A 57,671-nucleotide genomic window follows, 5' to 3' on the forward strand; every position below is an offset into this window, starting at 1 on the left:
GCAGCTGCGGGCGCGGGTGCGGGTGCGGTGATGACGGGGAGGGTGAGGGTGTCGGTGAGGTCGTCGGGGGGCACGGGGTGGGGGGAGGGGGGTGTGTGGTGGCGGTCGCCATCGGTGAGTGTCGCCATATCGCCAACACGGGATGTCGGCATGTCGATATCCCGGAAAGCTGCTGTAGGTGCGGGTTCCGTGACAGTGACACGATCAGGGGCGTCGGCTGCACCGGGAGGCACAGTCGCTGCGCGTGATTGTCGACCATCTGCACGGTGGAGCGGTTCGACGGGGCCGCTGTCGCCTGCCTCATCCGCGAGTTGGTGCACCAGCACCCGGTGACGGAAGGCCGTTTCGCCGACTGCGGCGCAGTCACTGCCGTACACCGCGATACGGCTACCGCTCTCGCGGACAACTTCGATGCCGCGACCGATGGCGGGATCCGAGGCGCGGTGCGCGCGTTGCGACTCATCGATGAGCAACGCCGCAAGGCGATCGGCGTGCGGGGTGCGGACGATGACACGGGGACGCATGCGGGTGCGGGCGAAGGTTGCTGCGTCCTGGTCGGCGGCGAGATGACCGTCGTCGAGGGTGATGACGCGGTCGGCGATGCGGGTGGCTTCGCGGGAGTGGCGCGAGGTGATGACGACGGTGCCGCCTTGTGCCGCGTAGCCGCGGAGCAGCCCGTGGAGCCAGGCGGTGTCGCGTGGTTGAAGCCCGTCGGCGGGTTCGTCGAGGACGAGGGTGTGGGGGTCCCCCAGGAGGGCGGCAGCCATAGCGAGGCGTCGGTCCATGCCGCGGGAGAGGTTGCCGAGTTGCTTGTCGGCGAGGCCGGTGAGGCCGACGAGGTCCAGGACGTCGTCGGCGTGACCGACGGGAACGCCGACCGCGGCGCTGAGGAGGCGCAGGTGACCGATGGCGGTGCGGGACGGGTCGCCGGGAACGTCACCGAGGACGACGCCGATTTCGCGTGGAGGATTGGGCACACGATGCAGCGGGCGTCCGCGGAAGAGCGCGACGCCGCGGCCGCCCTGCAGCTGAAGCATCAGCCTCAGCGCCGTGGTCTTTCCTGACGCAGCGGGACCGAGCAACACGGTGACGCCTCCCGGCCGGGCGTCGAAGGTGAGGTCGTCGACGGCAGGCGGGAGTTCACCGCGGGGTTCGCTGGTCAGCCCGATGGCCTGGATCATCGCGTCCCTCGCGGGGCGTGAGACCGGTCGGACGAAGCGGAGGGCACGAAGGGGCTCACCCCGCCAAGATAGCCCTATATGTCTTATTTACTCGTAATTACTGAGTAGGGCGCCGTGCCGTGTCACGGTGGGACGTGAGCATGTCCGCCAAGTATCACGCCTCGGGGCGCAGCATCGGCGGGTTGAGCAGGGTGGCGCCGCCCGCGCGGAAGAGCTGCGCAGGGCGGCCGCCCTGACGGGTCGTCGTACCGCCGGTCGGAACGAGGAAGCCAGGCGTTCCGGTGACCTTTCGGTGGAAGTTGCGGGGGTCCAGGGCGACGCCCCAGACCGCTTCGTAGACGCGGCGCAGCTCGCCGACCGTGAACTCCTGAGGGCAGAACGCGGTGGCGAGCGAGGAGTATTCGATCTTGGATCGGGCGCGTTCCACGCCGTCTTCGAGGATCTGGGCGTGGTCGAAGGCGAGCGGGGCCGGGGGCTCCTCGTCGGGTGCGCTCGTGGGCTCCTGGTCGAGGAAGGTTTCGACCGGTGCCCAGCGGGCGCTGTGGGCGTCGCCGCCGGCCCGCGGGGCGGGCAGGTCGGGGGCGAGCACCAGGTGGGCGACGCTCACCACCCGCATACGGGGGTCGCGCTTCGGGTCGCCGTAGGTGGCGAGCTGTTCGAGGTGCGCGCCGTACGGGGCGGCCGGGTCGGCCGGGTCGTGGGCGTGCAGGCCCGTCTCCTCGGCAAGCTCCCTGGCCGCGGCGCCCGCCAGGTCTTCGTCTGCGCGGACGAAGCCGCCGGGCAACGCCCATCGCCCCTGGAACGGCGGCTCACCACGACGGACGGCCAGGGCGCAGAGGGAGTGGCGGCGCACGGTGAGCACGACCAGATCGACGGTGACGGCAAAGGGCGGGAAGGCCGACGGGTCGTAGGGAGGCATGTCGTGATCATAGTCGTCCGCCTGACGATAAACAGGCCGTCGCGCCAGATCAGGACTTCAGCTGCAAGCCATCGGCAGCCTCCTCCACCATGCCCATGCCGAGGCGGCTGATCCGTACGGCGAGAGGGCGTCCGGCCGCGCGAAGGCCGGTGAACTGGAGCGCGCCGAGCGGAGCGCTGCCCACGGGCCGGAGAGTGAGGGTGCCTCCGGGGACGTCGGGGCGCAGGCCCGCGAGGGCCAGCAGGAGGTGGACGGCTCCGGCGGCCGCGACGGCGGCGGGCCGGCAGGCCGCGGGGTGGGGCACGGGCGTGGCTCCCGCGGTGCGCTGCTCCCCCGCGTACATCTCGGGGAGACGGTGGCCGAAGCTCTCCGAGGCGTCGAGGACGCCCTTGAGCAGGGCGTTCGCGGCGGGTTCGTGACCTGCGACGGCCAGTCCGACGGCGGCGACGGCGGTTTCGTGAGGCCGTACCGCTCCGCTGCGGTGTCCGAACGGATTGTGTCCCTTCTCCTTGGCGCTCAGGCTCCGCAGGCCCCAGCCGGTGTCCATGGCGGGACCGGCCAGAAGTGCGGCGAACTGCGCCGTGCGGACGGGGTCGAGGAGGCCCGGGGCGTACCGGCCGCCGCCGAGCAGTCCGGTGTCGAGGAGGTGCGCGGTGGTGGCGCCGATGTGCGCCAAGGGGCGCCCCTGAGGGGTGATCAGGGCGGCGGGACGGCCGCCGTAGCGGTCCTCGTGCCAGAAGTCGGTGCGGAAGCGGGTACGGAGACTGGCCGCCCATTCCCGCAGGTCGTCTGCGCGGGGTTTGCCGTACGCGTCGAGGAGGTCGGCGCCGAGGAGGGCGGCGCGGTGGGCGTGCGCCTGGGTTTCACAGCGGTACGGGCCGGATGGGGCGGGGTCGGGGATGTAGGGCGGGCCGCCGGTGGCGGAGGTGCGGAGCAGCCAGTCCAGGCAGCGTTCGGCGGTGGGCAGCAGGTGCTCGGTCTCGTGGTCGGGCAGGCCCCAGCGGCGCGCCTCGGCGAGGACGGTGGGGAAGAGCAGGGTGGCTTCGGTACCGGCGCAGCTCGGCGGGGCGTGTGGTCCGGCGTCGCGGAGCGGGCCGGGTAGGCGGCCGGAGTCCGGTCCCGGGGCGGTGTGCTGGGTGCGGGCGAGAAGGCGGAGCGTACCGGCGGCGAGGTGGGTGCCGAGAGGGAGGAGCATGCGGGCGGACCACAGGGCTTCGGCCGGGGAGAGGCCGGGGCGCCAGGGGATGCCGCCTGCGGTGTAGAGGTCGGTGGGGGTGCCGGTGTCGCGGGTCAGGAGACCGTGGAGGTCGTCGAGGGAGGTGGCGAGGAGGGCGTCGGCGCGGGGGTCGTCGCATTCCAGGTGTGCCGTCCACAGGCGTTGCGGCCGTGCGGTGCGCAGCCGCGGGGCGGCGGGACGAGGCGCGGCGTACGGGCCTCCGGGCTCCGGGCCGGGGTGAGGGCCGTCGGATGTGGCGCGGGTGTCCGGGCGGCCGGGTGGAGTGAGTTCCAAGGTGAGGCGGAGGTCGATGGTGCGGGCGCCGCCGGGTGGGAGTTCGAGCTCCCAGCGCAGGAGACCGGCGGAGGCGAGGGCGTCGTCGGGGGCGGGGGACGTGGTGACCGCGGCGTGCGCCCCGGGGCCGGACCAGCGCAGGCCCGCTCCGTGGACGGCGGGGCGCAGATCCGGTCCGGGCATGCCGGTGGCGGCGGCGCCGAGTTCGGCGAGGTCGGTGCCGAGCCGCAGGTCGACGGGGAGGCGGACGGGGCGCGAGGCGCTGCTGCGGAAGGTGAGGCGTTCGCTGCCGTCGGCGCGGCGCAGTCGTTCGAGTCGGATGTCGGGGTCGGGGCTGCGGTCGCCGGTCAGACGCACGGTGCCTAGGAAGCGGGTGTGATCCGCTGCGGTCTGGCTGCTCTGGAGGATGACGGGCTCGCCCGCTCCGGCGCGCAGTTCGCAGCGGGAGAGTATGCGGCGGCCGTCGTGGTAGCAGCCGTCGGCGTTCTCGCCTCTGAGCTGGCCGTCGGGCGGGGAGATGGTGAGGTGGGGCAGCGCCACGGAGATCAGCGCAGCGTGGAGGGGCTGAGGCCGTGGGACGCGGGGCGGGATCGGTCGAGGGGTTCCCGGGGCGCGTGGGGTCGGTGGGGTGGGGTGGTCGATGCCTGGCACGAGCGGTGCTCCTAGGTGGTACCGGCGCGGACGGCGGTTGACGCCACTCACCTGAACGGTGCGGCCGGCGTGCAGGTCACGCCGGCCGCACCGTGTTCCTGGATCACCTTCGGATCCGGTCACCACCGCGTCGGGTACGGCGGGCAGCGGGACGGGTGCCGGGCGGGCCGGAGTTGCCCCGGGGTTCGGTGGGGCGGCTGGTCGGCGCGTGGTGGGAGCGAGGGGTTCGTTCGGGGCCGGGGGCCGGTGCGGTGCGGGTGGCTGCCGCCGCGTCGCGGCTGCCGCTCGTCGCGCGGACCGCCGCCTGTGCTTCGCGCTCCTCCCGTTCGCTCCTCAGGCAGCGGCGCAGCGGTTCGGGGTCGAGGCCCTCGTTGATGCCGCGGTGCAGGAGTTGGGCGAAGACGTAGTCGGAGTCGATACCCAGGGCGCGGCTGAGGGCGACTCGGGCGGAGGGTTGGTCGTCCGTGGACCAGGCGACCCATCCGGCGAGGGTCAGTGGGGCGACGGAGTGTTCGAGGTAGGCGCCCGCGCAGCGGCGGGCGAGGGCGCGCCAGACCCGGAGGGCGGCTGCGGCGGAGGGGCCTTCCATCCATTCGGCGGCCCGATCGCGGGTCAGGCGGTCCTGGAGGCCGAGGATGAGTTCGGCGGCTTCGGCGTCGGTGAGGAGGGCGTCGTCGCAGGCGTCCCGGGCCCGATTGCTTCCGGTGGGGGTGTCCTGCCGGAAGCGGTGGATCATGGCGGCGGCCCGGTCGAGGGTCTCCTGGCGGACGGCGTGGGCGCCGTTGGCGTGGAGCATCCGGGGCAGGAACCGGCCCACCGCCGAGTCGAGCGCCTTGACCTGTTCGGCGGCGCGGGGGCCGGTGCGTGGGGTGAGACGGGCCTCCATCTCCTTGAGGGAACCGCGTACCTGCATGCCCGCGTACGCGGCAGCGGCCGCCATGACCGAGGTACCGGGCATGACCATGGGTTTCCCGTCGGCGGGGCAGCAGCGGTAGCCGGGGCAGCAGTACGACCAGTAGCGGTTGTTGGAGAGGCAGAGCGCTTCGAGGACGGGGACGTCCAGGGCGCCGCAGGCGGTCCGCAGGCGTTGGGCGAGGGGCCGCAGTCGCTGGGTGACGTCCTGGCCGCGCTCGCCCTTCGCCGGTTCCTGACAGAGGAAGACGAGCATGCCGGCGGGGCGGTCGCCGCGGTCGTCGGCGGCGGAGATGAGGCAGGAGGCGAGTTGGTCGGCGACGTCGGGCCACTGCTCCGGGTCGGCGGGGATGCCGAGCCTGACCCGGGCGCCGAAGCGTCCGCGAGGGCCGTGGAGTCCCACCAGAACGATGCTGTCGTCAGGGTAGAAGCCCATGAGGTAGGGCAGGGCGTCGGCGAGGTCGGCGGCGTCGCGCAGGGTGACCTGCTGTTCGGTCTCGGACCCGGGGTCGGCGCTGTGGCTTCCCCCGGATGTGGGGGCATCGGGTGCGATGGCGGCTGCCGGGCCGGAGGCGTCCGGGTCCGGGCCCTCCGGAACCGGGCCGGTCGGGAGGAAGAGGTTCGCGGGCAGGGAGAGGTCGGTGTGGCCGGGTTCGCCGGGCCGGGGCGCCTCGGGCCGCTCGGTGGCGGCGAGGTGTCGCGGTCCTGTGGCACGGATGGTGCCGGCATCGGGGCGGACGGGCTTCCGCAGGGAGGCCGTGGATTTCCGGGATGGGTCGGACAAGGGCGAGCGGGGCGCGGGGACCGTGGGAGCCGGTGGACTCACGGGGGCCTGAGCGGTGGATGCAGGCGGATCCTCCGGGCGTCCCGAGGCGGAGGGCGTACCCGGGCAGGGGCGCGGCTTGCTGGTGGAGTTCGGGGCGTGGGGCCGTTCGCTGTGCTGGTTCATGGCTCGAAGATCCCGCGCCGGTCCGCTGCGCCGCGACCCCTGTGGACAACCCCCGGGTGACGGAGATTTCCACAGGCGCGAGCGGGGCGGGACCTGTGGCGCGAGTCCTTGGCGCACGGTGATTTCCCGTGCGCGGGCACGGGCAGTGCGGGCACGGACCGGGCAGCTTCGGCGGGTCTCTGTTACCTCGTGCCCGCGCCTGGGGCCGGGCGCGGGCACGGTTCGGAGGGGCGCCCTGGTTGCCGTGCTAGCGGACGGCAGCCAGGGTCCCGGCATCGCGTGCCCGTGGGCAAGGGCCAGCCGCTGGCGTCCGGCGATCGTCCGGTGCGGGTGACGCGGACGTGGACGCGCCGGGGCAGCCTCCCCTTGGGGGTGCCTTGCTCCCGGCACGACAATGACGGATGCGTCGCCCCGGCCCGCCCTCGTCCTCCGGAACGCGCCGATACCCCAGGCCTCGACAAAGCCCGAAGCCTCCGGTCGGCCGGTCAGCCGGTCAGCCGGTCAGCCGGTCAGCCGGTCAGCCGGTCAGCCGGTCAGCCGGTCAGCCGGTCAGCCGGTCAGCCGGTCAGCCGGTCAGCCGCAGTACACCTACCACTGAGCCGGAACACAAGGGACACCCCACGCACCCAGCTCTCCCTGGGTGGCAGCCCTCACCCCGCCGCCGCGAGGACCAGCGGCAGCACCCGTTCCGTGCCTGCTCGCTGCAGGAGGCGGGCGGCGACGGCGAGGGTCCAGCCGGAGTCGGTGTAGTCGTCCACGAGCAGGACCGGGCCCGGTGTGCGGGCGAGGCCTTCGGCGAGTTCGCCGGGGACGGTGAAGGCGGCGGAGAGGGTCTGGAGGCGCTGTGCGGAGTTGCTGCGGTGGGCCCGGTGGGCGGCGCTCTGTTCGGTGTGGGCGAGGGAGCCGAGGAAGGGGAGGCGTCCGATGCGGGCGATGCCCTCGGCGAGGGAGTGGACGAGCCGGGGGCGGCTGGTGGACGGGACGGCGACGACGCCCACCGGGCGGGCGGCGGCGTCCGGGGCCTTGGAGGCCCAGCCTTCCGGGGAGCGGGCCCAGTCGCCGAGGACCGCCACCGCGGCCTGGAGGACATCGTCCGGAACGGGGCCGTCGGGGGCCTGCTCGGCCAGCAGCGGGCGCAGGCGGTTTCCCCAGCCGATGTCCGAGAGGCGGCCCAGGGCGCGCCCGGGAGCGCACTGTTCCTGCGCCGGGATGCGGCCCTTGAGGTCGATGCCCAGGGCGGGCATGCCCGTCGGCCACATCCGGCGGGGCTCGACCGCCACGCCGGGGCGGTCCAGTTCGCCCGTGGCGCCCGCCAGCGCCGCCGGGGAGACCGTGGCCGCGGCCCACTCCCCCGCGCAGTTGTCGCAGCGGCCGCAGGGGGCCGCGCCCTCGTCGTCCAGCTGGCGGCGCAGGAACTCCATCCGGCACCGGGTGGTGCCGACGTAATCGCGCATGGCCTGCTGTTCGGCGGCGCGCTGCCGGGCCACCCAGGCGTACCGCTCGGCGTCGTACACCCACTCGGCGCCGGTCGCCGTCCAGCCGCCCTTCACGCGCCGGACCGCGCCGTCCACGTCCAGCACCTTCAGCATCATCTCCAGCCTGTTGCGCCGCAGGTCGACCTGGGCCTCCAGGGCCGGTACAGACAGCGGGCGGCCGGCGTCGGCGAGGGCGGCGAGGGTCTGGCGGACCTGGGACTCGGGCGGGAAGGCGACCTCGGCGAAGTACCGCCAGATGGCCTCGTCCTCCTTGCCGGGCAGCAGCAGTACATCGGCGTGTGCCACGCCGCGGCCCGCGCGGCCCACCTGCTGGTAGTAGGAGATGGGCGAGGACGGCGAGCCGAGATGGATCACGAAGCCGAGGTCGGGCTTGTCGAACCCCATGCCGAGCGCGGACGTCGCGACGAGCGCCTTGACGCGGTTGTCGATCAGGTCGGCCTCGGCCTGCTGGCGGTCGGCGTTCTCGGTGCGGCCGGTGTAGGAGGCGACGCGGAAGCCGCGGCCCTGCAGATATGCGGTGACCTCCTCGGCTGCCGAGACGGTGAGGGTGTAGATGATTCCGGAGCCCGGGAGGTCGCCCAGGTGGTCGGCGAGCCAGGCCAGGCGGTGTGCGGCGTCCGGCAGCCGGACCACGCCGAGCCGCAGGCTCTCCCGCTCCAGGGTGCCGCGCAGCACCAGCGCCTCCCCCGCGCCCGTGCCGAGCTGGTCGGCGACGTCCGCCGTGACCCGGGCGTTGGCGGTGGCGGTCGTGGCGAGGACGGGGACGCCCGGGGAGAGTTCCGCGAGCATGGTGCGCAGCCTGCGGTAGTCGGGGCGGAAGTCGTGGCCCCAGTCGGAGATGCAGTGTGCCTCGTCCACCACGAGCAGGCCGGTGGTGGCCGCGAGCTTGGGCAGCATCCGTTCGCGGAAGTCGACGGAGTTGAGGCGTTCCGGGCTGACCAGGAGGACGTCGACGTCGCCGCGCTCGACCTCCTCGTGGATGGCGTCCCACTCCTCCGGGTTGGCGGAGTTGATCGTCCGCGCCTGGATTCCGGCGCGGGCGGCGGACTCGACCTGGTTACGCATCAGTGCCAGCAGCGGCGAGATGATCACCGTCGGGCCGGAGCCGCGGCGGCGCAGCAGCGCGGTGGCGACGAAGTACACCGCCGACTTGCCCCAGCCGGTGCGCTGCACGACCAGCGCGCGGCGGCGCTCGACCACCAGGGCGGCCACTGCCTGCCATTGGTCCTCCCGAAGCGTCGCCGGGCCTTTGGGGTCGCCGACCAGCTCGGCGAGGATGGCGTCGGCTTCGGCACGCAGCTCCTGTTCGTTCATGTCCTCCATGCAACCGCACGGCACTGACAAACAGCCACCTGCCCACCGCCGCGGCGGCCGACCGAGGGCTCCGCCGCTGTCGGAGAAGAGCGTCGCCGGACGCGTCCGAACTCCCCGCACGAAGCCATTTATGCAGGTCAGAGACGTGACGTCCGGGCGGTCGCGGAGGTGCCGCGGTCGTGCTGCGGCGCTGGGCACGCGTGCCGAATTGGGGGTGCGCACCCGTAGGAGGGCCGGTTCGCGGAGCCCGAGGCGCGTTTCACGGCCGCGTCACGCCGTTCCACGGCCCGGTCGGGCGGCGCCGGTACGCGGCCGGCGCCCCACCCGCCCGCGCGGAACGTCCTGCACGCCCGTGCCCGGAAGAGACCCGCACGGTCCGGATGTGGAGGGAGCGGCAGGGCGTCGGGCGGGGCGGTGGCGGGAAGGATGGAGGCAGCGCCCTCGGTGAGGCGGGAGTGCGCGCGTGTGGGGTACGTCCGCGGGCCCGTGCGAGCGCGGAGACCGGTGCCGCTTCCGCGTACCGGCCGGGTCCGCCAGGGCGCCGTGGAGCCGCGCGCCTGGCGCCGTTCGCCGACGGGACGCGCGACCGAAGGGAGGACCGTGGATTTCGCCGATGCCTCGCACACCCCCGTGCCCCGGCGGGTGTCCGCCGACCCGGCCGCGCGGCGCAGCCGTGTACTGGAGCCGGCCGAGTGGGCAACGGCCGGGATTCCGCTGCTGCGCAACCCCCGTGAGCTGGTCGGCGGGTTGCACGAGCGGCACGGTCCGGCGTTCGCCACCGCGGTGGTGGCGGTGCTCGATCCGGATCAGCGGGTGCGGGCGAGCGCGTCGTTCACGCTCGGCACCGCCGACCCCGACGGCTGGCGGTTCCGGCACGCCCTGCTGGTGCATCTGCGGCGGATCGTGCCGCACGATCTGCGGTTGCGGATTCCGGTGCGGACGGCGGTGCTCCTGTACTGCCGCGCGGGGGAGCTGCGGTGGACGGCGACGGACGGTGCCTGGATGTGGGGGCTGCGGGACGCGTGCACGCTGCACGGGCTGCGGTGCGGCGCGTACCTCATGATGAACGGCGAGCGCTGGCAGGTGCTGGGCGAGGAGCGCGGCGGGCGGCGGCCCGGCGGACGCCCGCGGACGAGCGGACGCACCGCGGTCACGGCGAACGGTGAGCGGCCCCGCGCGCAGACGGTGCGGCGGCCGGGCGTGGCACGGCGGCCCGCCGAGGGCAGGGAGCGGCCCCGGCGCCTGCCGGAATCCGAGGATCCGGCGGGCGGCCGGGGTTCCAGGAGCGTTGCCGCGAGCGGGAGTTGAGGCGGCGGACCGGATCGCCACGGAAGCGGAGCGGCCGTTTTCGGTGCGCCGGAGAAGCGCGGTGAGCAGCCGCGCACGGTGCGCGGCCGCGATCCCCGTGCTCCGCTGCCGTGTGCCGTCCCGTGGGGCGGTCCGGCGGCCGGTCGCCCCCGGGCACACGTGCGGGCCCGACCGGCCTGGTGGCCGGCGGGCCGCTACGTGCGGGACCGATCAGGCGGACGTGCCGAGCACGGCGTTGATCCGCTGCGGGTCGCCGCAGACGATCAGCAGTGCGCCGGCGCGCGCCAGGGCGGCGGGCAGGGCCCGTGCCGTGGTCTCGTCGGTGCCGCCGTTGACCGCGACGACCACGACGGGCCGTCCGGCGGGCCGGGTGGCGGCGGCGTCCGCGTAGAACACGTCGTCCGCGGCGTCGTACTGCGCCCAGTAGGACGCCTCGCCGAAGGACAGCTCGTGGGCGGCCCAGGGGTGCGGGTCACCGGTCGTGAGCACCAGGATCTCGCTCGGTGCGCGGCCGGAGTCCAGCAGCAGGTCGACGGCCTCGTCGGCGGCGTCCAGGGCGCCGTCGGCGGGGGCCGGGATCAGCTGGAGCTGTGCGTCGCCGGCCGCCGCGGGGCGGGGGCCGGTGCGCTGTGCGGGCGGGGCCGTGACGGGCCCCCGCGGCGGGGCGGGCGGACCGGGCTTGCCCGGACGGACTCCGGCCGCGTGCGGTCCGCGCGCGGGTGCGGGGCGGGGGCCAGGAACGGGTCGGGGGGTCGGCGCGGTGCGGCCGGCGGCCGGAGTTGCGCGGGGACCCGGGACACTCTCGTGAATCTGAGGCTCCTCGGGGATGAGAGGCATGAAGGGATGTCTATCAAACGTGGGTGCGGGTCGTGTCGGCGGGTCCGCCTCGACGCCCGCACCGCTCAGAAGTCGAAGCCGAGTTGGCCACCGGCCTTCAGAGCGGCTGCTTCGGGGGTGACGCGCACCTTCTTCAGATGCCGCCACCGGGGCAACGCGTCCATGTAGGACCACGAGACCCGGTGGTACGGCGTGGGACCGTACTCCTCCAGGGCGGTGCGGTGGGTCGGGGAGGGGTAACCGGCGTTACCGGCGAAGTCGAACTCGGCGTGGTCCACGCCCAGTTCGGCCATCATCGCGTCGCGTCGCACCTTGGCGAGCACCGATGCGGCGGCGACCGCGATACAGGACTGGTCGCCCTTGATGACCGTGCGGACCCGCCACGGCGCGCCGAGGTAGTCGTGCTTGCCGTCGAGGATGACCGCGTCCGGGCGGACCGGCAGCGCCTCCAGGGCGCGGACGGCCGCGAGCCGGAGCGCCGCGGTCATGCCCAGGGCGTCGATCTCCTCCGGGGAGGAGTGCCCCAGGGCGTACGCGGTGACCCAGTCGCCGAGGACCTCGGCGAGGTCGGTGCGGCGCTTGGGGGTGAGCAGCTTGGAATCGGTGAGTCCGGCGGGCGGGCGGCGCAGGCCGGTGACGGCCGCGCAGACGCTCACGGGACCGGCCCAGGCTCCTCGCCCGACCTCGTCGACACCGGCGACGATCTTGGCGCCCGTCGTGGCGCGCAGTGATCGCTCGACGGTATGGGTGGGAGGCTCGTACGGCATGGCGCCAGCAAGCGTACGCCTATTCGGGGCGCGCGTCGTCACCGGATCCGGATGAGGGTGCGAGTACCGCCACCAGGGCCGCTCGCACGGGCGCGCGGGGCAGGTGGCACGGGGTGCCGGACGGCGCTCACCAGGGGCGAAGTCGCAGGTCCGGGTCGCCTGTTGGTGCGGCAGGCCGGACGGCCCGGCGGGTCAGGCGGGCACCCAGTCCGGGAGCGGCTCCGTGGCGGCGAGCCAGTCGGACGGCGGGGCGCCCGCGGGGGCCGCGGCGACGATGCCGCCGACGATGGCGCAGGTGGTGTCGACGTCGCCGCCGGCCCGGGCGGTGGCCCAGAACGCCGCCGGGTAGTCGCCGAGGTGCCGGGCGGCGGCCCAGAGGGTGAAGGGGACGGTGTCGTGGGCGCTGGTGCGGCGGCCGCAGCCGAGGACGGCGGCGACGGTGCCGGGGTCGCCGTAGTCGAGCATGTCCCGGGCGCGGCGGAGTCCGGCCTGGACGGCGCTGCGCGGGATCAGCGCCAGGACGTCGTCGATCAGCTGCGCGGGGCCGGTGGAGCGGTCCGGGTCGGCGACGAGGGCGGCGGCAGCGGCGACCGCCATGGCGCCCACCACGGCCTCGCGGTGCTGGTGGGTGGGGTAGGCGGAGATCTCCGCCTGGTGGGTGGCCTGCTCGGCGTCACCGGCGTACCAGGCGCCCAGCGGGGCGATGCGCATGGCGGCGCCGTTGCCCCAGGAGCCGTGGCCGTTGAAGAGGGCGGCGGCGAGGTCGTGCCAGTCGGCGCCGTCGCGGAACTGCCGCAGCAGGCGGTCGACGGCCGGGCCGTAGTCGCGGTCGGCGTGGTGGTGATCGGCGAAGGACCGGGCGAGCGCGTCCTGGTCGATGCGGCCGTGGGCGCTCAGGACGGCCAGGACGGAGCAGGCCATCTCGGTGTCGTCGGTCCACCGCCAGGGGCCGGGCGGCAGGGCCCGGCGGCGGAGGGCGGGGAGGTGGGCGGGGGTGGCGAAGCGGGCGCCGAGGGCGTCGCCCACGGCGAGTCCGCGCAGGCTGGCGAGGGCCCGCGCGCGGCGGTCTGCGTCACGGTCGTCGGCGGTCATCGCTCGCACTCTAACCGGAGATGCCGTACGGCTCCGGTTCCCGCCAGCGCTCGAACGGCCGGTCCAGGGTGTAGCGGCCGTCGTCGCCGAGGAGGAGGATGCGCCGCTCGGCGTTGCCGGGGTTGGCGAGCGATTCGAACTCCGCCACCGACCAGTGGAACCACCGCATGCAGAACAGCCGCATGGTCAGGCCGTGCGTGACGATGAGGACGTTCGGCGGGTGGTCGGGGGCCTCGAAACTGCGCCACAGGCTCTCCAGGAAGGCGCCGACCCGGTCGTAGACATCGGCGCCGGACTCCCCCTGGGCGAAGCGGTAGAAGAAGTGCCCGTAGGCGTCGCGGTACGCCTTCTGGAGGCGTACGTCGTCGCGGTCCTGCCAGTTTCCCCAGTCCTGCTCGCGCAGGCGCGGCTCCTCGCGGACGCGGACGCGGTCCAGGTCGAGGCCGAGGGCCCGGAAGGTCTGGTGGGTGCGGCGGTACGGGGAGACGTAGGCGGAGACGCGTTCGTCGCCGAAGATGTCGCGGAGCGGGCCACCGGCCTCGCGGGCCTGGTGGCGGCCCTTGTCCGTCAGGCTGAGCGCGTGGTCCGGCTCGCGTTCGTAGACGGTGTCGTCGACATTCCCCTCCGACTCTCCGTGGCGGATGAGGACGATGCGTCGCGGCCGTGCCATGCGGCCACCCTAGAACGCCCGCCGCGCGCGTCGCGACCGCCGGACACGGTGCGGAGCCGCGCGCCCACGGCGTGGTGGCCGGCCCCCGTGGGGAAGGCGGTACGGGGCGTGCGTCATGCGGAGAGCCGCGGACCCGTCCGGCGTGCGCCGGGACGTGCGGGGGCGTGCGCTCAGACCGTCCACGCCGGTTCGAGCTGGACGACGTCGCCCGCGAGGGCCTCCACATCGGCCGCTATCTGGGCGCGCAGGGCCAGCCGCTCCACCCGCTCCGGGCGGTACTTGCCGCGTTCGGCGGCCGACTGCCACATCGACAGCACCAGGAACTCCTCCCCCGGCGCCCGCCCCAGCATCCCGCGCACCATGCCCGGCGATCCGGCCATCGCCGGGTTCCAGACCTTCTCCTGCATCAGCGTGAAGTGCTCCACCCTGTCCTCGCGCACCTGGGAGTGGGCCAGCCGCAGGACGTCGACGTCGGCGAAGACCGGCTCGAAGCCCACCTTCACATCGAATTCGTGCTCGAAGAGGCGGACTTGGCTGTCCTTGAAGGTGCCCACCTGGGCGGCGGCGAGCCGGTCGTGGGAGCGCGCCATGAACGAGTCGTAGAACGCCCGGCTCTCCCAGAAGGCCACGAGGTGCGCGACACCGGGGCGGCTCCTGCTCCAGCCGCCGCCCTGCCCCCGGAATCCCGGCTCCCCCAGCAGTCCCGCCCATTTCCGCTGCCCCCGTTCGAACCCTCGGCGGTCCACGACGGTGAGGCGAATCCACTTGACAAGCACCGCGCCATCGTACGGCCCGGGACCGGCCAAATCACCGCCGTCGCCGGGCGAACATCCGCGGATCCGCCCGCGACGAACGGGGCGCCGGGCGCCCGGGCCCGTCGCGGGCGAACCGCCTTACGGGCGGGGATCGATGGGCACCGGGACGGCGAGCCGCCGCTCCACCTCCTCGGCGGCGTCCAGGCACAGGTCCTCCCGGTAGGGGCGGCCGATGAGCTGGACGCCGCGGGGCAGCCCGTCGGCCGTCCCCGCGGGCACCGCGACGGCGGGCAGCCCGGCGAAGCTGGTGGCGGTGCACAGCCGCATGGCGCGCTGGAGGCGCAGCGAGCTCTCCGGGTCGCGCAGCTCCTCCCCCGGGGCGAACGGGGGCAGGGTGAACACCGGCCCGAGGACCAACGGGTACTCCGCCAGGAACGCCGCCCAGTCCCGGCGGATACCCAGGCGCACCCCGGTCAGCCGCAGGTACTCCGCGAGGTCCACGGGGCGGGTCCGCGCCGTGGACCACTCGATGTAGCGGTGGCCGCCCTCCCCCAGGAGCGGTTTGACCTGCGGCCATGCGACGGCGAACTCGGTGAGCGTCATCCGGGCGTAGGCCTCCAGCGTCTCCTCCAGGCACGGGACGTCGGGGACCTCGCACACCTCGTAGCCGGCGTCGCTCAGGGCGTCCGCCGCGGCGTCGACGGCCTCGCGGACCGACGGGTGCACCCCTTCGCCCCCGGGGTCGGCCACCTTCGCCACCTTGAGGGGGCCCTGGAGCGGTGCGCCGAAGGGCGGTACGGGTACGGCCCTCGGGTCGCACGGGGCGGCCCCGGCCAGCACGCCGTGGACCAGCCGCAGGTCGGCGACGGTCCGGGCGAGCGGCCCGTCGACCACCAACTCCTGGGCCGCCAGGGCGGGATCGTCGGGGCCGATGCGGTGGTCGGCGGGGTAGCGGCCCGTGGTCGGCTTCAGCCCGGCGATGCCGCAGAAGGCGGCGGGGATGCGGACCGATCCCCCGGCGTCGTTGCCGAGCCCGAGGGGCACCATGCCGCTCGCCACGGCCGCCCCGTCGCCGCCGCTGGAGCCGCCCGGCGTGACCGCGCGGCTCCAGGGGTTGACGGTGTCGCCGAACAGCTCGCTGCGGGTGTGCATCCCGGCGAGGACGAGGGTGGGCATGTTGGTGTGCCCCACCGGGACGGCACCGGCGGCACGCAGCCGCGCGACCGGGGGCGCATCGGCGCGCGCCGTGGCGTGCCGGAAGGCGGTCGCGCCGAAGGTCGTCGGGACGCCCTCGACGGCGGTGGTCTCCTTGACCGTGAACGGCACCCCGGCCAGCGGCCCCGGGTCCGCACCGGCCGCCCGGCGGCGGTCGACGGCGTCCGCGGCGGCGCGCGCCCGGTCGGCGGTCAGCTGGGTCACCGCGTTGATCGCCGGGTTGACCTCGGCGATCCGCGCCAGATGCGCCTCCAGCAGCTCGGCGGCCGTCACCGCCCCCGCGCGTACGGCCGCCGCCTGCGCGCCAGCCGTCTTCCGCCACAGCGCGTCCCGCATGGCCTGCTCCCTCCCGCCGCCTCGCGCCGGGGCGAGGCGGATGCCCGGGGCCGGTCCTGTCGCATTCCGACCCCCACCAGTCGTACTGATGCAGTCGCATCGAAAAAACACCGTACCCTGATCAGCGATACGTACGCATCGAATAAGCGGGGTGCCATGCCGAAGCTGGTGGACCACGAGGGCCGACGCCGGCAGATCGCCGACGCGGTCTGCCGACTCGCCGAGGAGCGCGGCCTGGAAGGGGTCACCCTCCGGGACGTCGCGGCCCGCGCGGACGTCTCCATGGGGGCGGTCCAGCGCTGCTTCCGCACCAAGGACGAGATGCTCACCTTCGCCCTCACCTACATCGGCGAACGCGTCACCACCCGGGTCGCCACCCGCATCTCCCGGTCCCCCGCGCAGTCCGCCCGCACCACCCTGGGGCACGCCGCGACCGAACTCTCCCTGCTGCGGCAGGAACACCGGGCCGAGGCCCGCGTCTGGCTCGCGTTCCTCGCCCAGGCCACCGTCAGCCGTCCGCTGGCGGAGATCCTGCGCGCCAACTACACCGCGCTCCAGGAGGCGTTCACCGCGCTCCTCGCCCAGGCGGCGCCGGAGGCCGACGCCTCCCTGGAGGCCCGCACCCTCCTCTCCCTCGTCGACGGGCTCACCACCCATGTGCTGATCGACCACATCTCGCCCGCCGCCGCGCTGGACGCCCTCGACCACCACCTGTGCCGCCTGTGGGGCGAACCCCAGCAGTGACACCGGCCGTCCCGTGGCGCCCCGTCCGCCCGCCGCGGCCCCGGTAACCCAGGGGCGCTCCCCCAACACCCTCACGGGGCAACGGATCCGGCCAGATTCCCGATCAACGCAGTTGTCCACAGGCACAGTTCGCCCGGCCGCCAAGCCGCGCCGTCATGGCACCATGGACATCCAACGGGGTGTTACGGCGCGCTGCCCGCACGACCACGGGCAGACCGCCCGGCGCTCCGCGGCTGCCCGCCACCGGCCGTACGCCTCACCTCCAGGGCCGGGAAGGGCAGCCGGCCGCGCGCGGAGCCGTTCCGCGCGTCCGGTGAGACGGAAAGCGACGGAAGGACAAGCCCGGTGAGCACGCTCAACAAAGGCATCGAGAAGGCCGAGGTCACGCTCAAGTGGGACCCGAGCCCCGCTGGCGAGCCGGACAACGACCTCGACCTCATCGCCGCCACCTATGAGGCGGACACCCCCACGGACAAGCCCGTCTACCTCGTCCACTTCGACAGCCGCTCCCCCGACGGCACCATCACCCTCAACCGCGACAGCCGCACCGGCCAGGGCTTCGGGTCCGACGAGGTCATGACGCTGGAGCTGGAGCGCCTGGCCGAGCGCTACACCAAGGTCGTGGTCGGCGTCGCCATCCAGCAGGGCGGCGGCCGCAAGACCTTCGGCGAGGTGCCCAACACCGAGGTCCAGATCCGCGAGGGCTACACCGAACTCGTCCAGGACGACTTCGCCTCGGTCGCTCCGTCGACCGCCTCGGTCGTCGCCGTCTTCACCCGCGACACCGACGGCGAATGGCGGCTGCGAAAGGGCCTGCGCGGCTTCGACGCCGACCCGAACGCCTTCACCGCCCTGATGGGCAGCTGACCGCAGCCCCGTACGGGGAGCTGCCCGGGCCGGCCGGAGCACCGCCGCGGCCGGCCCTCGCGCCCGGCGGCGTACCGGCCGGTCTCCGCGGAACGTCCTGGGCGACCGGGTCGGCCGGTGGCCGGGCTCGCACCGCGCCGGCTCCCTCGTCGCGACGCCCGCATACCCGAACGGCCGACGCCCCGGGCACCGCGCAGCGGGCGGGAACAACGAAGAGGGAGCCGACCCGGGGGTCGGCTCCCTCTCTCACCTGCGGATCAACGGCCTCGGCACCGGATGCTCAGTGAGGCATCGGCGGCCATCCGCCCGTGATCAGCTGCAACCGCTGGTCGAGCCGCAGCCCTCGCAGAGGTAGCAGCTGCCCGCGCGCTGCATCTTCGTCCCGCAGGAGAAGCAGAGCGGGGCGTCGGCGTTGATGCCGAGCTGCATCTCGACCAGTTCGGCGTTGGTGTGCGCCTGCTTCTTCGGGGCCGGGGCCTCGGCCTCCGCGGCCGGGGCCGCCGGGGCGGGTGCCTCGGTCTGGCGCGGCGCGGACTGCGCCAGGCCCTCGACGTCGACGTCCTCGGACGGCTCGTACGAGCCGGTGTCCAGGTGACGCTGGCGCTCCTCGACGGAGTGGATGCCGAGCGCGGAGCGGGTCTCGAAGGGCAGGAAGTCCAGCGCCAGGCGGCGGAAGATGTAGTCGACGATCGACTGCGCCATCCGCACGTCCGGGTCGTCCGTCATACCGGCCGGCTCGAAGCGCATGTTGGTGAACTTCGAGACGTAGGTCTCCAGCGGCACGCCGTACTGGAGGCCGACCGACACCGCGATGGAGAAGGCGTCCATCATGCCCGCGAGGGTCGAACCCTGCTTGGACATCTTCAGGAAGACCTCACCGAGACCGTCGTCCGGGTAGGAGTTGGCGGTCATGTAACCCTCGGCGCCGCCGACGGTGAAGGAGGTGGTGATGCCGGGACGGCCCTTCGGGAGACGCTTGCGGACCGGGCGGTACTCGACGACCTTCTGCTCGGCGACCGGCTCGGCCTTCTTCTCCTCCTCCTTCTTCTTGGCGGAGAGCGGCTGGCCGACCTTGCAGTTGTCGCGGTAGATCGCGAGCGCCTTCAGGCCGAGCTTCCAGCCCTCGTAGTAGACCTCCTCGACCTCCTCGACGGTGGCCGTCTCGGGCAGGTTCACGGTCTTGGAGATCGCGCCCGACAGGAAAGGCTGCGCCGCGGCCATCATCCGGACGTGGCCCATGGCCGAGATCGAGCGGGCGCCCATGGCGCAGTCGAAGACCTCGTAGTGCTCCGGCTTCAGGCCGGGGGCGTCGATGACGTTGCCGTGCTCGGAGATGTGGGCGACGATCGCCTCGACCTGCTCGGGCTGGTAGCCGAGCCGCTTGAGCGCCTTGGGGACCGTGTTGTTCACGATCTGCATGGAGCCGCCGCCGACCAGCTTCTTGAACTTGACCAGGGCGAGGTCCGGCTCGACGCCCGTGGTGTCGCAGTCCATCATCAGGCCGATGGTGCCGGTCGGCGCGAGGACCGAGGCCTGCGCGTTACGGAAACCGTTCTTCCCGCCCAGGCGCAGCACGTCCTGCCACGCCTCGGTCGCCGCGGCCCAGACCGGGGTGTCCAGGTCGTCCATGCGCTTGGCGGCACCGTTGGCGTCGGAGTGCTGCTGCATGACGCGCTTGTGGGCGTCGGCGTTGCGGGCGTAGCCGTCGTACGGGCCGACGACCGCGGCCAGCTCGGCGGAGCGCTTGTAGGAGGTGCCGGTCATCAGGGAGGTGATGGCACCGGCGAGCGCGCGGCCGCCGTCGGAGTCGTAGGCGTGGCCGGTGGCCATCAGCAGGGCGCCGAGGTTGGCGTAGCCGATGCCCAGCTGGCGGAAGGCGCGGGTGGTCTCGCCGATCTTCTCGGTCGGGAAGTCGGCGAAGCAGATGGAGATGTCCATCGCCGTGATGACCAGCTCGACGACCTTGGCGAAGCGCTCGGCGTCGAACGACTGGTTGCCCTTGTCGTCGTCGCGCAGGAACTTCATGAGGTTGAGCGAGGCGAGGTTGCACGAGGAGTTGTCCAGGTGCATGTACTCGCTGCACGGGTTCGAGGCGGTGATCCGGCCCGACTCCGGCGAGGTGTGCCAGTGGTTGATCGTGTCGTCGTACTGGATGCCGGGGTCGGCGCAGGCCCAGGCGGCCTCGGCCATCTTGCGGAAGAGGCCCTTGGCGTCGATCTCCTCGATGACCTCGCCGTTCATCCGGCCGCGCAGGCCGAACTTCGAGCCGGTCTCGACGGCCTTCATGAACTCGTCGTTGACGCGGACGGAGTTGTTGGCGTTCTGGTACTGGACGGACGTGATGTCGTCGCCGCCCAGGTCCATGTCGAAGCCGGCGTCGCGCAGCGCGCGGACCTTCTCCTCCTCCTTCACCTTGGTCTCGATGAAGGCCTCGACGTCGGGGTGGTCGACGTCGAGCACGACCATCTTGGCGGCGCGGCGGGTGGCGCCGCCCGACTTGATGGTTCCGGCGGACGCGTCGGCGCCGCGCATGAAGGAGACCGGGCCGGAGGCGTTGCCGCCGGAGGAGAGCAGCTCCTTGGAGGAGCGGATGCGGGAGAGGTTCAGACCGGCGCCGGAACCGCCCTTGAAGATCATCCCCTCTTCCTTGTACCAGTCGAGGATCGACTCCATGGAGTCGTCGACGGAGAGGATGAAGCAGGCGCTGACCTGCTGCGGCTGCTGGGTGCCGACGTTGAACCAGACCGGCGAGTTGAAGCTGAAGACCTGGTGGAGCAGGGCGTACGCGAGCTCGTGCTCGAAGATCTCGGCGTCCGCCGGGGAGGCGAAGTAACCGTTCTCCTCACCGGACTTGCGGTACGTCGTGACCACGCGGTCGATCAGCTGCCGCAGGCTCGACTCGCGGGTCGGCGAGCCCACCGCTCCACGGAAGTACTTGCTGGTGACGATGTTGACCGCGTTCACCGACCAGAAGTCGGGGAACTCGACGCCACGCTGCTCGAAGTTGACCGAGCCGTCGCGCCAGTTGGTCATGACGACGTCACGACGCGCCCACTCCACCTCGTCGTACGGGTGCACGCCGGGGGTGGTGTGGATGCGCTCGATACGCAGCCCCTTGCTCGCCTTGCTGCCCTTGGCGCGGGAGCCGCGTGCCGGGCCGCTCGTCGTCTCTGTCATTCCGCCTCCCTATACGGGCGAAAACGCCCATATGTGCACACTTCTTCCCGTGGCACAGTGTCTGTCGTTCTGCGGCCGGAGCGCCTGCACGCGCCCCGGTCAGGTGTGATCGCGCCGCGCTCAGTCGGCGGCGGTGGCGGGCTCGGGAACGGAGGCGGCATCGCCGCCGTCCGTCCCGCACTCCCGCTCGGGCGGACCCTGCTCGCGCTGCTCACGCAGCTCGGCGATGGCCGCCTCGAAGTCTTCCAGCGAGTCGAAGGCCCGGTACACGGACGCGAAACGCAGGTACGCGACGAGGTCGAGTTCCCGCAGCGGTCCCAGTATGGCGAGCCCGACGTCATGGGTGGACAGCTCGGCGCTGCCGGTGGCGCGCACCGCCTCCTCGACCCGCTGGCCGAGCTTGGCGAGGGCGTCCTCGGAGACCGGCCGCCCCTGGCATGCCTTGCGCACGCCCGCGATGACCTTGGTACGGCTGAAGGGCTCGGTGACCCCGCTCCGCTTGATCACCGTCAGGGACGCCGTCTCGATGGTGGTGAAACGGCGGGAGCAGTCGGGGCACTGGCGACGGCGGCGGATCGATGTGCCGTCGTCGGTGGTGCGACTGTCGACGACCCTGCTGTCCGGGTGCCTGCAGAAGGGGCAGTGCATGGCTCCACCCTCCTCACCTCGGAACTGCGCGGACGTACGTCGCCGGAAATCCGCGTACGACTGATCGGCCTCACGACGGCCCTTCCAGGCCCTCGGAGCAGTCACCAGCATAGGCGATCCGCCGGGGCCCGCCGGACCAGACACCACAACTTGTAGGTGGTCGGCGCCATACAAGCACTAGATGTGGTGTCGGGACGCACATAGCCGCCTACCGCGTGTCGCGGTGGAGGCAGGCCGTCGGGGTTGTCCACGAGCCTACGGGAAGCCCGTCGCGAGGCGGTCCGCAGGGGCCGGAATGACGGAATCCGCAGGCGGTGACGCGCCCCTGGGGGTGCGACCGGAAGACCCTTCCCCACCCTCCGCCACCCCGCTACGGGCGGCCCGGGACCGAAGGGGATAATACGGAGCGAAGCGGCCTTCGGGACCCGTGCCGCGAGCGGCGCCGGGAGGCACCACCGCTCCCACCGGAGCCTCATCGGCCTCTCGCGGGTTTTCCCGTCGGGAATTCGCGGATGCTTTGCCGGTCTTTCCGAGTGCGACGGAGCACACGGGGAGGCGGAGCGGCATCCGGCCGGACCGAATCGCCGTTCGGGCTTCCGCCCTATACACCAGACACGCGAGCGAGTCAGCAGATTCGCTGATTTTCACTCGAACGTGTGTTTGGCGCAACCTTTCGAAAGCAACTACCGTTGGCTAACTAGGGAGCACATTCCGAGAGGGGCCGACGTGACCACCACCGCAGACAGCGCGACCATCACCGCACAGAGCCACTCCCAGAGCCGGTTCGAACACCCTCAAGTGGCACGGAGCACACCGATGGACGACGCCGCGCCGGATGCTGCGGAGCAGAAGCCCACCCGTGCGCTGCCGGGACGGCCGCCTGGGATCCGGGCCGACAGCTCGGGGCTGACCGATCGCCAGCGCCGCGTGATCGAGGTCATCCGCGACTCCGTGCAGCGCCGCGGGTACCCGCCGTCGATGCGGGAGATCGGCCAGGCCGTCGGGCTCTCCAGCACCTCGTCCGTCGCCCATCAGCTCATGGCCCTGGAGCGCAAGGGCTTCCTGCGGCGCGACCCGCACCGCCCGCGGGCGTACGAGGTCCGCGGCTCCGACCAGGCCAGCAGCGCGGCCACGGAGACGGCGGGCAAGCCCGCGGCGTCCTACGTCCCGCTCGTCGGGCGGATCGCCGCCGGTGGCCCGATCCTCGCCGAGGAGTCCGTCGAGGATGTCTTCCCCCTCCCCCGCCAGCTGGTCGGCGACGGCGAGCTGTTCGTCCTCAAGGTCGTCGGCGACTCCATGATCGAAGCCGCGATCTGCGACGGCGACTGGGTCACCGTCCGCCGCCAGCCCGTCGCGGAGAACGGCGACATCGTCGCCGCGATGCTGGACGGCGAGGCCACCGTCAAGCGCTTCAAGCGCGAGGACGGCCATGTGTGGCTGCTGCCGCACAACGCCGCCTACCAGCCGATCCCCGGCGACGAGGCCACCATCCTCGGCAAGGTCGTGGCCGTCCTGCGGCGGGTCTGACCTCGCCCCACGAGCGAGCCCCGGGACCACTGCGCCGGTTCCGGGGCTCTGCCCTGCCCTGCGGACGGCTCGCCGGGCGGCGTCGTCACGCGCCGCTCTCCGCCTCCCGGGCCGCCGCGTCGATGGCCGCGAGCGAGCGGCGGACCTGATTGCGGTCGGTGGTGTACCAGAAGTCCGGCATCGACTTCCGCAGGAACGAGCCGTACCGGGCCCGCTCCAGCCGGGGGTCGAGGACGGCGACGACGCCGCGGTCCCCCGTCGCCCGGACCAGCCGGCCGGCGCCCTGCGCCATCAGCAGCGCGGCGTGCGTGGCGGCCACCGCCATGAAGCCGTTGCCCCCGGCCTCCTCCACCGCCTTCTGGCGGGCGCTCATCAGCGGATCGTCCGGGCGCGGGAACGGCACCCGGTCCATCACCACGAGCTGGCAGTTCGGGCCCGGCACATCCACGCCCTGCCACAGCGACAACGTGCCGAACAGGCAGGTCCGGGCGTCCGCCGCGAATGTGCGGATCAGCTCGCCCAGGGTCTCCTCGCCCTGGAGCAGCACCGGCATGTCGAGGCGGCCGCGCATCGCCTCAGCCGCCGCCTGCGCCCCGCGCATCGACGAGAACAGGCCCAGCGTCCGCCCGCCGGCCGCCTCGATCAGCTCCGCCAGCTCGTCGAGCATGTCGTCCCGGCTGCCCTCCCGGCCGGGCTGCGCGAGGTGCTTGGCGACGTAGAGGATGCCCTGCTTGCCGTAGTCGAAGGGCGAGCCGACGTCCAGGCCCTTCCAGACCGGGGCGTCGTCCTCCCGCACGCCCTCCGGGGAGAGCCCCAGGGACGCGCCGACGCCGTTGAAGTCGCCGCCCAGCTTCAAGGTGGCGGACGTCAGCACCACCGAGCGGTCCGCGAACAGCTTCTCGCGCAGCAGCCCGGAGACCGACAGCGGCGCCACCCGCAACGACGCGCCGAAGCGGTCGTGGCGTTCGTACCAGACGACGTCGTACTCGGAGCCGTTCGCGATGCGCTCGGCGACCGCGTGGACGTTCTCCACCGAGGCGAGGGCCTGCTTGCGGACCGCGTCCTCGTCCTGGACGTTCTTGTCGCGCGTGGCGCCGAGCGCGGAGATCACCGTACGGGCGGCGTCCCGCAGCGCCATCAGGCAGTAGCCGAGATCCTCCGGGACCTCCTCCAGACGGCCGGGCAGTGCCAGCTCCATCAGCCGCTCGAACGTCTCGGCCGCGGTCTGCAGCTGATCGGCGGCCTTTTCGTTGACGAGCTTGGCGGCGCGGCGGACCGCGCGGTTGACCTGCCCGGGGGTCAGCTCGCCGGTGGCGACGCCGGTGACCCGGGAGACCAGCTCATGGGCTTCGTCGATGATCAGCACATCGTGCTCCGGCAGGACCGGCGCGCCCTCGATCGCGTCGATCGCCAGCAGGGCGTGGTTGGTGATCACCACATCGGCGGTCTTGGCGCGCTCCCGGGCCGCCTCCGCGAAGCACCCCGCGCCGTACGCGCACTTCGAGGCGCCCAGGCACTCCCGGGAGGCGACCGAGACCTGGCCCCAGGCGCGATCGGAGACGCCGGGCGTCAGGTCGTCACGATCGCCGGTCTCCGTCTCGTCCGCCCAGTCGCGCAGCCGCAGCAGATCCTTGCCGAGCTTGCTGGTGGGCGTCGCCGCCTCGAACGGGTCGAAGAGCCCCTCCTCCTCTTCCTGCGGCACGCCCTCGTGCAGGCGGTGCAGGCAGAGGTAGTTGGAGCGGCCCTTGAGCATGGCGAAGTCGGGGCGGCGGCGCAGCTGCGGATGGAGGGCGTCGACGGTGCGCGGCAGATCACGCTCGACGAGCTGGCGCTGGAGCGCGAGGGTGGCCGTGGCGACGACCACGCGGTCGCCGTGGGCCAGCGCCGGCACCAGATAGCCGAGGGACTTTCCGGTGCCGGTGCCGGCCTGCACCAGCAGATGCGACTGGTCGTGCACGGCCTCGGCGACGGCCTCGGCCATCGCCACCTGGCCGGGCCGCTCGGTGCCGCCGACGGCGGCGACGGCGGCGTGCAGCAGATCGTTGAGGGAGGGCTTCGTCATAGCGTGGCCAGCCTACGCGGGACCACTGACAGCCCGCCCCGTCACGGCGCGTGCAGCGGGTTGGGGACGGTGCCGTGGACCGTCGCGTGCGGGCGTTCGGCGCGGTCGCGGTAGCCGTCGGTGTGCAGGCGGTTGCGGTTCAGGCACAGCCGCTCGATCCGCGGGGTGAGCAGATCGAAGAGGGCGAAGCGCTCCTTGAGGGTGGGGAAGCGTTCGTGGTGGCGCAGGATCTCCGCCCGGACGAGGGACCAGAATTCCCTTTCGGGAACGTCCAGTTGTTCCTCGCAGAGCGGCGCGAGATAGCGGAAGACGCCGATGAACAGCCCGGAGTGGATGAACTGCGTGAGGAACGCCGGGGGCTCGGTCAGCAGCACCGCGCGGACCTCGTCCGGCATCGCCTCGTGCTCGGGCAGCGGCGTGGCGCTGATGTTGACGTCGTCGACGAAGTCCTTGACCGCCAGCCGTACGGGCACGTCCCGGTCGTCGAAGACGACGATGGCGTTCTCGCCGTGCGGGGAGAAGACCGTGCCGTAGCGGTAGAGGAAGTGCAGCAGCGGCGGCAGCAGTGCGGCGAAGAGGCGGCGCAGCCAGACCCGGGGCGGCAGGCCCGAGCGGCGGACCAGCTCGGCGGTGAGGGCGCGGCCGTGCGGGTCGGTCTGGAGCAGCGAGGCGAGGGTGCGGGCGCGCTCCCCGGGGTCGAGATGGCCGGTGAGCGGCTCGCGCCAGATGCAGCCGAGCAGCTCCTTGTACTGGTAGGGGACACCGGGCAACCGGTCGTAGAGCGGGTGGTGGACGGTGACGGAGGCGGTTTCGCCGAGGAGGATCACCCGCGTCTCCTCGCGCAGATACGGGTCGTGGTCGCGCAGGGCGTGGACCCAGCCGGTGACGGCGGGGGCGGCGGCGGTGCGTTCGGTGGGCAGACCGCGCCAGACGAGGGTGTTGAGGACCGACAGCGGGAGCTTGACGGTGCGGGCGTGCGGGCGGCTGATGTTGAGGAAGGTGCGGATCGACTGCTGCGGCAGGCGGAGGTCGTTGTCAGTGGGGAGCGCGATGATGGATCTGTCGGCGAGTTGCGGGGCGAAGAGCGGTGCGACGGTCTCGTCCCACTGCCAGGGGTGGACGGGGAGGTAGAGGTAGTCGGCGGGGTCGCGGCCCTCGGCGGCGACGGCGGCGGCGAAGCGGTCGCGGACGGCGGGGGGCAGCTCCTCGCCGTAGAGACGGTCGGGGGTGGCCAGTGCGGGGATGCCGCGGTAGTGGGCGAGGTCGCGGTGGGCGGCGAGCCAGGGCAGGCGGTGCGGGGTGCGGGATTCGGGGGCCCACTCCGCGGTGTCCCGGGCGGAGAAGCCGAGCCGGCCCTTGTTGGCGACGAGCCAGGGGTGGCCGGTCTGGTGCCCTTCGAGGGAGGCGTAGTCCAGGTCGGCGAGGGCTTCCACGTCGAGCGCGGTGGCGTCCAGCCGGGCGTCGGCGGCGAGGGTGGCGGTCAGCTCCCGCAGCAGGTGCCCGGTGGTGTCGCCGGACAGTCCCAGGACGGTGTCGTGGGCGCGGGCGAGGAAGCGCAGCGGGTCGGGGTCCGGGGTGAGCGAGTCGGGGTCGACGCGCCAGTGTCCGTAGGCGCCGCGGCGGGCGGTGAAGCGGTAGACGAGGTCGTCGGCGACGGGCAGCCGGTAGCGGGTGGGGCGGCCGTCGGCGAGGGATGCGGCGGAGGCGGCCGCGGCATCCGGCACGGCGGGCCCGGCCGGGTCGGGGGCGGCGGGCGCGGCGGGCGCGGGCACGGCGGGCGCCGGCCCTGCCACGGCCGGATCGGCCGCCTGCTGCGGCCTCCGCCCCGGTGCGGGCTCCGGCTCGGGTACGGGTTCCGGGCGGATGATCTCCTCGTAGGCGAACTCCGCCAGCGTCTTGGCGAGCAGGCGGCGGGCGGCGCGCTGCCAGAGGTGCGGGGCGGGCCGGGCCTCGTCGGCGGCATGGGATGCGGCGGGCCGGTGTTCAGCGGTCACGGCGGGACTCCTCGTTGTGGGACCGCACCGGCACGGCGGGGACAGCCGGCGGTCACCGGGTGGTTGGGGGTCGGTCAGGGGCGGCGCGTTTCCTTCGGCGGGGCGGTGGCGCGGGAAGGGGGGCGGTCCGGACAGCGGTGCGGGGCCGTCGGTGGACGGCCCCGGGTCAGAGCGGGTCGAGCAGGTCGCGGTCGCGGATCATCAACGCCGCGCGTTTGTCCGGCAGTTCGATCTCGCCGTCGTGGCGGAATCCGGCGGCGAGAAAGGCGGCGACGGAGGGGGCGTTGCGGACGTCCGGTTCGGCGACGACGCGGGTGCAGCGCGGGCGGTGGGTGAGGACGAGGTCGGCGGCGGCCCGCAGCAGGGCCGTGCCGAGGCCGCGGCCCCGGTGGTCCGCGCCGAGGAGGAGGTGCAGACCGGTGTCGTGCGGGCGGGCCGGGTAGTGGCGGGCGAGCGGATCGAGGTCGGCGCGGTAGACCTCCCAGTAGCTCATCGGGACGCCCGCCAGGACGCCGAGGCAGGGGACGCTGCGGCCGTCGCCGGTGAGCTGGGGGTGCAGATGCGCCGCGGTGACCTCGGCGGGGCCGGCCAGTTCCCAGTAGGCCGCGACCGCCGGATCGTTCATCCACGCCGCGATGCGGGCGAGGTCGGCGACGGGGTCCACCGGGACGAGGGCGAACGGCCCGTCGGCGGTCTCGGCGGGCGGCCATCCGGCGAGCCCGTCGAGGAGCGGTCCGGCGGGCCCGGCGTGGGCCGGGGGGCGCACGGCGGGTGGTGGCTGCCGGACGGGGCTGGTGCCGGAGCCGGATTCGGTGGGTGGCACGGCGGCGCTCTCCTTTCGTGGCCCCGGGGCCGCGGATCGGCGCGTCCCCGGGGCGGGCCGGGGCGGGTGGCGGGTGCGCCGCGCCCCGGGGTGTGGCGGTGGTGTCGGGTGGAACGGGCGGTGAGGTGTCCGCGCCGTCGCGCCGTGCGCCCGGTGGGCGGTGCGCGCGACGGTGCGGCGCGGGTCAGGGGACGAGTGGGTTGGGCAGGGCGAGGTAGACGGACTGGGTGTCGACGGGCCCGACGAGTTCGTCGAGGCCGTGCAGCCGGGTCGCCAGATTGGCCTTGCAGCGCAGGGTGCGCGTGGTCAGCAGCAGCTCCGGCAGGCGGGAGCGGTGGGCCGCGGGCGCCGTGGCGGCGTCGGCGAGGAAGTGGCGGAAGGCGGCGAGCAGGACCTCCTCGCGGACCAGGTGTTCGGCGCCGAAGGCCCCGATGAGGCCGAGGACGTTGTTGATGGCGAGGTAGTAGGCGAAGCGTTCGTCGGTGACGTCGTCGGGGACGAAGGTGTCGCTGGCCTCGCCGAGACCGGGCAGCCGGGCGGTGAGTTCGTCCCGCCGCGAGGTGCGGAAGTAGTAGCCCTGGTTGTCGCGGTAGCGGCCGCCCGCGGGCCAGCCGTCGGCGTCGAGGAGGACCAGGGTGTTCTGCTGGTGGGCCTCCAGCGCGACACCAGCGGTGCCGTCGAGCCACAGGACGGGCCGGACGACGGCTTCGAGGTAGCGCAGGAACCATTCGGTGGCGACGGCGGCGAGGGGCCGGCCGGTCCGCGCGCCGAGGGCGGTGACGAGGACGGCGAGGCGGGAGCGCATCGCCGGGCGGCCGGGCCAGGGCCGCGGCGAGGTGAGTCCGGCCAGGCAGACCGCGTCGTCGCCGGGGCGGAAGGGGTGGTGGCGGACGACGGCGTCCAGGCCCTGGACGGGGGTGCCATCGGGGCCGTCGACGGCGAGGTAGGCCGGGTCGCGGATGATGTCGAATCCGGGGTGGACGGCCTGCCAGTCGGCGGCGAGGCCGGTGCGCAGCAGCCGGTGCATCTCGACGCCGCGGAGCAGTTCCTTGCGGAGGTTCTCCCGGCGGGAGTTGGTGATCCGCAGCCCGAGGGAGAGCTTGAGCATCGCGTCGGAGCCGGGGCGGCAGACGGTGCGGACCGAGGAGGTCGGGTACCAGACCGGCCCGCCCGGTCCGAGGTCGGTCAGCGCGCCGGAGTCGAGGAGGGCGGCGACCTCGGGCCGGGAGGTGAGGTCGCGGGCCTGCCAGGGGTGGAGCGGCAGCGGGACGGTGCCGTCGGGCGGGGTCGGGGCGCCGCTGGCGAGGGTGTGGGCGAGCCGGTCGGCGGGGACGGTCCGGCCGCGTTCGGTCCAGGCGGAGTCGGCGGCGAGGACCGCGGGGTCGGCGGCCATCCAGTGCAGGGCGAAGCCGCCGCGCAACTCGGGTGCGTAGGCGTGGTGTTCGGCGTCGGTGAGGCCCTCGCGGCTCTTGGGCATGGGGTGCAGCGGGTGGCCGAGGAGGAGGGACTGTTCGCCGTCGAGGAAGCGGGAGTGTCCGGCGTCGGCGGGGCGGGCGCGGCGGTCGGCGAGGAAGACGGCGGTGGTGCGGACGGAGGAGGCGACCCGGCCGACGAGGTCGGCGCCGTCGCCACAGGCGGTGTCGGCGGCGGGCCGGGCCGCGCCGTGGGCGGCCTCGCGGCGCAGCAGTGCGGCGAGGGTGACGGCGTCGAGCGGGGCGGCGTCGGCCGGGGTGCCCTCCAGGGTGGGGGCGTCGAGGCGGTGCAGGCCGGTGGGCGACCAGTAGCGGACGGGGACGTGCAGGGCGGTGGCGCTGGCGTGCAGCGGGATGCGCAGCCGGCCGCCGGCCGGGCGGTGGCCGCCGCTCTCGCGGATCCAGCAGCGCAGCAGGTTCTCGACGGCGGCGGCGTCGGCGGCGCGGGCGGGGTCGGGGTGGTCGAGGGGGTCGGGCTCCGTGGGGAGGGGGTGCGGTGTGGCGTCCGGGGGCGGGGCGGGGTCGGCGGCGTGCCGCTGCTGCTGGCGCGGTACGGCCGGGGCGAAGGTGTCCGGGTGGTGGGCGGGGCGCTCGGGGGCCTGTGTCCCGTCGGTTGCGGGGCGTTCGTTCATGGGGAGGTGCCTCACTGTGTGGTGGGGAGGGTGCCGGTCGGGCCGGGGCAGGGCCGACCGCTGCGGCTAGGGGGTGCCGGTGGCGCCGCGCCCGGAGCCGGGCGGGGCCTCGCGGACACCCTCCAGGGCGTCGGCGAGGCGGTCGAGGATCGCTTCGGCCTGTTCGTCGGTGAGGGTCAGGGGCGGCAGCAGCCGGACGACGGACTGGTGGCGGCCGCCCAGTTCGACGATGAGGCCGCGGTCCAGGCAGGCGCGCTGGACGGCCGCCGCGAGGCCGGGATCGGCGGGCAGATCGCCGGCCGGGCCCGCCTCGGCCTCCGGGTCGACCAGTTCGACGCCGAGCATCAGGCCGCGGCCGCGGACGTCGCCGATGCAGGGGTGGACGGCGGCGAGCGCCTGGAGCCGGGCGAGCATCCGGGCGCCGAGCGCGGCGGCGTGCCGGTCGAGTCCGGCCTCGCGGACGTGGGCGAGGGTGGCGCGTCCGGCGGCCATCGCGAGTTGGTTGCCGCGGAACGTCCCGGCGTGCGCGCCGGGCGGCCAGGTGTCCAGCTCCTCGCGGTAGACGATCACGGCGAGCGGCAGGCTGCCGCCGATCGCCTTCGACAGGACGAGGACGTCGGGGACGATGCCGCTGTGTTCGACGGCCCAGAAGGCGCCGGTGCGGCCGACGCCGGTCTGCACCTCGTCGACGATCAGGGGGATGGAGCGGGCGGCGGTGATCTCCCGCATCCGCCGCAGCCAGGCGTCCGGGGCGGGGATCACGCCGCCCTCGCCCTGGACCGGCTCGACGATCAGGCCCGCCGGGTCGGGCACCCCGCTCTTGGGGTCGTCGAGGAGGGACTCCGTCCAGCGGGCGGCGAGTTCGGCGCCGCGGGCGCCGCCGGTGCCGAACGGGCAGCGGTAGTCGTACGGGTACGGCAGGCGGGTCACGGCGGTGTGCCGGGCGCCGCCGGACGCGGCGAGGGCGCCGGTCGTCATGCCGTGGTAGGCGCCGGAGAAGGCCATCAGCCCGTCCCGGCCGGTGGCCGTGCGGACGAGGGTGAGGGCGGCCTCGACGGCGTCGGTCCCGGCCGGCCCGCAGAACTGGATCCGTGCATTTTCGGCCAACCCGGCGGGCAGCGAGGCGAACAGCTCGGTGACGAAGGCGTCCTTGACCGGGGTGGCGAGATCGAGGACGTGCAGCGGGGCGCCGGAGTCCAGGACGGCGCGGACGGCTTCCAGGACGACCGGGTGGTTGTGCCCCAGGGCGAGGGTTCCGGCGCCCGAGAGGCAGTCGAGGTAGCGGCGGCCGTCGGCCCCTTCGATGGTCAGCCCGCGGGCGCGCACCGGCACGATCGGCAGCGAGCGGGCATAGGTGCGGGCCGCGGACTCCCGCTGGGCCTGCCGTCGCAGGATCCCCTCGTGCCCCGGCGACGGGGCCGTCGGTACGGATTCGGTCAACGCCACGTCGGTCGTGTCCTCCGGATGCAGAGCTACGGCGCACGGGGCCCGGCGGGCAGCCCGGCGTTCCCCCGTACGTACCAACGACGCGCACGGCGCGGGATCACGGTCGTGGGAAAGATCCTTACCAGCCGGAACCGGGGGCCCGGCTAACGTCGTCCCCCTCGGCACCGGCATAGTGGGGGCTTGCGTCCGGCGGCTTGGGGTTCATGACAAGAGCCGCACCGGACGTGCCACAGCAGCTCAGAAACGATGTCTCAGGGGGAGTTCACCCATGCGTTCCATACGTCCGCCCGCCCGCCGCACCGCGTCGCGCGCGCGCCGTTCCCCGGCTCTGGCCGCCGCGCTGACCGTCGTCGTGGCGCTGACCGCGACCGCCTGCGGGCCCGACGGCGGTGACGCGGACGCCAAGGCCAGTGCCTCCGCGGCGCAGGACGCCCCGGGCGGCACCGAGATCAAGATTCCGCAGGACCTCCAGGAGAAGCTGCGCAAGCACGGCATCGACCTGGACAAGTGGAAGAACGGCGAGTGGAAGAACTGGGACCGCGACAAGTGGCTCCGGCAGGCCGGCGAGTTCATCAACCCGATCATCAAGGACTTCTGGAACCCGGACAAGATCGAGAAGGTCAAGCCGCCGCAGGACCCGAGCAAGCCCGAGGACATCTCCGAGGACCAGGGCAAGACCGACCCGGAGCCCGCCGCGGTGCCGGCGCAGGCGGTGCGGACGCCGTACACCTCCACCGCGCCCGGCGTGGGTCTGCTGCTCTTCAGCACCCCCGAGGGCGAGTCGCGGTGCTCGGCCACCGTCGTCAAGGACCCGGCGCACCCCGGTAAGTCCAACCTGGTGTGGACGGCCGCGCACTGCGTGCACGCCGGCAAGAACGGCGGTTGGTACCGCAACATGATGTTCGTGCCGAACTTCAACCGGAACGGCGTGTCCGCCGCCGGGATGAAGACCGCGCCGTTCGAGGACCGCGTCCCGGCGGGCAAGTGGTGGGCCGACGACATGGCCACCTCCAGCGAGTGGATCAAGGACGGCGGCGCGGTGCCCGGCGTGCCGATGGCGCCGTACGACTTCGCGCTGATGCACGTCAAGGCGGAGGAGGGCAGCGGCGGCAAGTCGCTGGAGGAGATGGCCGGTGGCGCGTACACCGTGAACTTCAACGCGCCCGCGATGAGCAAGATCCCCAGCCTGACGGCGCAGGGCTACCCGGCGGAGGCCCCGTTCGACGGTGCGCTCCAGCAGCAGTGCACCGACCGGCCGACCCGGCTGTCGATGGACGCGGTCAAGCCCACCATGTACCGCATCGGCTGCACCATGACCGGCGGTTCCTCCGGTGGTCCCTGGTTCGCGAAGGGCGCCGACGGCGAGCCGGAGCTGATCTCCAACATGTCGATGGGTCCGCGTCCGGCCAAGTGGGCGGCCGGTCCGCACCTGGGCCCCGAGGCCCGGAACATGTTCAACGCGATGAGCAAGCGCTGGGCGGCCAAGGGCTGATCCGCCCCTGACGTCCCGACAGCGCCGAAGGGCCGCTCCCCCGCGGGGGAGCGGCCCTTCGGCGTGCGTACCGGCGCCGGTCAGGCGGCGGGGACGAACGGCTGGAGTTCGGCGGCGAGTTCCTGGTGGACGCGCGCCTTGAGGACCGTGCCGTCCGCGGTGTGCTCCTCGGAGATGACCTCGCCCTCGGCGTGCGCCCGGGAGATCAGCGCCCCCTGGGTGTAGGGGACGAGCGCCTCGATCTCGACCTCGGGGCGCGGGATCTCCTCGTCGAGCAGCTCCAGCAGCTCGGCCATGCCCTGGCCCGTACGGGCGGAGACCACGAGGGCGTGCTTCTCCTGACGCAGCAGCCGCTGGAGGACCAGCGGATCGGCGGCGTCCGCCTTGTTGATGACGACGATCTCGGGGACGTCGCCCGCGCCGACGTCGCGGAACACCGCGCGGACGGCGGCGAGCTGCTCCTCGGGCGCCGGGTGCGAGCCGTCGACGACGTGGAGGATCAGGTCGGAGTCGCCGACCTCCTCCATCGTGGAGCGGAACGCCTCGACGAGGTGGTGCGGCAGGTGCCGGACGAAGCCGACGGTGTCGGCGAGGGTGTAGAGCCGCCCGCCGGGGGTCTCGGCGCGCCGGACGGTCGGGTCCAGGGTGGCGAACAGGGCGTTCTCCACCAGGACACCGGCGCCGGTGAGGCGGTTGAGCAGCGAGGACTTGCCGGCGTTGGTGTAACCGGCGATGGCGACCGAGGGGATCTTGTTGCGCCGGCGTTCCTGGCGCTTGATGTCCCGGCCGGTCTTCATCTCCGCGAGCTCCCGGCGCATCTTCGCCATCTTCTCGCGGATCCGGCGCCGGTCGGTCTCGATCTTGGTCTCACCGGGACCACGGGTGGCCATACCGCCGCCCGCCGAACCGGAGCCACCGCCACCCATCTGCCGGGACAGCGACTGACCCCAACCGCGCAGCCGGGGCAGCATGTACTGCATCTGCGCCAGCGAGACCTGCGCCTTGCCCTCCCGGGACTTGGCGTGCTGGGCGAAGATGTCGAGGATCAGCGCGGTGCGGTCGACCACCTTGACCTTGACGACGTCCTCGAGATGGATCAGCTGGCCCGGGGAGAGCTCACCGTCGCAGACCACGGTGTCGGCGCCGGATTCGAGGACGATGTCGCGCAGCTCCAGGGCCTTGCCGGAGCCGATGTAGGTGGCCGGGTCGGGCTTGTCGCGGCGCTGGATGACGCCGTCGAGCACGAGCGCACCGGCCGTTTCGGCGAGTGCGGCCAGCTCGGCGAGGGAGTTCTCCGCGTCGCTCGCGGTACCCGAGGTCCAGACGCCGATGAGCACCACACGCTCCAGGCGGAGCTGACGGTACTCGACCTCGGTGACGTCTTCGAGCTCGGTGGACAGTCCGGCGACGCGGCGCAGGGCGGCGCGCTCGGACCTGTCGTACTGCTCGCCGTCACGTTCCTCGTCGATCGTGTGGCTCCAGGCGACGTCCTCTTCCATCAGGGCGTCGGCCCGAAGGCTCTCGGGGAGGCGCTGGCGGTCCGCAGGAAGGGAAGAGGAGGAGGTCATTTGATCCTTTGTGTCGTCGGGAAGTCCTCGGGAGGCCGGGCGGCCGCGCTGGGACTGTCGGTGGTGACAACGTCCGGGCCGCGCCGGAGATTCCCGGCCGCCGGAGTCGACCCGTCGATGGTCGCACGGGCGGTGGGGGCCGTCACGCGAGTTTCCCGGTGTTTCCGGCGATTCCCGGCGGACGGGCGCACACCGGGGCGGCCGGGCGGATCCGGTGACGGTCGGCCGTACCTCCGTGCCCGCCCCGTGCGCCGGGCACGGGGCGGGCCGGGGAGATCACTTGGCGTGGCGGGAGGTCCACCGCGGGTGGCCGGGCATCGGCGGGGTCTTCGGGTCGTACAGCCAGGCGTGCAGGAAGCCGGAGAGGTCGTGGCCGGAAATCTCGGAGGCGAGGGCGGTGAAGTCGGCGGTGGAGGCGTTGCCGTCGCGGTACCGGGCGACCCAGGCGCGCTCCAGGCGGTCGAAGGCGGCCGGGCCGATCTTCTGGCGGAGCGCGTACAGGACGAGCGCGCTGCCGTCGTAGACGACCGGGCGGAAGATGCTGATCTTCTGTCCGGCGGCGGGCGGCTTCGGTGCGGCGGGCGGCCCGCCGTCGGCCCGCCAGCTGTCCGACTCGGTGTAGGCGTGGCGCATCCGGTCTTCGAGGGCGGCGTGTTTGCGGCCGCCCTTCTCCTCGGCGTAGAGCGCCTCGTACCAGGTGGCGTGGGCCTCGTTGAGCCAGAGGTCGGACCAGCTGCGGGGGCTGACGCTGTCGCCGAACCACTGGTGGGCCAGTTCGTGGACCATCACCGACTCGACGTACCAGGAGGGCAGGCGGTCCTCGGTGAACAGGCCCTTCTCGAAGAGGGAAAGGGTCTGGGTCTCCAGCTCGAAGCCGGTACGGGTGTCGGCGACGAGCAGCCCGTAGAGCGGGAAGGGGAAACGGCCGACCCGGCGCTCCATCCAGTCGATCTGGGCCGGGGTGCGGGCGAGCCAGGGCTCCATGGCGGTGCGGGCGGCGGCGGGCACCACGTCGCGCACCGGCAGGCCGTGCGGTCCCCGGCGGGTGAGGACGGCGGACTTCCCGAACGAGACCTGGGCCAGCTCGGTGGCCACGGGGTGGACGGAGCGGAAGGTGCGGGTGGGGCGGGGCCCGTCGTCGGCGCCCGGGACGGGTACGCCGCCGGCGACCGCCGTGACGCCGCGGGGCGCGGTGAGGCGGAAGGTGACGTACGCCTTGTCGGAGGGGTGGTCGTTGCAGGGGAACACCCGGTGGGCGGCGTCGGCCTGGTTGGCCATGGCGAGGCCGTCGGGGGTGCGGATCCAGCCGCCGTCGGCGGCGCCCCGGGGGTCGCTGGTGTGGCGGACCACGATCCGCAGCGGCGCCCCGTCGGGCACCGGAACGGCGGGGGTGACCACGAGGTCCTCACCGCGGCGCACGAAGCGGGCGGGGAGCCCGCCGACGGTGACGGAGGAGACGGTGCCGCGGGCGAAGTCGAGGTTGAAGTGGTCGAGCGCCGTGGTGGCGCGGGCGGTGAGGGTGGTGACGGCGGGCAGCGGCCGGTCGTTGTGGCCGCTGTAGTCGAGCGCGATGTCGTATGCGAGGACGTCGTAGCCGGGGTTGCCGAGGTGGGGGAAGAGCCGGTCGCCGATGCCCACCGGGCCGGGCGCCGGGGGCGCGGCGGCGCCGAGGGCGGCGACGGCGGCCAGGAGGAGGGCGGTGGCACGGCGGGCGGCGCGGCGGCCACGGGGCGCGGGGCGCGGCCCGGCCGCCCGAAGGCGGGGCAGCGGCCCGGGGCGGGCGGGGTGCGGAAGACGCCGGAGGCGAGGGGGAAGCAGCATGGGCTACGGCTACCAGCGCCGCCCCCGCCCCCGGTGGCGGCACTCGCCCTTGGCACCCGAACGGGCGGCGGGCGGCGCGCCGTGGCCCGTATGCGCGGGCGCGGGGCGGGGGTCTGTTCGGTGTGCGCGAGGGGCGCGTCCCCGGGCGGGCGCGCCCCTGCGCAACGGCGGACGCGGGCCCGTCAGGAGCGCGGCGCCCGGGCCCGGCGGGGCTTCCCTTCCCGGGTGACGTCGTAGACACCGGGCACCTGGCGCATGGCGCGCAGCAGGGCGGGCAGCGCGGCGGCGTCGGGCAGACGGAGCGTGTAGGTGTGGCGGACGCGCTGCTCGTAGGGGGGTTCGACGGCGGCGGAGACGACGGATGCGCCCTGGACGGCGATGGCCTCGGTGAGATCGGCGAGGAGGCGGGGGCGGCTGAACGCCTCGGCGCGGAGCGTGACCCGGCAGCCGTGCCCGGCCGGTCCGGGGCCGTGCCAGCGCACCCCGACGGGCTTCCGCCCGGTGGCGGCCATCCGGGCCCCCACGGGGCACAGGGCGCGGTGCACGGTGACGCCGCCGCCCCGTACGGCGAAGCCGGTGACCGGATCGGGCGGCACGGGCGTACAGCAGCCGGCCAGCCGGACGGCGGCGCCGGGCAGCCCGTCGACGGCGAGCGCCTCGGGCTCCCGGCCGGGGCCGGCGCTCCCGGGGACGCCCGCTTCAAGGTCGCCCGGGGCGGAGCCCCCGGCCGGTGCGTCCGAGGGCGTGGGGCCGGTGGCCGGGCGGGCGGACGGGGCCTCGGCGGCGGAGCGGTCGCCGGGGGCGCCCGGCACGGCCTCGCGCGCCCCTTCCGTGCCCGTCTCCGGGGCGGGCGGGGCCGGCGCGTCCACGGCGGAAGGCGCCCCGTCGGTGGGCTCGCCGCCCGGCGCCACGGCGGCGGACGGGGCACCCTCCGCCGGCGTCTGCCCCGTGCCGCTCCGGCCGCCGCGCGCCGCCAGCCAGCGGCCGATGGCGAGGCGGGCGGCGGGGGTGCGGGTGTGATCGAGCCACTCCGGGGACGGGCCGGCGGCCGCGTCGGGGCCCAGCAGCAGCTGGAGGCTGTCGCCGTCGTGCAGCACGGTGGAGAGGGTCGCCAGCCGGCCGTTCACCCGGGCGCCGATGCAACGGTGCGCGTCCTCGCCGTGCAGGGCGTACGCGCCGTCCACGCAGCTCGACCCGGCGGGCAGCCCGATGGGCCGGGCGCCCGCCGTCCGGCCGCCCGGGGCGGCGTCCCCGGGGCAGAAGACGGTGATCTCGCGGTCCTGGGCGAGATCGTCGCGGAGCGAGGCCCAGAAGGTCTCCGAATCGGGGGTGGCGCTCTGCCACTCCAGGAGACGGGAGAGCCACCCGGGGCGCGTCGGGTCGGCCCGCTCGCCGTCCGTGGTGTCCCCGCCGGCCGCCGGGGCGTACGGATTGCCCAGGGCGATCACCCCGGCCTCCGCGACGCGGTGCATCTGGTGGGTGCGGATCAACGTTTCCGCGATCTCCCCGGCCTCGCCCGCCACGGCGGTGTGCAGCGACTGGTAGAGGTTGAACTTGGGGGCCGCGATGAAGTCCTTGAACTCCGCGACGACGGGCGTGAAGCAGGTGTGCAGCTCGCCCAGGACCGCGTAGCAGTCGGCGTCCTCGGGGACCAGCACCAGGATCCGCCCCAGATCGGCCCCGGTCAGCTCGCCCCGGGCCCTGCGTACCCGGTGCAGCGAGACCAGGTGCCGGGGCCGCAGCCGGACCTCCGCGTCGATCCCGGCTTCGGTCAGGACCGTGCGCATCCGGGCGGCGAGCGCGGCGAGCGGATCGGGGCGGCCGGCGTGCTCGCGCAGCAGGCGGCGGATGGCGGCGTACTCCTCCGGGTGCAGGATCGCGAAGACCAGGTCCTCCAGCTCGCTCTTGAGGGCCTGGACGCCGAGGCGTTCGGCGAGCGGGATGAGGACGTCGCGGGTGACCTTGGCGATCCGGACCTGTTTCTCCGGGCGCATCACGCCGAGGGTGCGCATGTTGTGCAGCCGGTCGGCGAGTTTGATGGACATCACCCGCACGTCGTGGCCGGTGGCGACGAGCATCTTGCGGAACGTCTCGGGCTCGGCCGCCGCGCCGTAGTCGACCTTCTCCAGCTTGGTGACGCCGTCGACGAGATAGCGGACCTCGGCGCCGAACTCCGCCCGTACCTGGTCGAGGGTCACCTCGGTGTCCTCGACGGTGTCGTGGAGCAGCGAGGCGGTCAACGTCGTGGTCTCGGCGCCGAGTTCGGCGAGAATGAGGGTCACCGCGAGCGGGTGGGTGATGTATGGTTCGCCGCTTTTCCGCATCTGGCCGCGGTGCGAGGACTCCGCGAGCGTGTACGCCTTGGCGAGGATCGCGAGGTCGGCGTGCGGATGGTGACCGCGGTGGACCTTGGCGACGTGTTCCAGCGCGTCGGGGAGGCCGCCGCGCGGCGCCGGGCCGAGCAGCGCGGCCCGGCCGATGCGGCGCAGGCCGCGCAGTGCGGGGCGGGGCAGACCACGGCGGCTCCGGGCCGTGTCCGGGTTTCCAGGGTTCGTGGCCTCTGCGCTCATGGGCACCTCCGGCAGCGAGTCGACCGGCGGTCAGGCGCCGTCGGTTGAGCGGCCGGGCCGGTGGTTGATGCTACCGAGCCCACCACGCGCCGTTCGCCCGCCCCCTCCCCCTAAGAAACGGATCACCCGTTCGAGCGAACTTCCCGGTAACAGCCGTGTCCGGGGAGGGCGGTGGTGCGGAAGCGTACCGTCAGGCGCTCTCCCCGGCGAGCCACGCGGGGTCGAGGCTTCCCTCGGCGACGATCACGGCGGGCCCGGTCATCTCCACCGTGCCGTCCGGCAGTTCGGTGATCTCCAGGGTGCCGCCGAGGACGTCGACGGTGTACGTGACGAGGGTGCCGGTCAGCGCCGGGTCGGTGCCGTCCCGGCGGGCGGTGGCGACGGCGACGGCGCAGGCGCCGGTGCCGCAGGAGCGGGTCTCGCCGGAGCCGCGCTCGTGCACCCGCATCGCGACGTGGCGCGGCCCGCGGTCGACGACGAATTCGACGTTGACGCCCTCCGGGTAGACCGCGGCGGGCGCGACGCCCGGGGCGTCGAGCAGGTTCCCGGCGTACGCCAGGTCCTCGACGAACGCGACCGCGTGCGGGTTGCCCATGTTGACGTTCCGGGACGGCCAGCTGCGCTCACCCACGGTGATGTCGGCGCTGCCCTCGGGCAGCTCGGCGCGGCCCATGCCGACGGTGACGTCACCGGTCTTGGCGACGTGCACCCGGCGGATCCCGGCGCGGGTGGCGACGGCGAGATCGCCGGCCTCGGCCAGCCCTGCGTGGAGGAGGTAGCGGGCGAAGACCCGGACGCCGTTGCCGCACATCTCGGCGACCGAGCCGTCGCCGTTGCGGTAGTCCATGAACCACTCGGCCTCGTCGGCCATCGCCCGCGCCTCCGGGTGCGCGGCGGTACGGACGACGCGCAGCACGCCGTCGGCGCCGATCCCGGCGCGCCGGTCGCAGATCCGGGCGACCTCGGCGGCGGTCAGGTCGAGACGGCCGTCCGGGTCCGGAACGATCACGAAGTCGTTCTCGGTGCCGTGGCCCTTGAGGAAGTCGATACGCGCTGCGGTGCTCACCCCTGAATCGTACGGGCCACGGGGGCGGTCCGGCGCGCGGGGCGGGGCGGCACGGGGCGCGCACGGGGCGCGGCGCACGGGGCGGGCGGCGCGGTGCGGGCCGCTCGGCCGGGGTCAGCGCAGGCGGGTGACGCGCCAGATGGCGAGGGCCGCGGGGACGACCACCACGGCGGTGTAGGCGAGCACCACGCGCCAGCTCGCGCGGCGCCCGGAGCCGCGGGTGGGCAGCCCGGGCCAGGTGTGGCCGACGCGGCGGGCCGCCATCATGCCCCAGCCCGCGGCGCAGCAGCACAGCAGCAGACCGAGCATGGCGATGGGCGCGCCGCCGTCGCCGCCGAACTCGAAGGCGAGCGGGAAGGCGAACATCAGGGAGCCGACGGCGGCGAGCACCACGACCGGCGCCAGCTGCCACAGCCGCAGCCGGCGCGGCGGGCGCAGCTCCCGGAACGACTCACCGCCCTCGGCGGCCGGCTCCTCGGCGTCGGGCCCGTCGGAGCCGTCCAGAGCGGGGCTGTACGGGGCCTGGAGACCGGCGCCGTCCGGCTCCGGCAGGTCGTCGGGGTGCGCGTCGCGGTCGCCGGGGACGGCGTACGGGGCGGCGTCGGCGTCCCCCGGGTGTGCGGGGTGCGGGGTCGCGGCGCCGGAGTCGCGCGGCGCCGTGCCGGTGCCGTGCCGGTCCGGGTGCTGCGCTCCGTTACGAGGGCCGGCCTCCATTGCCACGCGCCCTCCCCACTACAGACTGCACGCTCGATCGACGGTTGATGATGACACGGGCTCAGGGGCCCCGATGACGGGCGGAGCGTCCCGATGCCATGACGTGATCAGGCTGTGACCGGTCGTTCGAGGAGGGCAAGGGCGTGCCGGGGCAGTTCCGCGCGGTCGGCGTCGGCGCCGCTGAGCCAGTGGACGCGGGGGTCGCGCCGGAACCACGCGTCCTGCCGCCGGGCGAACCGCTTCGTGGCCCGTACGGTCTCCTCCCGCGCCTCCGCTTCGGTGCACTCCCCCGCCAGGTGGGCGAGGACCTGCTGGTAGCCCAGAGCGCGGGAGGCGGTGCGGCCCTCGCGCAGCCCGACGGCCTCCAGGGCGCGCACCTCGTCGACGAGGCCGTCCTCCCACATGCGGTCGACGCGGCGGGCGATGCGGTCGTGCAGCTCCGGTCGCTCGACGCCGACGCCGATCTGGAGGGTGTCGTAGACGGCTTCGTGGCCGGGGAGGTTGGCGGTGAAGGGGCGGCCGGTGATCTCGATGACCTCCAGGGCGCGCACGATGCGGCGGCCGTTGCCGGGCAGGATCGCGCGGGCGGCCTCCGGGTCGGCGGCGGCGAGCCGGGCGTGCAGGACGCCGCTGCCGCTCTCGGCCAGCTCGGCCTCCAGGCGGGCGCGGACCTCCGGGTCGGTGCCGGGGAACTCCAGGGCGTCGAGGGCGCCGCGTACGTAGAGCCCGGAGCCGCCGACGAGGACGGGGGTGCGGCCCTCGGCGAGCAGCCGGTCGATCTCGGCGCGGGCCAGGCGCTGGTACTCGGCGACGTTGGCGGCGCGGGTGACGTCCCAGATGTCGAGGAGTCGGTGGGGCACGCCCCGCCGCTCCTCCTCGGTGAGCTTGGCGGTGCCGATGTCCATGCCGCGGTAGAGCTGCATGGAGTCGGCGTTGATCACCTCACCGCCCAGGTGAGCGGCGAGCGCGACCCCCAGATCGGACTTCCCGGCCGCGGTGGGCCCGACAACGGCGATGACCCGCGGAGCGGGGACTGCGGTGTTCACAGCGCCCAGTCTCCCAAACCTCGCGGGTGACGCGGTGCGGGGGCCGGGTGGCGGGGGCGCGTGGGACGGGACGCACGGGGCGGCGGCGCGCCCGGGGTCAGGACCACCCCGCCACGAAGTACCCGACCCCGTACGGTGCCTCGTCGTAGTGGAGCGCCCCGTGGAGGGGGGTGCTCGCGCGGGCGGCGCCGGTGAGGAGTTGCCAGGGGGCGCGGCCGGTGGCCTTGAGGGAGGCGGCCTCCTCGGGGTCGAGGGCGGCGAGGGTGTCGGTGTCGGCGGTGGCCAGGGCGCGGGCGAGGGCGGCGTCGTAGTCCGCGGCGCGGGGGTCGAAGTAGCCGGGAGCCTTGACCGTGCGGCAGGCGCTGCCGTCGCCCATCACCAGGAGCGCGACCCGGGAGGCGGACGCGGCGATCTCGCGGCCCGCCTCCAGGCAGCGTTCCGGGGCGAGGGTCTCGTCGACGCCCAGGCCCTCCACCGGGGCGTCGACGGGGGTGGCGTCGGCGAGCAGCCAGGCGCCGACGGACAGGGACGGCGGCAGCGGGCGCTCGGGCGGGTGCGGCGCGGTGCCCAGGCTGACCTCGCGGTCCACGCCGAAGCCGCGGAACGAGCCGGTGGCGCCCTGCGGGTACGTCCCCTGTCCGGCCCGGTCCGAGGGGCCGACGACGACCAGCCGGTCGGGTCGGGCGGCGGCGAGCGCGCCGACGGCCTTCCGGCAGGCGGCGCGGAGCGGGTCCAGTTCGGCCGCGGCACCGGCGGCGACCTCGGGGACGAGCAGTGGCGGGCACGGGCACAGGGCGGCGGCTACGAGCATGCCAGGCAGCGTAGCCCGCGCCCGGCGACGGCCGAGGGCCACCGCCCGCTCCGGGCCGATGGCGACGAGGTACGGCGGGCCGCCTCGGTGTCCGCTCCGGCTCGACGGGGCGAAGTGCGCAGCCCGCCTCGTGACCCGCTCCGGCCCGGCGGGGACGAAGGACGGCGGTCCGCCTCGTGACCCGCTCCGGCCTGATGGCGACGAAGTACGGCGGCCCGCCCGGGGAGCCGCCCGGACGCCCCCGGGGGCGTCCGCTCAGTCGCAGCCGCAGCCGCCCGTCGGGGCCGGGGCGGCGGCCGGGGCGCCGATGGTGGGCAGGCCCAGCATGACGCCGGCGGGCTTGGCGGCGGGGGCGGCGTTGCGGCGTTCCCAGGCATCGCCGGCGGCGGTGCGGCGCACCGCGGAGACGGGGCCCTCGGCCAGCAGGTGGTGCGGGGCGGCGTAGGTGATGTCGACGGTCACCATGTCGCCGGGGCGGACCGGCTCCTCGGGGCGGGTGAAGTGGACGAGGCGGTTGTCGGGGGCGCGGCCGGAGAGGCGGCGGGTGGCGTCGTCCTTGCGGCCCTCGCCCTCGGCGACCATGACCTCCAGGGTGCGGCCGACCTGCTTCTTGTTCTCCTCCCAGGAGATCTCCTCCTGGAGGGCGACGAGACGCTCGTACCGCTCCTGGACGACCTCCTTGGGGATCTGGTCGTCCATCTCGGCGGCGGGGGTGCCGGGGCGCTTGGAGTACTGGAAGGTGAACGCCTGGGCGAAGCGGGACTCGCGGACCGTGTACAGGGTCTGCTCGAAGTCCTCCTCGGTCTCCCCGGGGAAGCCGACGATGATGTCGGTGGAGAGCGCGGCGTCCGGCATGGCGGCGCGGACCTTCTCGATGATGCCGAGGAAGCGCTCCTGGCGGTAGGAGCGGCGCATCGCCTTCAGGACACGGTCGGAGCCGGACTGGAGCGGCATGTGCAGCTGCGGCATGACGTTCGGCGTCTCGGCCATGGCGGCGATGACGTCGTCGGTGAAGTCGCGCGGGTGCGGGGAGGTGAAGCGGACCCGCTCCAGGCCCTCGATCTTCCCGCAGGCGCGCAGCAGCTTGCTGAACGCCTCGCGGTCGCCGATGTCGGAGCCGTAGGCGTTGACGTTCTGGCCGAGGAGGGTGATCTCGGAGACGCCCTCGGAGACCAGCGCCTCGATCTCGGCGAGGATGTCGCCGGGACGGCGGTCCTTCTCCTTGCCGCGCAGCGCCGGGACGATGCAGAACGTACAGGTGTTGTTGCAGCCGACGGAGATGGAGACCCACGCGGCGTACGCGCTCTCGCGGCGGGTCGGCAGCGTCGAGGGGAACGCCTCCAGCGACTCGGCGATCTCGACCTGCGCCTCCTCCTGGACGCGGGCGCGCTCCAGAAGGACCGGCAGCTTGCCGATGTTGTGCGTGCCGAAGACCACGTCGACCCAGGGGGCCTTCTTGACGATGGTGTCGCGGTCCTTCTGGGCCAGGCAGCCGCCGACGGCGATCTGCATGCCCGGGCGGCCGGCCTTCTTGGGAGCGAGCTGGCCGAGGTTGCCGTAGAGGCGGTTGTCGGCGTTCTCGCGGACCGCGCAGGTGTTGAAGACGACGACGTCGGCGCCGTCGGCGTCCTTGGGGGCGCGGACGTATCCGGCGTCCTCCAGCAGGCCCGAGAGCCGTTCGGAGTCGTGGACGTTCATCTGGCACCCGTAGGTGCGGATCTCGTAGCTTCGCTCAACGCCCACGTCATTACTCCGGTCACTGCTGCTGGTCACCCCACAAGGGTAAGGGGGTGCGGGAGGCGGCTCTCCCACGGCGACGGGGTGGGGCCCGTGCGGCCCGCCCCGTGCGGGTACCCGGGACGCCCCGGGGCCCGGAGCGCAGCGGCCCCCGCCCTGGTCCGGGGCGGGGGCCGCTGCGCACGGGGGGGTGTCAGCTCTCGTCGAGGCCCCACCAGGGCGACGGCGTGGAGCCGCTGAAGACGTCGCCGAAGAGGGCGGGGTAGGACGGGGCGCCGACGTCGGCGGGGGCGAAGGACGTCACGCCGCCGCGGGCCGGGTCGCCGGACGGCACGGACCAGACGGCGCCGTGCCGGTCGTTCTCACCGGGCGCGGAGACCGCCAGATCGGCGTGGCCGTCGCCGTTGGCGTCCAGCAGCCGCACGCCGGCGCCGAACATGTCGCCCGCCTCGGCGACACCGGGCACGCCGGGGCTGTCCTGGCTGAAGGCGACCGCGCCGGTGCCGGTCAGCCCCTTGTCGGAGCCCTTGAGCAGCACCACCGAACCGGCCTGCTTCTTGGTGCCGACGGCCTCGCCGGGCACGCCGACGGCCAGCTCGTCGCGGCCGTCGCCGTCGGTGTCACCGGCGGTGAGGGAGGCGCCGAAGACGTCGCCCTCCTCGTTCGCCCCGGGCACGCCGGGCGTGGCCTGGGTGAACGTGTCGGTGCGGCTGCCGAGGCCGGAGTCGGTGCCGTAGCGGACCTTGACGGTGCCGGAGTCGCCCCAGGGACCCTCGATGACGCCGCCCGGCGCCTCGCGCCAGGCGAGGTCCGCGCGGCCGTCGCCGTTGAAGTCGCCCATGGTGGCGGGCAGCGCCTCCGGGCCCTTGTCGGACTGCTTGGTCAGCCCCTTCGGGCCGCCGAGGAGGATGGCGCCGGGGCGGGACGACTCCTCCATGGAGCGGGCGACGAACACGTCGTCGGCACCGTCACCGTTGAGGTCGCCCGCGGTCACGGACAGCACCTCCGAGTCGCCGTCGGCCACCGACACGGTCTGCTCGTGCGCGGGCTTGCCGTCCCGGGTGAACGGACCCTGGAGCAGCTTGGCCTGCTTCTCGTCCATGTACGCGGTGGTGAAGAGGTCCTGGTGGCCGTCGCCGTTGAAGTCGCCGCCCGCGATGTTGCGGGCGTGGTCCAACGTGACGGCGCCCTCGCCGCTCAGGCCCTTGCCCTTGGTGCCCCACAGGGCGAGCACGGTGTCCTGTGTCCCGGACTTCACGACGACGGCGAGGTCGGTGACCCCGTCGCCGTCCAGGTCGCGGGCGACGAGTTCGCTGCCGAAGACGCCCTGGACGGACGGGATGCCGGGCGTCTTGGCGCTGATGACGGTGCGGGTCGCCGGGTCCAGCCCGTGTGCGGAGCCGTAGACCACGGTGAGGTACCCGGGGTTGTCACCGCCCGTCGTGGGGGCGGCGATGACGAGGTCGTTGTAGCCGTCGCCGTTGAAGTCCTCCTTCAACGCGGTCTTCTTGGCGGCTGCCCGGGGGGTGCTGCCGGGATCGCTGCCGCCGGACGTGACGGCGCCCGCGGTGACGGCGAGCGCCCCCACGACGACGACTCCCACGCCTGCGGCTATCGCTCCCCTGGTGCGCTTGCGCACTCGGCCTCCTGGAGATCAGTGGTTCGCGTATTCCCTACGCCTGCCTTCGTACGGTGTCCGGGCCCGCCGGACACCGCCCCCGTCCCCCTTCGAGGGGGATGCCGTCCCGCGCTCCGTGGCCGGTGGCGCACCCCGGGGCGGCGGGAGGTCACCTACGGGGACTGCGGAAGGACCCCTGCCGGTTGCATTCCCGTTGCCTCGTGATTGCTCTGTGATTGCCTTGTGATTGCCCTTTGTCGTACGGGCGTTGAGGAATGCGGTGCCCCGGGCCGTACGGCGGGCGGGCCGGCGGCGGCGCCGCGGGTTTTCCACACCCCTCCCCCTTCCGGACACGCCCTGGCAGGATTCCGGTCATGTTTCCGGCGATCCCGTCGCTCTCCGCGCTCCCCCGCCGCCTGACCGGGGCGCTGCGCCGCCCGCTGCCCGCCGTGGTCTGCGCCACGGCGGCGCTCGCGCTGCTCGCGTGGTGGCTGCTGCCGCTGGGCGGCGCCCCGTCCCCGCGCGGCACCGTGACGCTGGCGACGGGCGTCCCCACCGGCGTGTACGCGCGCTACGGCGAGCTGCTGCGACAGGACCTCGCCCGCGACATGCCGCAGCTGGACGTCCGGCTGACGCGCAGCGAGGGATCCCTGGACAACCTGCGCCAACTCACCTCCGGGCGCGCCGGTTTCACCATCGCCACGGCCGATGCGGTCGCCGCGTACCGGGAGCGCGGCGAGGCGGGCGCACGCTCGCTGCGGGCCTGCGCCCGGCTCTACGACGACTACATGCAGCTGGTCGTGCCGGAGGGATCGCCGGTGCGCTCCGCGAAGGATCTGCGCGGGCTGCGGGTGGGCGTGGGCGCCGACGGTTCGGGCGTACAGCTGATCACCCGGCGGCTGATGGCGGCGGCGGGCCTGGACTTCGACCGCGACATCCGTGCGGTGCGGGTCGGCATCGACACCATGCCGGAGCTGCTGCGCCACGGGAAGCTGGACGCGTTCTTCTGGTCGGGCGGGCTGCCGACCGGCGCGGTGCAGCACCTGGAAGCCCGGTTCCCGGTCCGCCTGGTCCAACTCGGCGACCTGGCGGCCGCGTTGCACCGCCAGGGCGGGCAGTCGCGTTACTACCGGGAGGCCGTGATGCCGGCCGACGCCTATCCGCGGGCGCAGCACGGCCAGGGCGTGAAGACGATCGCGGTGGCCAATCTGCTGGTCACCACCGACCGGGAGGACGCGGTGCTGACGGAGGCGATGACCCGGACGGTGATACGCAGCCGGGACGCGATCGGCGAGGAGGTGCACGCCGCGCAGAAGGTGGACCTGCGGACGGCGGTCTTCACCGATCCGTTGGAGCTGCACCGGGGCGCGCGGCGGTACTACGTGTCCGAGAAGCCCTGAGCGGCGCGGCCCGGCGCCCGGCTCCGAGGAGTCCGGGGGCCGGGCCGCGCATCGGCTCAGGCCGCGGGCGTACCGCCGGGGCGGCGGCCCGAGCGGCTGCGGCGCGGCCGGCGGCGGCTGCCCGTCGCGCCGCCGCCCGCACCGCCGCTGCCTGCGGGGTTGCGCCGTCCGCCGCCCGCGGGGCGCCGCCGGGCGGGCTGCTGCGGGGCGGGGGCCGCGAGCTGGACCGGCTCGCCCGAGGGGGTGCGGGCGCCGGTGATCCGTATCAGCTCGGCGTCGCCGGGGCGGACGGTGGCGGTGTCCGGGTCGATCTTCGCCTGGCGCATCAGCCGGGTCATGTCGCGGCGCTGGCCGGGGGTGACGAGCGTGACGACGGTGCCGGACTCGCCGGCCCGCGCGGTGCGGCCGCCGCGGTGCAGGTAGTCCTTGGCCTCGGTGGGCGGGTCGACGTTGACGACGAGGTCGAGGCCGTCGATGTGGATGCCGCGGGCCGCGACGTTGGTGGCGATCAGCGCGGTGGCGTGGCCGGTGCGGAACTGCTCCAGGGTGCGGTTGCGCTGCGGCTGCGACTTGCCGCCGTGCAGCGCGGCGGCGCGGACGCCCTGGCCGAGCAGGTGCTTGGTGAGCCGGTCGGCGCCGCGCTTGGTGTCCACGAACATGATCACGCGGCCCTCGCGGGCGGCGATCTCGGTGGCGGTGGCGCGCTTGTCGGTGTCGGCGACGTAGAGGACGTGGTGGTCCATGGTCGTGACGGTGGCGGCCGACGGGTCCACGGAGTGGGTGACCGGGTCGGTGAGGAAGCGGCGGACCAGTTTGTCGACATTGCGGTCGAGCGTCGCGGAGAACAGCATCCGCTGACCGTTCGGGTCGACCTTCTCCATGAGGCGGGTGACCTGCGGCAGGAAGCCCATGTCGGTCATCTGGTCGGCCTCGTCGAGGACGGTGACGGCGACCTGGTCGAGGGCGCAGGCGCCGCGGTCGAGAAGGTCGGCGAGGCGTCCGGGGGTGGCGACCAGCACCTCGGCGCCGCGGCGCAGCGCGTCGGTCTGCCGGTTGATCGAGGTCCCGCCGACGACGGTGGTGGTGCGCAGCCCGACCGCCTTGGCGTACGGGCCGAGTGCGTCGGCGACCTGTCCGGCGAGTTCGCGGGTGGGAACGAGCACCAGCGCCAGCGGCCGCTTGCTCTCCGCGCGGCGGCCGGCGGTGCGGCTGAGCAGCGCGAGGCCGAAGGCGAGGGTCTTGCCCGAGCCGGTGCGGCCCCGGCCGAGGACGTCGCGCCCGGCGAGCGTCGCGGGCAGGGTCGCCGCCTGGATGGGGAACGGTTCGGTGACTCCCTGCGCGCCCAGCGCGGTCAGAAGCTCCGGGGCCAGCGGCAGCTCCTCGAAGGAGGCCACCGGCGCGGGGGCGGGCGTCCGGGCGGGGGCGGGCGTCCGGGGGGACGTGCGGGGGGCGGCGCTGCGTCGCGGTGCGGTCGCTCGTGTCACTGAAGGCCCTTCGGGTCGGGTGAGGCGTGGTCGTGGTGACCGCGCACTCCCCCGTGGGACGGCACTCGGGACACGAGGCGTACGGGTGCGCGGTGGGGCGGGGCCGGTGCGGTCGCGGCAGCCGCGCCGTCCGCCGGTGCGGCGGGCGGGGCGACGGCGCCCGGTGCCCCGCCAAGACGGGACGGGGCCCGCACCGGCTGGCCGGTGCGGGCCCCGTCCGCGAGACGCGTGAGCGTCAGGCGGGGATGATGTTCTCCGCCTGCGGGCCCTTCGGGCCCTGGGTCACGTCGAAGGAGACCTTCTGACCCTCGAGGAGCTCACGGAAGCCCTGGGCCTGGATGTTCGAGTAGTGGGCGAAGACGTCGGGGCCGCCGCCGTCCTGCTCGATGAAGCCGAAGCCCTTTTCCGAGTTGAACCACTTCACGGTGCCGGAAGCCATAATTTTCTCCTTCATGGGGCACGGAGCCCGCACTGCGCGGACTCCCTGTCGCCGAGATGAGTGCCCGACACCGGAGGATTCCGGTAAAAACACGGAACGCCCGGGGCTACCAGCCTCCGGGCGCACACGACGTTCATGGGTACCACAACTGCAACGTCGTTCACAGTAGCACAGACCGGGACCGCCCCCCGTGCGGCGCGGAAGGCCCCGCCCCGTGGCGCCCCGCTCACCCCTCGTGCGGTGCGTCCCGCGGCACCGTCACCCGCACCTGGAGGCCGTGCGGCACCTGCGGGGCGAAGCGCAGGGTGGCGCCGCCCGCGGCGAGCAGGGCGCGGCTGATCGACAGGCCCAGCCCCGAGCCGGAGACGTTCTGGTGGCGGCCGCTGCGCCAGAACCGGTCGCCGATCCGGGCCAGCTCGTCGGCGGCGAGACCGGGTCCGCCGTCGGCGACGGTGATCCGTACGCCGTTGCCGCGCGGGGTGACGGAGACGGTGACGGGGCCGCCGGGCGGGGTGAACTTCAGGGCGTTGTCGACGATCGCGTCGAGGGCGCTGGAGAGGGCGACCGGGTCGGCCCAGCCGGTGACGGCGGCATGCCCCTCGTACGTCAGGCGCACGCCCTTGTCGTCGGCGAGCGGGCGCCAGGAGCCGACCCGCTCGGCGGCGAGCGCGGCGATGTCGGTGAGCTGGAGGTCGGCCGCGGCGTGCTCGGCGAGCGCGAGGTCGAGGAGGTCGTCCAGGACGCGGGCGAGCCGCTTGCCCTCGGTGCGTACGGAGGCGATCTCCGCGTTGCCCTCGGGGAGTTCCAGGGCGAGCAGTTCGATGCGGAGCAGCAGTGCGGAGAGCGGGTTGCGCAGCTGGTGGGAGGCGTCCGCGACAAAGGCGCGCTGCTGTTCGAGGACGTCCTCGACATGGTCGGCCATCTCGTTGAACGAGCGGGCCAGGCGCCGCAGTTCGGGCGGTCCGGCGGTGGGGGCGACCCGGGACTTCATCCGGCCGGTGGCGATGTCGTGGCTGGCCGCGTCGAGCACCCGCACCGGCCGCAGCACCCAGCCGGTGAGGCGGAACGCGGCGGCGACGGCGGCGAGCATCGCCGCGCACTCCCCGGCGGCGATCAGCAGCCAGCCGCGCAGGATGCGGTGGCGCAGCTGCCCGGTGGGCGAGTCGGTGACGACGACCGCGACCACGTCGCCGTCGCGGATGACGGGCGAGGCGACCGGGATGCGGCCGGTGTCGTCCCAGGGCCAGATCTGGTCGGGGTCGTGGCTGCGGTACCCGGCCAGCGCCTCCTTGAACGCCTGGGCGCCCGTGCCGTCCCACGCCACGCGCCAGTCGTCCGGGGCGACGGCCATCGGGGTGCGGTCGCGGTGGAAGACGCCGGCCCGGATGCCGTAGAGGTCGTGGTAGCGGGCGAGTTCCGCGGCGAGGGTGGCGCGGCGTTCGCCCTCGCCGCCGGGCGCCCGGCTGGCGGAGCGGTCGGTGACGAACTGCGCGAGGGAGGCGAACCGCGCCGCGTCGTCGATGCGGTCGATGACCACCTTCTGCTGCTCGACACCGGCGGTGATCACCGCGAGCGGGATGCCGAGGGCGAGCAGCACCCCGGCGAGCAGGACGATGAGGAGGGGGAGGAGTCGGGTACGCACGGACCTGCCGGGTCCCTCAGCCGGCCGGGGAGACGGGCGGGCGCACCGGCGCGGCGGGGGCGACGAGGCGGTAGCCGACGCCGCGGACGGTCTCGATGAGCGCGGGCATCCGCAGCTTGGCGCGGAGCGAGGCGATGTGCACCTCCAGCGTCCGGCCGGTCCCCTCCCAGCTGGTGCGCCACACCTCGCTGATGATCTGCTCCCGCCGGAAGACCACCCCGGGGCGCTGGGCGAGCAGGGCGAGGAGGTCGAACTCCTTACGGGTCAGCGGGACGGCCGTGCCGTCCACCGAGACCTGGCGGGTGGGGAGTTCCACGGTGACGGCGCCCAGCCGCAGCGCGTCGTCGGGGCCGCTCTCCTCGGTGCGCGCCTCGGCGGGGCCGGGCACGCCGCGGCGGCTGACGGCGTGGATGCGGGCGAGGAGTTCGCCGGTGTCGTAGGGCTTGACGACGTAGTCGTCGGCGCCGAGGTTGAGGCCGTGGATGCGGGAGCGGACGTCGGCGCGCGCGGTGACCATGATGACGGGCACGGCGCGGATCCGGCGGATGCGGCCGCAGACCTCGAAGCCGTCCTGGTCGGGCAGGCCGAGATCGAGCAGGACCACCGCGAACGGTTCGTCGTGGTCGGGCAGGAGCGCCTGGAGGGCCTCCTCGCCGTTGCGGGCGTGCACGACGGCGAAGCCGTGCCGGCCGAGCACCGCGGACAGGGCGGCGGCGACATGGTCGTCGTCCTCGACGAGCAGCAGTCTCATCGGCGCGGCCTCCTCCTCGGTGACGGCATGCGGGGACGGTGTGCGGGAACCACACGGCATCTACGGCGATGAACGGTGTGCACGTCAAGAGCCTGCAATGTCCCGGAGGCCATCCGTTACGCAGCCGGTACGCCCGGGGACACCGGGACGGCTCCGGGGCGCGGGGGACGGAGCGGCGCACCGTGCGGGCGCCCCGTGCGCCCGTGTCCCCGAAGCGGGACAGCGGGTTCCGGCCGTCGCGGCCGGATCGTGATGCTCAAGTTCCCCTCAGATGTAATGACGCAGGTCGCAGGCCGTCCTAATGTCCTGGCAACCGAGGAGGACGGAGCTACACGCCGATGAGCGAAGTATCGGGGACCGGGAGCACCGAGGCCCCCGCACCGGCCGGGGACCAGTTGGTCGTGCTGGACAACGTCAACAAGCACTTCGGCGCGTTGCACGTGCTCCAGGACATCGATCTGACGATCCACCGCGGTGAGGTCGTCGTGGTGATCGGGCCCTCCGGGTCCGGCAAGTCGACGCTGTGCCGCACGATCAACCGCCTGGAGACGATCGACAGCGGCGCCATCACCATCGACGGCAAGCCGCTGCCGCAGGAGGGCCGGGAACTGGCCAGGCTCCGTGCCGATGTCGGCATGGTCTTCCAGTCCTTCAACCTCTTCGCGCACAAGACGGTGCTGGAGAACGTGGTCCTGGGCCAGACCAAGGTCCGCCGCACGGACAAGGCGGCCGCCGAGAAGAAGGCGCGCGCCCTGCTGGACCGGGTGGGCGTGGGCACCCAGGCGGACAAGTACCCCGCGCAGCTGTCGGGCGGTCAGCAGCAGCGGGTGGCCATCGCCCGCGCGCTGGCCATGGACCCCAAGGTCATGCTGTTCGACGAGCCGACGTCGGCGCTGGACCCGGAGATGATCAACGAGGTCCTTGAGGTCATGCAGCAGCTCGCCCGGGACGGCATGACGATGGTCGTCGTCACCCACGAGATGGGCTTCGCCCGCTCCGCCGCCAACCGCGTGGTGTTCATGGCCGACGGCCGGATCATCGAGGAAGCGGAGCCGAACCAGTTCTTCAACAATCCGCGCAGCGACCGCGCGAAGGACTTCCTTTCGAAGATCCTGCACCACTGAATCCGCGGTCGGGCCACGATGACCGTCAACACCTGTTGCAGACAAAGGACTTTCACCATGAGGATGCGTAAGACGGCCACGGCGTGCGCGGCGGTGCTCGCGCTTTCGGCGACGGCGACGGCGTGCGGCGGCGAGTCGGGCACGGCGGGCGACAAGCCGGCCGGCGGCGATGTCTACAGCGGCACCTACAAGCCCGCGTCCGGCGTCAAGGTCGACTCCCCCGTGCTGCAGAAGGCCCAGAAGGCGCACCAGATCACCATCGGCGTCAAGGCCGACCAGCCGTTCCTCGGTTTCAAGGACACGTCGGGCAAGTACACCGGCTTCGACATCGAGATCGCGAAGATGGTCGCCGCCGACCTCGGGTTCTCCGACAAGGAGATCGTCTTCAAGACGATCGACTCCAACGTCCGTGAGACCACCATCTCCAAGGGCCAGGTCGACTTCTACGTCGGTACGTACACGATCAACGAGGAGCGCAAGCAGCAGGTCGACTTCGCCGGGCCGTACTACACCGCGGGTGCCGACCTGCTGGTGGCCCGCGACGACAAGTCGATCACCGGTCCGATGTCGCTGCGCGGCAAGAAGGTCTGCTCGATCGTCGGCTCCACGCCGCTGCAGGAGATCAAGAAGCCGAAGTACGGCGCCGAGACCATCGAGCTGTCGAAGTACTCGGACTGCGTCAAGTCGCTGCTCGACGGCCAGGTCTCGGCCGTCACCACCGACGACGCGATCCTCAAGGGCTACGCCGCGCAGCGCAAGGACAAGCTGCGGGTCGTCGACAAGCCGTTCACCAAGGAGCCGTACGGCGTCGGCCTGAAGAAGGGCGACAAGGCGCTGCAGGGCGCGATCACCGATGCGCTGGAGAAGCACATCAAGAACGGCGACTACAAGAAGGCGTACGAGGGCACGCTGGGCAAGTCCGGTTCGCCGTTCACCGGCGACACCGCGCCGGAGCTGCCGCTTCCGCGAGGCTGACGCGCTCGCGCCCCGCTTCGGAGGTGATCCGCGTCCGCCCGTCCACCGGGGCGGGCGGACGCGCCCTCCACCGCACTGCCAGGGCTGCGCCCCGTACGCCCGCCGCGCCGGGTGTGCGGGGCGCGCTGCCGTCCGCCGCGCGGGCCCCGCCCCCTTCCCGCCGCCGACCCGACCGCAACCGCGGAGACCCCATGAACGTACTCCTCGATCATCTTCCCGAGTTCCGTGACGGCTTCCTCGGAACCCTGGCGATCACCGCGGCCAGCGCGCTGCTGGCGCTGGTGCTCGGCCTCCTCATAGCCGGCTTCCGGGTCTCCCCGATCCCGCCGCTGCGGGCGTTCGGGACGGCCTGGGTCACGGTGTTGCGGAACACCCCGCTCACCCTGCTCTTCCTCGTCGCCTTCTTCGTCGTGCCGCAGATCCTCTTCCCCGGCACCAGCCCGTTCGTGCTGGCGACGCTGGCGCTGGGCTTCTACACCTCGTCGTTCGTGTGCGAGGCGGTGCGCTCGGGCATCTCGACGGTGCCGATCGGGCAGGCGGAGGCTGCCCGCTCGCTGGGCATGACGTTCTCCCAGACGCTGCGGATGATCGTGCTGCCGCAGGCCACCCGCACGGTGCTGCCGCCGCTCAGCTCCATCTTCATCGCGCTGACGAAGAACTCCGCCATCGCGGGCGCCTTCAGCGTGACCGAGCTGTTCAACGTCTCGAAGCTGCTGAGCGACAAGGGCTTCGCCATCGGCTGGATCTTCCTGTGGATCGCCCTGGCCTACCTCGTCATCACCTTCGCGATCAGCGGCCTCTTCCGGGTGCTGGAGCGGCGGATGGGGGTGGCCCGGTGAGCGGGGCCGGACGGCGGATCAGTACGACGTGGGTGCCGCGCGCAGGCGGGGCGGATCGAAGCGAGGTATCGGCATGAGCGGCGCCAGCGTTCTCTACGACGCACCGGGTCCGAAGACGAAGGCGCGCAACCGCCTGTACAGCATCGCCGGCGCGGTGGCGGTGGTCGCCCTGATCGCCTTCGTCATCGAACGGCTCAACGCCAAGGGCCAGTTCAAGCCCGAGATGTGGAACATCTTCAACTACGCGGACGTGCGGACCAATCTGCGCGACGGCGTGCTGACCACGCTGGAGGTCTTCGCGGTCGCCGCGGTCCTCTCGCTGGCACTGGGCGTGCTGCTGGCCGTGGCACGGCTCTCCGACCACAAGCCGGTGCGCTGGCTGGCGACCGGTTTCGTCGAACTCTTCCGCGCCATCCCGCTGCTGATCACCATCTACGTGCTGTGGGTGATCCTCCTCGCCAACCGCGACCTGCTCGGCCTGTCCGGCAACGGACCGCAGTTCTGGGCGCTGGTGGTGGGCCTGACCGCGTACAACGGCTCGGTGCAGGCCGAGGTGCTGCGCGCGGGCATCGTGGCGGTGCCGCGCGGGCAGAGCGAGGCGGCGTACGCGCTGGGCATGCGCAAGACTCAGGTCATGACGACGGTGCTGATCCCGCAGGCGGTGCGGGCCATGCTGCCGACGATCATCAGCCAGCTGGTGGTGACGCTGAAGGACACCTCCCTCGGGTACATCATCACGTTCGAGGAACTCCTCTACACCGCCCGCCAGATGAGCACCAACATCATCGTGAACGGCTCGGACACCTACGTTCCGGTCATCATCGTGACGGGCGTCATCTACGTCGCGATGTGCCTGGCGCTGTCCGGTCTGGCCACCTGGATCGAGCGGCGCGGCCGCCGCGCGAAGACCGGTGTGGCCCCGGCCACCGCCGCTCCCGCAGGTGATCCGGCCGCCGCGGCCGACACCGGCAAGGACCCGGCCGCCATGCCGTGACCGGCCGCTCGGCGACGGAGAGGACGAGGTGCGCGGGGGTGGCGGCGGGGCGGGGCGCCGCCCCGGTCACTTGACGCGGGCGGCCGCAGTGGGTTGCATACGCTGTGTGATCACGCACCGGGCTTCAACTGCCAGTTCCCGAACCGCCGCTTCGCCCCTGCGGGGCCGGGGAGCCACCTCGTGGACCCGGTGATCGTCGTGGGGGCGGGCCCGGTCGGCCTCGCCCTCTCCCTCTCGCTCGCCCGCCTGGGCGTCCCGTCCGTCGTCCTCGACGACGCCACCGGCCCGGAGCCCGTCCGCCCGGCCCGCACCGCGGTGCTGCGCGAGGACACCGCCGGGTACGTGGCGCGGCTGGGCTGCGCCCCCGCGCTCGCCTCGGCCGGCACCCGCTGGGCCGCCTGGCGTACGGTGCGCCGGCGGCGCCTGATGGAGCGCGTGGAGTTCGGCCCCGGCGGCACCGAGGCCTCCGGCGCCGGCGACGCGCCCGCCTCGCCCGTCCACCTCCCGCAGCACGCGCTGACCGGCGCGCTCCGCACCGCGCTGGAGGGCGAGGAGCTGGCCCGGATCGTCGGCGGCAGCCGCCTGGTGGAGCTGGAGCAGGACGCCGGCGGCGTCAGCGCCCACACCCGCGGCCCCGGCGGCACCTGGTGGCGCGGGAGTTTTCTGATCGGCTGCGACGGTCCGCGCTCCACCGTCCGCAAGCTGCTGGAGATCCGCTTCCCGGGCCGCACCTCCGTCGAGCGGCACGCGGTCGCCGCCGTGCGCGCGGAACTGCCCTGGCCCGGCGAGGCGCTGCTGCACCGCGCCCCCGGGCGGCACGGCGCCACGGAGTTCTGCGCCCGGCCGCTGCCGGACGGGGTGTGGCGGCTGGACTGGCTGCTGCCGCCGGGCCGCGATCTGGTCACCCCGGACGCGCTGGTGGCCCGGATCCGCGATTCGCTGGCGGGCTGGGCCGCCGAACCGGCCCCGTCGGCCGGCGCCGAGGCCGTTCCGCGACCGCCCCGCGGCCGCGGTCAGGCCCGCCCCGTACCGCCGTACGAACTCCTCGACACCGGCGTCCACACCGTCCACCACCGGCTCGCGCGGCGCTGGCGGCACGGGCGTGCCTTCCTCGCCGGGGATGCGGCCCATCTGCTCGGCGCGCTCGGGACGCAGGGCCTCGACGAGGGGCTGCGGGACGCCGAGAACCTCGCCTGGAAGCTGGCGCTCGCCTGGCACCACGGGGCGTCCGAGACGCTGCTGGACAGCTACCAGGCCGAGCGGCGCGGCGCGGTGGCCGCCCGGCTGCGCGCCGCCGACCAGGCACTTCCGCTGCTGCGGGACGGCGGTGCGGGCCGGCTGCGGCGCGCGCTGCCGGGCGCGGCACGCGGCGGCTCCGTGCTCTTGACCGACGGTCATCTGGGGCGGGGTCCGCTGGGGGCGCCGCCGGCCCACACCCGTTCGCCGCTCGCCCCGGCCCCGGCGCACACCGCGGCGACGCCGGTGGGCACGCTGCCCGGCGCGCCGGTCGCCGACGTCCCGGTGACCGGCGTCGACGGCGCGGTGGTCACGCTGCGCGAACGGCTGGGCCGGGGGCTGCTGTTGGTGCTCGTCGCGCCCGGTACGGGGGTGTGGGAGCCGCGGCACTGGCGGACCGCCGGGCTGATGCCGCGGCTGACCGGCGCCGCCGAGGGGCTGCCGCTCGCCACCGAGGTCCTGGTCGCCGAGGAGTACCCGGGGGCGGCCGCGCACACCGTGCTGCTGGTGCGCCCGGACGGCCATCTGGTCACCGCGATGTCCGGCGTCCGCCCGGCCGAGCTGTACGCCTGCGCGGACGCGGTACGCGGCGGCGCCTCCGGCGGGGCGGCACACCAGCCGCCGGACGGGGGCGGGGACGCGCCCGCCGGCGACGGGGCGGACGGCGGTTCTCCGGGCGCGGAACCCGTGGTTGACCCTGTTGACCCTGTGGGAACGTCCGTGTTTCACTCCGAACGTGACTGATCACGGCGCGCGTTTTTGGCGGAGGGTCCATCTCGACCTGCTCCGCTACGCGGGCTGCACCTGTCGTCCGTCCTGCTGATCCGCAGTTCCTCCCCCGCGCGCTCCCGGCCGTCCGGCCGTGGCGAGCGCGTCTCTTCGCGATCACTCAGGACGGTCTCCCGTGCCCGCTCTCCCCACTTCTGCCCGCCCTCGGACCGCCCCGCCCACGGGCGGTCCGAGCGCCGGTGAACTCCTCGACTTCGTCCGCCGCACCGCCGCGGACCCCGCCCTCATCGCCTCCCTCCCGCTCGATCCCG

General features: G+C 73.9%; 43 protein-coding genes (2 of these 43 cut by a window edge). 12 read left to right on the forward strand and 31 right to left on the reverse strand.

What is annotated here, in order from left to right:
* The 5 genes from ABT345_RS29135 to ABT345_RS29155 all read right to left on the reverse strand — a co-directional run.
* Positions 1-1,181: the 5' portion of an ATP-binding cassette domain-containing protein gene (locus tag ABT345_RS29135; RefSeq protein WP_345086891.1), read on the reverse strand. The gene continues 835 nt to the left of window position 1, outside the view; 1,181 of the gene's 2,016 nt are visible here — the first part of the coding sequence; it begins with the start codon at positions 1,179-1,181; its stop codon lies beyond the left edge, outside the window.
* Positions 1,182-1,335: 154 nt separating this feature from the next.
* Positions 1,336-2,100: an NUDIX hydrolase gene (locus tag ABT345_RS29140; RefSeq protein ID WP_345086893.1), complete on the reverse strand. Its 765-nt coding sequence runs from the start codon at positions 2,098-2,100 to the stop codon at positions 1,336-1,338.
* 49 nt (positions 2,101-2,149) lie between these two features.
* Positions 2,150-4,150 carry a glycogen debranching N-terminal domain-containing protein gene (locus tag ABT345_RS29145; protein WP_345086895.1) on the reverse strand — a complete coding sequence of 667 codons (2,001 nt, stop codon included), beginning with the start codon at positions 4,148-4,150 and terminating at the stop codon, positions 2,150-2,152.
* A gap of 214 nt (positions 4,151-4,364) precedes the next feature.
* Positions 4,365-5,726, reverse strand: a complete 1,362-nt coding sequence (locus ABT345_RS29150; protein ID WP_386461412.1) for a DUF4192 domain-containing protein — start codon at positions 5,724-5,726, stop codon at positions 4,365-4,367.
* A gap of 1,046 nt (positions 5,727-6,772) precedes the next feature.
* Positions 6,773-8,932 (reverse strand): RecQ family ATP-dependent DNA helicase, encoded by a 2,160-nt coding sequence (locus ABT345_RS29155; protein ID WP_345086897.1) that lies wholly within the window; start codon positions 8,930-8,932, stop codon positions 6,773-6,775.
* A 600-nt stretch (positions 8,933-9,532) separates the two neighbouring features.
* Between ABT345_RS29155 and ABT345_RS29160 the strand changes: the two genes are divergently transcribed.
* Positions 9,533-10,240 carry a hypothetical protein gene (locus tag ABT345_RS29160; RefSeq protein WP_386461385.1) on the forward strand — a complete coding sequence of 236 codons (708 nt, stop codon included), beginning with the start codon at positions 9,533-9,535 and terminating at the stop codon, positions 10,238-10,240.
* Between the two features lie 210 nt (positions 10,241-10,450).
* Here ABT345_RS29160 and ABT345_RS29165 read toward each other — a convergent pair whose 3' ends face one another.
* From ABT345_RS29165 to ABT345_RS29190, 6 genes are all read right to left on the reverse strand, one after another.
* Positions 10,451-11,077: a hypothetical protein gene (locus ABT345_RS29165; protein ID WP_345086899.1), complete on the reverse strand. Its 627-nt coding sequence runs from the start codon at positions 11,075-11,077 to the stop codon at positions 10,451-10,453.
* A 65-nt stretch (positions 11,078-11,142) separates the two neighbouring features.
* On the reverse strand, positions 11,143-11,844 hold the full coding sequence (rnhB, locus tag ABT345_RS29170; RefSeq protein WP_345086901.1) for a ribonuclease HII: 702 nt from the start codon (positions 11,842-11,844) through the stop codon (positions 11,143-11,145).
* A gap of 192 nt (positions 11,845-12,036) precedes the next feature.
* Positions 12,037-12,936 (reverse strand): ADP-ribosylglycohydrolase family protein, encoded by a 900-nt coding sequence (locus ABT345_RS29175; protein WP_345086903.1) that lies wholly within the window; start codon positions 12,934-12,936, stop codon positions 12,037-12,039.
* 10 nt (positions 12,937-12,946) lie between these two features.
* A complete protein-coding gene (locus tag ABT345_RS29180; protein WP_345086905.1) occupies positions 12,947-13,606 on the reverse strand; it encodes a histidine phosphatase family protein in 660 nt (219 codons plus the stop codon).
* A gap of 170 nt (positions 13,607-13,776) precedes the next feature.
* Positions 13,777-14,382, reverse strand: coding sequence for a YdbC family protein (locus tag ABT345_RS29185; RefSeq protein ID WP_030288193.1), 606 nt, complete (start codon positions 14,380-14,382; stop codon positions 13,777-13,779).
* Between the two features lie 117 nt (positions 14,383-14,499).
* The gene (locus tag ABT345_RS29190) at positions 14,500-15,912 is read right to left on the reverse strand and encodes an amidase (protein ID WP_345086909.1); all 1,413 of its coding nucleotides are present in this window, start codon (positions 15,910-15,912) and stop codon (positions 14,500-14,502) included.
* Between the two features lie 156 nt (positions 15,913-16,068).
* Here ABT345_RS29190 and ABT345_RS29195 point away from each other — a divergent pair, with 156 nt between their 5' ends.
* Positions 16,069-16,656, forward strand: a complete 588-nt coding sequence (locus ABT345_RS29195) for a TetR/AcrR family transcriptional regulator (protein WP_345086910.1) — start codon at positions 16,069-16,071, stop codon at positions 16,654-16,656.
* Between the two features lie 345 nt (positions 16,657-17,001).
* Positions 17,002-17,523 (forward strand): TerD family protein, encoded by a 522-nt coding sequence (locus ABT345_RS29200; RefSeq protein ID WP_386461389.1) that lies wholly within the window; start codon positions 17,002-17,004, stop codon positions 17,521-17,523.
* A gap of 312 nt (positions 17,524-17,835) precedes the next feature.
* On the opposite strand, the gene ABT345_RS29205 is transcribed toward ABT345_RS29200, so the two are convergent.
* Positions 17,836-20,700, reverse strand: coding sequence for a vitamin B12-dependent ribonucleotide reductase (locus ABT345_RS29205; protein ID WP_345086912.1), 2,865 nt, complete (start codon positions 20,698-20,700; stop codon positions 17,836-17,838).
* A gap of 120 nt (positions 20,701-20,820) precedes the next feature.
* Positions 20,821-21,348, reverse strand: a complete 528-nt coding sequence (gene nrdR / locus ABT345_RS29210; RefSeq protein ID WP_345086914.1) for a transcriptional regulator NrdR — start codon at positions 21,346-21,348, stop codon at positions 20,821-20,823.
* Between the two features lie 726 nt (positions 21,349-22,074).
* Here nrdR and lexA point away from each other — a divergent pair.
* Positions 22,075-22,875 carry a transcriptional repressor LexA gene (gene lexA, locus ABT345_RS29215; protein WP_030288183.1) on the forward strand — a complete coding sequence of 267 codons (801 nt, stop codon included), beginning with the start codon at positions 22,075-22,077 and terminating at the stop codon, positions 22,873-22,875.
* 85 nt (positions 22,876-22,960) lie between these two features.
* On the opposite strand, the gene ABT345_RS29220 is transcribed toward lexA, so the two are convergent.
* The 5 genes from ABT345_RS29220 to ABT345_RS29240 form a co-directional block, all read right to left on the reverse strand.
* Positions 22,961-24,937: an ATP-dependent DNA helicase gene (locus ABT345_RS29220; RefSeq protein WP_345086917.1), complete on the reverse strand. Its 1,977-nt coding sequence runs from the start codon at positions 24,935-24,937 to the stop codon at positions 22,961-22,963.
* Between the two features lie 41 nt (positions 24,938-24,978).
* On the reverse strand, positions 24,979-26,931 hold the full coding sequence (locus tag ABT345_RS29225) for an IucA/IucC family protein (RefSeq protein WP_386461392.1): 1,953 nt from the start codon (positions 26,929-26,931) through the stop codon (positions 24,979-24,981).
* Positions 26,932-27,097: 166 nt separating this feature from the next.
* Entirely contained in the window at positions 27,098-27,754 is a 657-nt protein-coding gene (locus tag ABT345_RS29230; RefSeq protein WP_386461394.1) for a GNAT family N-acetyltransferase, read from the reverse strand.
* A 184-nt stretch (positions 27,755-27,938) separates the two neighbouring features.
* Complete coding sequence (locus ABT345_RS29235; RefSeq protein WP_345086919.1) at positions 27,939-29,858, reverse strand: IucA/IucC family protein; 1,920 nt, start codon at positions 29,856-29,858, stop codon at positions 27,939-27,941.
* A 66-nt stretch (positions 29,859-29,924) separates the two neighbouring features.
* On the reverse strand, positions 29,925-31,304 hold the full coding sequence (locus tag ABT345_RS29240) for a diaminobutyrate--2-oxoglutarate transaminase family protein (protein WP_345086921.1): 1,380 nt from the start codon (positions 31,302-31,304) through the stop codon (positions 29,925-29,927).
* Positions 31,305-31,572: 268 nt separating this feature from the next.
* On the opposite strand from ABT345_RS29240, the gene ABT345_RS29245 reads away from it, so the two are divergent.
* Entirely contained in the window at positions 31,573-32,796 is a 1,224-nt protein-coding gene (locus ABT345_RS29245; RefSeq protein WP_345086924.1) for a trypsin-like serine peptidase, read from the forward strand.
* Between the two features lie 80 nt (positions 32,797-32,876).
* On the opposite strand, the gene hflX is transcribed toward ABT345_RS29245, so the two are convergent.
* The 9 genes from hflX to ABT345_RS29290 form a co-directional block, all read right to left on the reverse strand.
* A complete protein-coding gene (gene hflX, locus ABT345_RS29250) occupies positions 32,877-34,364 on the reverse strand; it encodes a GTPase HflX (RefSeq protein ID WP_345086927.1) in 1,488 nt (495 codons plus the stop codon).
* A gap of 276 nt (positions 34,365-34,640) precedes the next feature.
* Complete coding sequence (locus tag ABT345_RS29255) at positions 34,641-36,185, reverse strand: M1 family metallopeptidase (protein WP_345086929.1); 1,545 nt, start codon at positions 36,183-36,185, stop codon at positions 34,641-34,643.
* A gap of 182 nt (positions 36,186-36,367) precedes the next feature.
* Positions 36,368-38,755: a RelA/SpoT family protein gene (locus tag ABT345_RS29260; RefSeq protein ID WP_345086931.1), complete on the reverse strand. Its 2,388-nt coding sequence runs from the start codon at positions 38,753-38,755 to the stop codon at positions 36,368-36,370.
* 190 nt (positions 38,756-38,945) lie between these two features.
* Positions 38,946-39,821 (reverse strand): diaminopimelate epimerase, encoded by an 876-nt coding sequence (gene dapF / locus ABT345_RS29265; protein ID WP_345086933.1) that lies wholly within the window; start codon positions 39,819-39,821, stop codon positions 38,946-38,948.
* Between the two features lie 114 nt (positions 39,822-39,935).
* Complete coding sequence (locus ABT345_RS29270) at positions 39,936-40,535, reverse strand: hypothetical protein (protein WP_345087031.1); 600 nt, start codon at positions 40,533-40,535, stop codon at positions 39,936-39,938.
* Positions 40,536-40,642: 107 nt separating this feature from the next.
* Complete coding sequence (gene miaA, locus ABT345_RS29275; RefSeq protein WP_345086935.1) at positions 40,643-41,581, reverse strand: tRNA (adenosine(37)-N6)-dimethylallyltransferase MiaA; 939 nt, start codon at positions 41,579-41,581, stop codon at positions 40,643-40,645.
* Between the two features lie 97 nt (positions 41,582-41,678).
* Positions 41,679-42,392, reverse strand: a complete 714-nt coding sequence (locus ABT345_RS29280; RefSeq protein WP_345086937.1) for a class III extradiol dioxygenase subunit B-like domain-containing protein — start codon at positions 42,390-42,392, stop codon at positions 41,679-41,681.
* 255 nt (positions 42,393-42,647) lie between these two features.
* A complete protein-coding gene (gene miaB / locus ABT345_RS29285; protein ID WP_425584430.1) occupies positions 42,648-44,165 on the reverse strand; it encodes a tRNA (N6-isopentenyl adenosine(37)-C2)-methylthiotransferase MiaB in 1,518 nt (505 codons plus the stop codon).
* Between the two features lie 157 nt (positions 44,166-44,322).
* Positions 44,323-45,768 (reverse strand): FG-GAP-like repeat-containing protein, encoded by a 1,446-nt coding sequence (locus ABT345_RS29290; RefSeq protein ID WP_345086939.1) that lies wholly within the window; start codon positions 45,766-45,768, stop codon positions 44,323-44,325.
* 353 nt (positions 45,769-46,121) lie between these two features.
* Between ABT345_RS29290 and ABT345_RS29295 the strand changes: the two genes are divergently transcribed.
* A complete protein-coding gene (locus ABT345_RS29295) occupies positions 46,122-47,147 on the forward strand; it encodes a TAXI family TRAP transporter solute-binding subunit (protein ID WP_345086941.1) in 1,026 nt (341 codons plus the stop codon).
* A 56-nt stretch (positions 47,148-47,203) separates the two neighbouring features.
* On the opposite strand, the gene ABT345_RS29300 is transcribed toward ABT345_RS29295, so the two are convergent.
* From ABT345_RS29300 to ABT345_RS29315, 4 genes are all read right to left on the reverse strand, one after another.
* A complete protein-coding gene (locus ABT345_RS29300) occupies positions 47,204-48,631 on the reverse strand; it encodes a DEAD/DEAH box helicase (protein WP_345086944.1) in 1,428 nt (475 codons plus the stop codon).
* Between the two features lie 235 nt (positions 48,632-48,866).
* The gene (locus ABT345_RS29305; RefSeq protein ID WP_030288153.1) at positions 48,867-49,070 is read right to left on the reverse strand and encodes a cold-shock protein; all 204 of its coding nucleotides are present in this window, start codon (positions 49,068-49,070) and stop codon (positions 48,867-48,869) included.
* Positions 49,071-49,296: 226 nt separating this feature from the next.
* Positions 49,297-50,712: a sensor histidine kinase gene (locus tag ABT345_RS29310; protein WP_345086946.1), complete on the reverse strand. Its 1,416-nt coding sequence runs from the start codon at positions 50,710-50,712 to the stop codon at positions 49,297-49,299.
* Between the two features lie 16 nt (positions 50,713-50,728).
* Entirely contained in the window at positions 50,729-51,463 is a 735-nt protein-coding gene (locus ABT345_RS29315) for a response regulator transcription factor (RefSeq protein ID WP_345086948.1), read from the reverse strand.
* A 338-nt stretch (positions 51,464-51,801) separates the two neighbouring features.
* Between ABT345_RS29315 and ABT345_RS29320 the strand changes: the two genes are divergently transcribed.
* The 6 genes from ABT345_RS29320 to ABT345_RS29345 form a co-directional block, all read left to right on the forward strand.
* Positions 51,802-52,587 carry an amino acid ABC transporter ATP-binding protein gene (locus ABT345_RS29320; RefSeq protein ID WP_345086950.1) on the forward strand — a complete coding sequence of 262 codons (786 nt, stop codon included), beginning with the start codon at positions 51,802-51,804 and terminating at the stop codon, positions 52,585-52,587.
* Positions 52,588-52,644: 57 nt separating this feature from the next.
* Positions 52,645-53,562, forward strand: coding sequence for a glutamate ABC transporter substrate-binding protein (locus ABT345_RS29325; RefSeq protein WP_345086952.1), 918 nt, complete (start codon positions 52,645-52,647; stop codon positions 53,560-53,562).
* 191 nt (positions 53,563-53,753) lie between these two features.
* Positions 53,754-54,401, forward strand: coding sequence for an amino acid ABC transporter permease (locus ABT345_RS29330; RefSeq protein WP_345086954.1), 648 nt, complete (start codon positions 53,754-53,756; stop codon positions 54,399-54,401).
* A gap of 73 nt (positions 54,402-54,474) precedes the next feature.
* A complete protein-coding gene (locus tag ABT345_RS29335; RefSeq protein ID WP_345086956.1) occupies positions 54,475-55,395 on the forward strand; it encodes an amino acid ABC transporter permease in 921 nt (306 codons plus the stop codon).
* Positions 55,396-55,575: 180 nt separating this feature from the next.
* Positions 55,576-57,375 carry an FAD-dependent monooxygenase gene (locus ABT345_RS29340; RefSeq protein WP_345086958.1) on the forward strand — a complete coding sequence of 600 codons (1,800 nt, stop codon included), beginning with the start codon at positions 55,576-55,578 and terminating at the stop codon, positions 57,373-57,375.
* Positions 57,376-57,535: 160 nt separating this feature from the next.
* Positions 57,536-57,671, forward strand: partial view of a cupin domain-containing protein gene (locus tag ABT345_RS29345; protein WP_345086960.1) — the 5' end (the start) only. 407 nt of this gene lie beyond the right edge of the window; only the first 136 of its 543 coding nucleotides appear in the window; it begins with the start codon at positions 57,536-57,538; its stop codon lies off the right edge, out of view.

Source organism: Streptomyces sp. NPDC000404 (assembly GCF_040300365.1).
Lineage (GTDB): Bacteria > Actinomycetota > Actinomycetes > Streptomycetales > Streptomycetaceae > Streptomyces > Streptomyces ramulosus.

Bases quoted from the DNA above. Each gene is read 5' to 3' on its own strand.
- ABT345_RS29140 (WP_345086893.1), bottom strand. From the start codon at position 2,100: ATGCCTCCCTACGACCCGTCGGCCTTCCCGCCCTTTGCCGTCACCGTC.
- ABT345_RS29155 (WP_345086897.1), bottom strand. From the start codon at position 8,932: ATGAACGAACAGGAGCTGCGTGCCGAAGCCGACGCCATCCTCGCCGAG.
- ABT345_RS29165 (WP_345086899.1), bottom strand. From the start codon at position 11,077: ATGCCTCTCATCCCCGAGGAGCCTCAGATTCACGAGAGTGTCCCGGGT.
- rnhB (WP_345086901.1), bottom strand. From the start codon at position 11,844: ATGCCGTACGAGCCTCCCACCCATACCGTCGAGCGATCACTGCGCGCC.
- ABT345_RS29175 (WP_345086903.1), bottom strand. From the start codon at position 12,936: ATGACCGCCGACGACCGTGACGCAGACCGCCGCGCGCGGGCCCTCGCC.
- ABT345_RS29180 (WP_345086905.1), bottom strand. From the start codon at position 13,606: ATGGCACGGCCGCGACGCATCGTCCTCATCCGCCACGGAGAGTCGGAG.
- ABT345_RS29190 (WP_345086909.1), bottom strand. From the start codon at position 15,912: ATGCGGGACGCGCTGTGGCGGAAGACGGCTGGCGCGCAGGCGGCGGCC.
- ABT345_RS29195 (WP_345086910.1), top strand. From the start codon at position 16,069: ATGCCGAAGCTGGTGGACCACGAGGGCCGACGCCGGCAGATCGCCGAC.
- ABT345_RS29205 (WP_345086912.1), bottom strand. From the start codon at position 20,700: ATGACAGAGACGACGAGCGGCCCGGCACGCGGCTCCCGCGCCAAGGGC.
- nrdR (WP_345086914.1), bottom strand. From the start codon at position 21,348: ATGCACTGCCCCTTCTGCAGGCACCCGGACAGCAGGGTCGTCGACAGT.
- ABT345_RS29220 (WP_345086917.1), bottom strand. From the start codon at position 24,937: ATGACGAAGCCCTCCCTCAACGATCTGCTGCACGCCGCCGTCGCCGCC.
- ABT345_RS29235 (WP_345086919.1), bottom strand. From the start codon at position 29,858: ATGAACGAACGCCCCGCAACCGACGGGACACAGGCCCCCGAGCGCCCC.
- ABT345_RS29245 (WP_345086924.1), top strand. From the start codon at position 31,573: ATGCGTTCCATACGTCCGCCCGCCCGCCGCACCGCGTCGCGCGCGCGC.
- hflX (WP_345086927.1), bottom strand. From the start codon at position 34,364: ATGACCTCCTCCTCTTCCCTTCCTGCGGACCGCCAGCGCCTCCCCGAG.
- ABT345_RS29255 (WP_345086929.1), bottom strand. From the start codon at position 36,185: ATGCTGCTTCCCCCTCGCCTCCGGCGTCTTCCGCACCCCGCCCGCCCC.
- ABT345_RS29260 (WP_345086931.1), bottom strand. From the start codon at position 38,755: ATGAGCGCAGAGGCCACGAACCCTGGAAACCCGGACACGGCCCGGAGC.
- ABT345_RS29270 (WP_345087031.1), bottom strand. From the start codon at position 40,535: ATGGAGGCCGGCCCTCGTAACGGAGCGCAGCACCCGGACCGGCACGGC.
- ABT345_RS29280 (WP_345086937.1), bottom strand. From the start codon at position 42,392: ATGCTCGTAGCCGCCGCCCTGTGCCCGTGCCCGCCACTGCTCGTCCCC.
- ABT345_RS29295 (WP_345086941.1), top strand. From the start codon at position 46,122: ATGTTTCCGGCGATCCCGTCGCTCTCCGCGCTCCCCCGCCGCCTGACC.
- ABT345_RS29305 (WP_030288153.1), bottom strand. From the start codon at position 49,070: ATGGCTTCCGGCACCGTGAAGTGGTTCAACTCGGAAAAGGGCTTCGGC.
- ABT345_RS29315 (WP_345086948.1), bottom strand. From the start codon at position 51,463: ATGAGACTGCTGCTCGTCGAGGACGACGACCATGTCGCCGCCGCCCTG.
- ABT345_RS29320 (WP_345086950.1), top strand. From the start codon at position 51,802: ATGAGCGAAGTATCGGGGACCGGGAGCACCGAGGCCCCCGCACCGGCC.
- ABT345_RS29325 (WP_345086952.1), top strand. From the start codon at position 52,645: ATGAGGATGCGTAAGACGGCCACGGCGTGCGCGGCGGTGCTCGCGCTT.
- ABT345_RS29330 (WP_345086954.1), top strand. From the start codon at position 53,754: ATGAACGTACTCCTCGATCATCTTCCCGAGTTCCGTGACGGCTTCCTC.
- ABT345_RS29335 (WP_345086956.1), top strand. From the start codon at position 54,475: ATGAGCGGCGCCAGCGTTCTCTACGACGCACCGGGTCCGAAGACGAAG.